Source organism: Streptomyces viridifaciens (assembly GCF_001888885.2).
In the GTDB taxonomy this organism is placed as follows: domain Bacteria; phylum Actinomycetota; class Actinomycetes; order Streptomycetales; family Streptomycetaceae; genus Kitasatospora; species Kitasatospora aureofaciens.
The window spans coordinates 6103437-6158364 of sequence record NZ_CP090841.1; the positions used below are offsets into that span (position 1 = coordinate 6103437).

General features: G+C 72.3%; 56 protein-coding genes (2 of these 56 only partly in view). 25 read left to right on the top strand and 31 right to left on the bottom strand.

The window, feature by feature from the left end:
- The 5 genes from BOQ63_RS34680 to BOQ63_RS34700 all read right to left on the bottom strand — a co-directional run.
- Positions 1–927, bottom strand: partial view of an MFS transporter gene (locus tag BOQ63_RS34680; protein WP_141763674.1) — the 5' portion only. It extends 342 nt beyond the left edge of the window; 927 of the gene's 1269 nt are visible here — the first part of the coding sequence; it begins with the start codon at positions 925–927; its stop codon lies beyond the left edge, outside the window.
- 67 nt (positions 928–994) lie between these two features.
- Positions 995–1723 carry a sulfite exporter TauE/SafE family protein gene (locus BOQ63_RS34685; RefSeq protein ID WP_072655550.1) on the bottom strand — a complete coding sequence of 243 codons (729 nt, stop codon included), beginning with the start codon at positions 1721–1723 and terminating at the stop codon, positions 995–997.
- Positions 1723–2616, bottom strand: coding sequence for a polysaccharide lyase (locus BOQ63_RS34690; protein ID WP_223886122.1), 894 nt, complete (start codon positions 2614–2616; stop codon positions 1723–1725). The genes BOQ63_RS34685 and BOQ63_RS34690 overlap by 1 nt, the downstream gene beginning before the upstream one ends.
- A gap of 262 nt (positions 2617–2878) precedes the next feature.
- Entirely contained in the window at positions 2879–3718 is an 840-nt protein-coding gene (locus BOQ63_RS34695; protein WP_072655551.1) for an aldo/keto reductase, read from the bottom strand.
- Positions 3719–3769: 51 nt separating this feature from the next.
- Positions 3770–4966: an MFS transporter gene (locus BOQ63_RS34700; protein ID WP_072655552.1), complete on the bottom strand. Its 1197-nt coding sequence runs from the start codon at positions 4964–4966 to the stop codon at positions 3770–3772.
- Positions 4967–5172: 206 nt separating this feature from the next.
- On the opposite strand from BOQ63_RS34700, the gene BOQ63_RS34705 reads away from it, so the two are divergent.
- The gene (locus tag BOQ63_RS34705) at positions 5173–5646 is read left to right on the top strand and encodes a MarR family winged helix-turn-helix transcriptional regulator (RefSeq protein WP_030287236.1); all 474 of its coding nucleotides are present in this window, start codon (positions 5173–5175) and stop codon (positions 5644–5646) included.
- A 130-nt stretch (positions 5647–5776) separates the two neighbouring features.
- On the opposite strand, the gene BOQ63_RS34710 is transcribed toward BOQ63_RS34705, so the two are convergent.
- Complete coding sequence (locus BOQ63_RS34710; protein WP_078867487.1) at positions 5777–7141, bottom strand: right-handed parallel beta-helix repeat-containing protein; 1365 nt, start codon at positions 7139–7141, stop codon at positions 5777–5779.
- Positions 7142–7172: 31 nt separating this feature from the next.
- Here BOQ63_RS34710 and BOQ63_RS34715 point away from each other — a divergent pair, with 31 nt between their 5' ends.
- Positions 7173–8375, top strand: a complete 1203-nt coding sequence (locus BOQ63_RS34715) for a Dyp-type peroxidase (protein ID WP_454131838.1) — start codon at positions 7173–7175, stop codon at positions 8373–8375.
- 68 nt (positions 8376–8443) lie between these two features.
- Here the strand turns inward: BOQ63_RS34715 and BOQ63_RS34720 are convergent, their stop codons facing one another.
- The gene (locus BOQ63_RS34720; RefSeq protein ID WP_072655553.1) at positions 8444–9658 is read right to left on the bottom strand and encodes a cytochrome P450; all 1215 of its coding nucleotides are present in this window, start codon (positions 9656–9658) and stop codon (positions 8444–8446) included.
- A gap of 133 nt (positions 9659–9791) precedes the next feature.
- Positions 9792–10409, bottom strand: a complete 618-nt coding sequence (locus BOQ63_RS34725) for a TetR/AcrR family transcriptional regulator (RefSeq protein WP_030290517.1) — start codon at positions 10407–10409, stop codon at positions 9792–9794.
- Between the two features lie 137 nt (positions 10410–10546).
- Here BOQ63_RS34725 and BOQ63_RS34730 point away from each other — a divergent pair, with 137 nt between their 5' ends.
- Complete coding sequence (locus BOQ63_RS34730) at positions 10547–10978, top strand: DUF4345 domain-containing protein (RefSeq protein WP_030555441.1); 432 nt, start codon at positions 10547–10549, stop codon at positions 10976–10978.
- A gap of 51 nt (positions 10979–11029) precedes the next feature.
- On the opposite strand, the gene BOQ63_RS34735 is transcribed toward BOQ63_RS34730, so the two are convergent.
- Positions 11030–12565, bottom strand: coding sequence for an FAD-dependent monooxygenase (locus tag BOQ63_RS34735; RefSeq protein ID WP_030290515.1), 1536 nt, complete (start codon positions 12563–12565; stop codon positions 11030–11032).
- Positions 12566–12679: 114 nt separating this feature from the next.
- Between BOQ63_RS34735 and BOQ63_RS34740 the strand changes: the two genes are divergently transcribed.
- Entirely contained in the window at positions 12680–13282 is a 603-nt protein-coding gene (locus BOQ63_RS34740; protein ID WP_030290514.1) for a TetR/AcrR family transcriptional regulator, read from the top strand.
- Positions 13283–13329: 47 nt separating this feature from the next.
- Complete coding sequence (locus BOQ63_RS34745) at positions 13330–13872, top strand: MOSC domain-containing protein (protein ID WP_030290513.1); 543 nt, start codon at positions 13330–13332, stop codon at positions 13870–13872.
- A gap of 91 nt (positions 13873–13963) precedes the next feature.
- Here the strand turns inward: BOQ63_RS34745 and BOQ63_RS34750 are convergent, their stop codons facing one another.
- The 3 genes from BOQ63_RS34750 to BOQ63_RS34760 all read right to left on the bottom strand — a co-directional run bounded on the left by BOQ63_RS34750 (position 13964) and on the right by BOQ63_RS34760 (position 15553).
- Positions 13964–14284, bottom strand: coding sequence for a metal-sensitive transcriptional regulator (locus BOQ63_RS34750; RefSeq protein ID WP_435823419.1), 321 nt, complete (start codon positions 14282–14284; stop codon positions 13964–13966).
- A gap of 68 nt (positions 14285–14352) precedes the next feature.
- Positions 14353–14670 carry a heavy-metal-associated domain-containing protein gene (locus BOQ63_RS34755; protein WP_072655555.1) on the bottom strand — a complete coding sequence of 106 codons (318 nt, stop codon included), beginning with the start codon at positions 14668–14670 and terminating at the stop codon, positions 14353–14355.
- 376 nt (positions 14671–15046) lie between these two features.
- Positions 15047–15553 (bottom strand): hypothetical protein, encoded by a 507-nt coding sequence (locus BOQ63_RS34760; RefSeq protein WP_072655556.1) that lies wholly within the window; start codon positions 15551–15553, stop codon positions 15047–15049.
- A 375-nt stretch (positions 15554–15928) separates the two neighbouring features.
- On the opposite strand from BOQ63_RS34760, the gene BOQ63_RS34765 reads away from it, so the two are divergent.
- Positions 15929–17137, top strand: a complete 1209-nt coding sequence (locus BOQ63_RS34765; protein WP_072655557.1) for a permease — start codon at positions 15929–15931, stop codon at positions 17135–17137.
- Between the two features lie 42 nt (positions 17138–17179).
- On the opposite strand, the gene BOQ63_RS34770 is transcribed toward BOQ63_RS34765, so the two are convergent.
- The 5 genes from BOQ63_RS34770 to BOQ63_RS34790 form a co-directional block, all read right to left on the bottom strand.
- Positions 17180–17386: a helix-turn-helix domain-containing protein gene (locus BOQ63_RS34770; protein ID WP_072655558.1), complete on the bottom strand. Its 207-nt coding sequence runs from the start codon at positions 17384–17386 to the stop codon at positions 17180–17182.
- Between the two features lie 92 nt (positions 17387–17478).
- Positions 17479–18249: a hypothetical protein gene (locus BOQ63_RS34775; RefSeq protein WP_072655559.1), complete on the bottom strand. Its 771-nt coding sequence runs from the start codon at positions 18247–18249 to the stop codon at positions 17479–17481.
- Positions 18233–19444, bottom strand: a complete 1212-nt coding sequence (locus tag BOQ63_RS34780) for a hypothetical protein (protein WP_072655560.1) — start codon at positions 19442–19444, stop codon at positions 18233–18235. Before BOQ63_RS34780 ends, BOQ63_RS34775 begins: the two co-directional genes overlap by 17 nt.
- 78 nt (positions 19445–19522) lie before the next feature.
- Positions 19523–19732 carry a DUF397 domain-containing protein gene (locus BOQ63_RS34785; RefSeq protein ID WP_030290506.1) on the bottom strand — a complete coding sequence of 70 codons (210 nt, stop codon included), beginning with the start codon at positions 19730–19732 and terminating at the stop codon, positions 19523–19525.
- Positions 19719–20606, bottom strand: a complete 888-nt coding sequence (locus BOQ63_RS34790) for a helix-turn-helix domain-containing protein (RefSeq protein WP_030290505.1) — start codon at positions 20604–20606, stop codon at positions 19719–19721. The genes BOQ63_RS34785 and BOQ63_RS34790 overlap by 14 nt, the downstream gene beginning before the upstream one ends.
- Positions 20607–20935: 329 nt before the next feature.
- Between BOQ63_RS34790 and BOQ63_RS34795 the strand changes: the two genes are divergently transcribed.
- The 5 genes from BOQ63_RS34795 (at position 20936) to BOQ63_RS34815 (ending at position 22735) form a co-directional block, all read left to right on the top strand.
- Complete coding sequence (locus BOQ63_RS34795) at positions 20936–21316, top strand: ATP-binding protein (protein ID WP_072655561.1); 381 nt, start codon at positions 20936–20938, stop codon at positions 21314–21316.
- Positions 21313–21594, top strand: coding sequence for a hypothetical protein (locus BOQ63_RS34800; protein ID WP_072655562.1), 282 nt, complete (start codon positions 21313–21315; stop codon positions 21592–21594). The genes BOQ63_RS34795 and BOQ63_RS34800 overlap by 4 nt, the downstream gene beginning before the upstream one ends.
- Positions 21591–21788, top strand: coding sequence for a hypothetical protein (locus BOQ63_RS34805; RefSeq protein WP_072655563.1), 198 nt, complete (start codon positions 21591–21593; stop codon positions 21786–21788). The genes BOQ63_RS34800 and BOQ63_RS34805 overlap by 4 nt, the downstream gene beginning before the upstream one ends.
- A 123-nt stretch (positions 21789–21911) precedes the next feature.
- Positions 21912–22385 carry a hypothetical protein gene (locus BOQ63_RS34810; protein ID WP_072655564.1) on the top strand — a complete coding sequence of 158 codons (474 nt, stop codon included), beginning with the start codon at positions 21912–21914 and terminating at the stop codon, positions 22383–22385.
- Positions 22382–22735 carry a hypothetical protein gene (locus BOQ63_RS34815; RefSeq protein WP_072655565.1) on the top strand — a complete coding sequence of 118 codons (354 nt, stop codon included), beginning with the start codon at positions 22382–22384 and terminating at the stop codon, positions 22733–22735. Before BOQ63_RS34810 ends, BOQ63_RS34815 begins: the two co-directional genes overlap by 4 nt.
- Before the next feature lie 13 nt (positions 22736–22748).
- Here the strand turns inward: BOQ63_RS34815 and BOQ63_RS34820 are convergent, their stop codons facing one another.
- A complete protein-coding gene (locus tag BOQ63_RS34820; RefSeq protein ID WP_072655566.1) occupies positions 22749–23099 on the bottom strand; it encodes a hypothetical protein in 351 nt (116 codons plus the stop codon).
- A gap of 78 nt (positions 23100–23177) precedes the next feature.
- Between BOQ63_RS34820 and BOQ63_RS34825 the strand changes: the two genes are divergently transcribed.
- Positions 23178–23984, top strand: a complete 807-nt coding sequence (locus BOQ63_RS34825; RefSeq protein WP_072655567.1) for an alpha/beta fold hydrolase — start codon at positions 23178–23180, stop codon at positions 23982–23984.
- Between the two features lie 9 nt (positions 23985–23993).
- Here BOQ63_RS34825 and BOQ63_RS34830 read toward each other — a convergent pair whose 3' ends face one another.
- A complete protein-coding gene (locus BOQ63_RS34830) occupies positions 23994–24374 on the bottom strand; it encodes a winged helix-turn-helix transcriptional regulator (RefSeq protein WP_030290497.1) in 381 nt (126 codons plus the stop codon).
- Positions 24375–24465: 91 nt separating this feature from the next.
- On the opposite strand from BOQ63_RS34830, the gene BOQ63_RS34835 reads away from it, so the two are divergent.
- The 5 genes from BOQ63_RS34835 to BOQ63_RS34855 all read left to right on the top strand — a co-directional run bounded on the left by BOQ63_RS34835 (position 24466) and on the right by BOQ63_RS34855 (position 31886).
- Entirely contained in the window at positions 24466–25305 is an 840-nt protein-coding gene (locus BOQ63_RS34835) for an NAD(P)H-binding protein (RefSeq protein WP_030555475.1), read from the top strand.
- 287 nt (positions 25306–25592) lie between these two features.
- Positions 25593–27839: a heavy metal translocating P-type ATPase gene (locus tag BOQ63_RS34840; protein ID WP_072655568.1), complete on the top strand. Its 2247-nt coding sequence runs from the start codon at positions 25593–25595 to the stop codon at positions 27837–27839.
- Positions 27840–28204: 365 nt separating this feature from the next.
- Positions 28205–29269, top strand: coding sequence for an iron ABC transporter substrate-binding protein (locus BOQ63_RS34845; protein WP_072655569.1), 1065 nt, complete (start codon positions 28205–28207; stop codon positions 29267–29269).
- A 23-nt stretch (positions 29270–29292) separates the two neighbouring features.
- Positions 29293–30855, top strand: coding sequence for an ABC transporter permease (locus BOQ63_RS34850; RefSeq protein WP_223886123.1), 1563 nt, complete (start codon positions 29293–29295; stop codon positions 30853–30855).
- On the top strand, positions 30852–31886 hold the full coding sequence (locus tag BOQ63_RS34855; RefSeq protein ID WP_030290492.1) for an ABC transporter ATP-binding protein: 1035 nt from the start codon (positions 30852–30854) through the stop codon (positions 31884–31886). The genes BOQ63_RS34850 and BOQ63_RS34855 overlap by 4 nt, the downstream gene beginning before the upstream one ends.
- 197 nt (positions 31887–32083) lie before the next feature.
- Here the strand turns inward: BOQ63_RS34855 and BOQ63_RS34860 are convergent, their stop codons facing one another.
- The gene (locus tag BOQ63_RS34860; RefSeq protein ID WP_030290491.1) at positions 32084–32464 is read right to left on the bottom strand and encodes a VOC family protein; all 381 of its coding nucleotides are present in this window, start codon (positions 32462–32464) and stop codon (positions 32084–32086) included.
- 95 nt (positions 32465–32559) lie between these two features.
- On the bottom strand, positions 32560–34350 hold the full coding sequence (locus BOQ63_RS34865; protein ID WP_191093611.1) for a protein kinase domain-containing protein: 1791 nt from the start codon (positions 34348–34350) through the stop codon (positions 32560–32562).
- 209 nt (positions 34351–34559) lie between these two features.
- On the opposite strand from BOQ63_RS34865, the gene BOQ63_RS34870 reads away from it, so the two are divergent.
- The 7 genes from BOQ63_RS34870 to BOQ63_RS34900 all read left to right on the top strand — a co-directional run bounded on the left by BOQ63_RS34870 (position 34560) and on the right by BOQ63_RS34900 (position 45221).
- A complete protein-coding gene (locus BOQ63_RS34870; protein WP_150476223.1) occupies positions 34560–38882 on the top strand; it encodes a hypothetical protein in 4323 nt (1440 codons plus the stop codon).
- Between the two features lie 89 nt (positions 38883–38971).
- Positions 38972–39397, top strand: a complete 426-nt coding sequence (locus BOQ63_RS34875; RefSeq protein WP_030290853.1) for a hypothetical protein — start codon at positions 38972–38974, stop codon at positions 39395–39397.
- Positions 39394–40158: a nucleotide exchange factor GrpE gene (locus tag BOQ63_RS34880; RefSeq protein ID WP_150476224.1), complete on the top strand. Its 765-nt coding sequence runs from the start codon at positions 39394–39396 to the stop codon at positions 40156–40158. Before BOQ63_RS34875 ends, BOQ63_RS34880 begins: the two co-directional genes overlap by 4 nt.
- Positions 40159–40199: 41 nt before the next feature.
- Positions 40200–42776, top strand: coding sequence for an Hsp70 family protein (locus BOQ63_RS34885; RefSeq protein ID WP_150476225.1), 2577 nt, complete (start codon positions 40200–40202; stop codon positions 42774–42776).
- Complete coding sequence (locus BOQ63_RS34890; RefSeq protein ID WP_141763875.1) at positions 42773–43102, top strand: hypothetical protein; 330 nt, start codon at positions 42773–42775, stop codon at positions 43100–43102. The genes BOQ63_RS34885 and BOQ63_RS34890 overlap by 4 nt, the downstream gene beginning before the upstream one ends.
- A 92-nt stretch (positions 43103–43194) precedes the next feature.
- Complete coding sequence (locus BOQ63_RS34895) at positions 43195–43434, top strand: chaplin (RefSeq protein ID WP_030555494.1); 240 nt, start codon at positions 43195–43197, stop codon at positions 43432–43434.
- 98 nt (positions 43435–43532) lie between these two features.
- Positions 43533–45221, top strand: coding sequence for an AMP-binding protein (locus tag BOQ63_RS34900; RefSeq protein ID WP_079183879.1), 1689 nt, complete (start codon positions 43533–43535; stop codon positions 45219–45221).
- A gap of 60 nt (positions 45222–45281) precedes the next feature.
- Here BOQ63_RS34900 and BOQ63_RS34905 read toward each other — a convergent pair whose 3' ends face one another.
- The 7 genes from BOQ63_RS34905 to BOQ63_RS34935 form a co-directional block, all read right to left on the bottom strand.
- Positions 45282–45686, bottom strand: a complete 405-nt coding sequence (locus tag BOQ63_RS34905; protein WP_030290864.1) for a YccF domain-containing protein — start codon at positions 45684–45686, stop codon at positions 45282–45284.
- Between the two features lie 185 nt (positions 45687–45871).
- A complete protein-coding gene (locus tag BOQ63_RS34910) occupies positions 45872–46504 on the bottom strand; it encodes a hypothetical protein (RefSeq protein ID WP_030290866.1) in 633 nt (210 codons plus the stop codon).
- A gap of 5 nt (positions 46505–46509) precedes the next feature.
- Positions 46510–47328: a hypothetical protein gene (locus BOQ63_RS34915; RefSeq protein WP_072655577.1), complete on the bottom strand. Its 819-nt coding sequence runs from the start codon at positions 47326–47328 to the stop codon at positions 46510–46512.
- A gap of 18 nt (positions 47329–47346) precedes the next feature.
- Positions 47347–48003, bottom strand: coding sequence for a NucA/NucB deoxyribonuclease domain-containing protein (locus BOQ63_RS34920; protein WP_072655578.1), 657 nt, complete (start codon positions 48001–48003; stop codon positions 47347–47349).
- A complete protein-coding gene (locus tag BOQ63_RS34925) occupies positions 48000–48734 on the bottom strand; it encodes a WXG100-like domain-containing protein (RefSeq protein WP_030290868.1) in 735 nt (244 codons plus the stop codon). Before BOQ63_RS34925 ends, BOQ63_RS34920 begins: the two co-directional genes overlap by 4 nt.
- 227 nt (positions 48735–48961) lie before the next feature.
- A complete protein-coding gene (locus BOQ63_RS34930) occupies positions 48962–49570 on the bottom strand; it encodes a hypothetical protein (protein WP_072655579.1) in 609 nt (202 codons plus the stop codon).
- 139 nt (positions 49571–49709) lie between these two features.
- Positions 49710–50756 carry a YncE family protein gene (locus tag BOQ63_RS34935; protein ID WP_030290871.1) on the bottom strand — a complete coding sequence of 349 codons (1047 nt, stop codon included), beginning with the start codon at positions 50754–50756 and terminating at the stop codon, positions 49710–49712.
- 138 nt (positions 50757–50894) lie between these two features.
- On the opposite strand from BOQ63_RS34935, the gene BOQ63_RS34940 reads away from it, so the two are divergent.
- Positions 50895–51782, top strand: coding sequence for a LysR family transcriptional regulator (locus BOQ63_RS34940; RefSeq protein WP_072655580.1), 888 nt, complete (start codon positions 50895–50897; stop codon positions 51780–51782).
- A 66-nt stretch (positions 51783–51848) separates the two neighbouring features.
- On the opposite strand, the gene BOQ63_RS34945 is transcribed toward BOQ63_RS34940, so the two are convergent.
- The 3 genes from BOQ63_RS34945 to BOQ63_RS34955 all read right to left on the bottom strand — a co-directional run.
- Positions 51849–52556 (bottom strand): alpha/beta hydrolase, encoded by a 708-nt coding sequence (locus BOQ63_RS34945; protein WP_072655581.1) that lies wholly within the window; start codon positions 52554–52556, stop codon positions 51849–51851.
- A gap of 172 nt (positions 52557–52728) precedes the next feature.
- Positions 52729–53256 (bottom strand): hypothetical protein, encoded by a 528-nt coding sequence (locus tag BOQ63_RS34950; RefSeq protein ID WP_072655582.1) that lies wholly within the window; start codon positions 53254–53256, stop codon positions 52729–52731.
- Positions 53253–54928, bottom strand: the 3' portion of a protein-coding gene (locus BOQ63_RS34955; RefSeq protein WP_150476226.1) for an alpha/beta hydrolase. 28 nt of this gene lie beyond the right edge of the window; only the last 1676 of its 1704 coding nucleotides appear in the window; the start codon falls outside the window, past its right edge; it ends in the stop codon at positions 53253–53255. Before BOQ63_RS34955 ends, BOQ63_RS34950 begins: the two co-directional genes overlap by 4 nt.

Genomic DNA, 54928 nt, shown 5'->3' on the forward strand with positions numbered 1-54928 from the left:
CATCAGCAGCAGCGACGAGCCCATCAGGACGAAGGAGAGGGCGATGCGGGCCCGGCGGCCCATCCGCTCGCTGATCCGGCCGGCCAGCATGCTGGCCGCGGTGCCGCCGGCCACGCCGGTGGCGAGGACGGCGCCGTACGCCCAGGTGGGTTCGCCCAGGGTGCGGGTGACCAGCAGCGCCATCATGGTGATGCCGAGCGCGGAGGCGCCTCCCGCCAGGGCGGAGAGCGAGGCGACCAGGCGCAGTTGCTTGTGCCGGTAGAGCCAGCGGACGCCCTCGCGGACCTCGGCCATCACCCGGCGGTCGGACTTCGCGCGGGGGGCGCCGGAGCGGCCGGTCGCGGCGACCAGGAGGGCGGCGACCGCGAAGGAGGCGCCGTCCACGGTGAACGGGTAGCCGGCGGCGACGGCGAACAGCGTGGTGCCGACCATCGGGCCGATCATCCGGCCGACCAGCAGGCCGCCCTGGAGGCGGCCGTTGGCGACGTCCAGCCGGTCGGAGCTGACCACGTCCGGGATGGTGGAGGTGGCGGCGTTGACGAACACCGTCTCACCGCAGCCCAGGACGAAGGCCAGGGCCGCGAGCAGGGCGAGCGGCGGGGTGCCGGAGAAGACGCAGGCCGCGAAGCCGAGCACGATGGCGGCACGTCCGAAGTCGATGGTCCACATCAGCCGGCGGCGGTCGAAGCGGTCGGCGATGACCCCGCCGAACAGAGCCATCAGCAGCCAGGGCAGTGATCCGGCCACCGCGACCACGGACACCGAGGACGGGGAGTCCGAAATAGCCAGTGCGAGCAGCGGCAGCGACGAGTCCCGCATGCCGTCGCCGACCGCTGAGATCGACGAGGCCGACCACAGCATGGCGAATTTCCGGCCCAGTTGGGGCCTGGTGCGGTGCGGGGGTGTCGCAAGGCTGGCTGAGGTCACCGACGCAGTATGGCATGACCGCTACAGATTTGGCCGCCCCTTCACAGAGCATCCCCAGCCGGAAGTCTCAGAGTCCGGAAACCCCCTTGACGAGGGTGCTCACTCCGCCCGCGAGGGCCAGCCCCAGCACCACCGTCCGGGCCCGCGGCTCCGGCACCCGGGTGGTCAGCAGCCGGCCGGCCACCGCCCCGCCGGCCAGCGCCACGGTCACCAATCCCCAGGCGGGAGGGTTCAGTTGGGGAACGCCCTTGACCGCCAGCGAGAAGGCGTTCACGACCACACCGTACAGCTGGGCGTTCGGCACGAACTCCCGGGCCGTCCAGCCGGAGTTCACCGCGTAGAGCGAGACCGCCGGGCCGCCGACCCCGGCCGCGGAGTTCATCAGCCCGCTGGTGGCGCCCGCGACGACCGCCCCGCCGACCCCGCGCAGGGCGGCCGCCCGCACCCCGCGGATCACCAGCAGGGCGGCCGCGGTGACCAGCACGCCGATGCCGACCAGCAGTTCCGGCGTGGGCACCGTCGCCGCCACCCAAGCCCCCGCGGGTACCGTGCAGACGGCCGCGGCCATCAGCGGCAGCATCGCTCCGGGCCGGACCTGCCGCCAGCTCCCGGCCAGCCCGACCGCACTGATCGCCAGCGCGGCGAAGTTCGCCAGCGTCACCCCGCTGTTCGGACCGAGCAGCAGCACCAGGACGGGCGCCGCGACCAGGGCGAAGCCGAGCCCGGCCAGCCGCTGGACGGTGGCGCCGAGCAGGACCACCAGCCCCAGCAGCAGTTCGCCGCTCCAGCCGCTCATCAGTGCTGGACGCCGGCGGAGAGCGAGAAGTCGGCGAAGTACGCCTGCTGGGTGCTCGCCGGGCCCCAACTGGTGTCGTGGCCGCCGTAGAAGGTGGAGAACAGCACCCCGCCGAAGGGGATGGAGCCGATGCCGGAGGCGGTGCCCTTGGCGGCGTGCACCTGGCGGCCGTCGTACCAGACGGTGATGTCGCCGGTGCCGCGGTCCACCAGCTGTTCGACGGTGTGCCAGCGGTCGTCGGCCTGGAAGTGCCAGTCGCCCAAGCCCTCGTCCACGCCGTAGCCGGTGGGGCCGGAGTTGCTCGGGGTGTAGAGGTAGACCTCGCCGTTGTCGGGGCTGCCCTTGGCGGCCCGCCACATGTAGCGGGTGGACCAGCCGGCGCCGTGGTTGCCGCCGGACTCCTCGCCGATCTTCCCGCCGTACAGGCCGGGCAGCTTGCCGGCCTTGCCCCAGTCGCGGCCGGCGGGGAACCGGACGGAGTACTTGAGGTCCAGGGTGCGGCCCTGGGCGAGCGCGGACAGGCCGAGGGCGTTCAGGTCGGTGTAGAACTGCCCGCCGCCCGGGTTGGGGCAGTCCGTGCAGGAGTTGGCGGAGGAGCCCGCGCCGTACGTCACCCGCAGCGCCGGGCCGCCGCCGGGGGCGGCCGGGTTGGCGACGGCGCCGAAGTCGGCCGCGCCCCAGGCGCCCTGGTCGGCCACGCCCCAGGCCCGGCGCCACTGCGGAGTGCCGTAGTCCCGGAATCCGCCGGTCCAGGCCGCCGCTCGGCCCGGTACGGGCGCGGCGGCGGAACCGGCGGTCGGGTGGTCCGTGGCCCGGGCCGGGGTGGCCGCGCAGCCGGCGGTGGCGAGCAGGGCCAGTGCGGCCAGGGCGGCGGTGCGCGCGGTGCGGTTCATCCGGGCTCCTCGGTCGGCGGGCGATTCCTACCGATCATGCCGCACGGCCGAGTTGTGGTCGGGCAAAGGAAGGGGAAAGGACTGTGGCCAGGTGGGCGGTTCACGGGGAGGGTGAACCGCCCACCCGGCCACGGCCGTTCTACGGGCTGCCAGGCCGTCGGCGTCCGGTGCGGGGTGTCGAGGCCGTCACGGGGAGGCCCTGAAGAGCTCCTCGGCGTCGGCGTGGGCCTTGGTGACGCCGTCGGCAGGCCGTCGGGGTGGATCAGTTGAACTGGTCGGGGTGCGGGCCGGTGCGCAGGCCGCGGTCGGTGGCGGCGATGGCGGCCATGTCCTGTTCGGTGAGTTCGAAGTCGAAGACGTCGAGGTTCTGGCGGATCCGGGCCGGGGTGACGGACTTGGGGATCACGATGTTGCCGAGCTGGAGGTGCCAGCGCAGGACGACCTGGGCCGGGGACCTGCCGGTGCGCCCGGCGACGGCGGTGACGGCCGGGTCGTCGAGGACGGCGCCCTGGGCGAGCGGGCTCCATGCCTCGGTGGCGATGCCGTGCCGGGCGTGGAAGGCGCGCAGCTCGGCCTGCTGGAGGCCGGGGTGCAGCTCGACCTGGTTGACGGCGGGGACGAGTTCGCTGGTGTCCAGCAGGCGCTGGAGGTGGGCGGGCTGGAAGTTGGAGACGCCGGCGGCGCGGATGCGGCCCTCGGCGGCCAGGCGCTCCAGGGCACGCCAGGTGTCGAGGTAGAGGTCGCGGGCCGGGGTGGGCCAGTGGATCAGGTAGAGGTCGACGTGGTCGAGGCCGAGCTTGGTGAGGCTGGCGTCGAAGGCGCGCAGGGTGGCGTCGTAGCCCTGGTCGGCGTTCCACAGCTTGGTGGTGACGAACAGGTCCTGGCGTGCGAGGCCGGAGGCGGCCAGGGCGCGGCCGACGCCGGTCTCGTTGCCGTAGACGGCGGCCGTGTCGATGCTGCGGTAGCCGGCCTCGAGGGCGGAGCCGACCGCGGCGGTGGTCTCGTCGTCGGGGACCTGGAAGACGCCGAAGCCGAGCTGGGGGATCTCGACGCCGTTGTTCAGCTTCACGCTCGGGACGGTCGGGACGTCGGAGGTGCTCATGGTGTCTGCTTCCTTGCTGCTCATGGCGGTGCTTCTGCTGGGGAGTCGGGCTCAGTGGTGGGCGGGGATCCGCGGTGCGGCGGCCGGGTCCGGGGCGGCGGTGCGGTCGCGGCGCTCCAGTGCGGCGGACCAGAGGGCGAGGACGAGCGCGGCCGCGGCGAGCAGGGCGCCGACCCAGTTGGGGGCGGTGTAGCCGAGGCCGGCGCTGATGACGATCCCGCCGAGCCAGGCCGCCAGGGCGTTGCCGAGGTTGAAGGCGCCGATGTTGACGGCCGAGGCGAGGGTGGGGGCGCCGTGGGCCTGGTCGAGGACGCGCTTCTGCAGCGGGGGGACGGTGGCGAAGCCGAGGGCGCCGACGAGCAGGATGGTGGCGGCGGCGGTGATCTCGTTGTGGGCGGTGAGGGTGAACAGGGCCAGGACGAGGGCGAGCCCGCCGAGGGTGCCGTAGAGCATCGGCATCAGGTGGCGGTCGGCGAACCTGCCGCCGAGCAGGTTGCCGAGGAACATGCCGACGCCGAACAGGACGAGCAGCCAGGTGACGGCGCCGTCGGAGTAGCCGGTGACGTGGGTCATCATCGGGGCGATGTAGGTGATCGCGGCGAAGACCCCGCCGAAGCCGAGGACGGTCATCGCCATGGCGAGCAGGACCTGGGGGTTGCGGAAGGCGGTCAGCTCGCGGCGCAGGTGGGCGCCCTCGGGGCGGGGTACGGCGGGTACGAGCCTGGCGATGCCGAGCAGGCCGACCAGCCCGAGCGCGGCGACGGCGGTGAAGGTGGTGCGCCAGCCGACGGCCTGGCCGATGAAGGTGCCGAGCGGGACGCCGACGATGTTGGCGACGGTCAGTCCGGTGAACATGGTGGCGATGGCGCCGGCCTTCTTCTGCGGGGCGACGAGTTCGGCGGCGACGACCGACCCGATGCCGAAGAACGCGCCGTGGGCGAGCGAGGTGACGATCCGCCCGGCGAGCATCAGCGGGAAGCTGGGGGCGACGGCGGAGAGCAGGTTGCCGACCGTGAAGAGGGCCATCAGCAGCATGAGCATGGTCTTGCGGCTGATCCGGGTGCCCAGAACGGTCATCAGCGGGGCGCCGATCACCACGCCGAGCGCGTACCCGGTGACCAGCAGGCCGGCGGTGGGGACGGACACGCCGTAGTCGCCCGCGATCTGGGGCAGCAGGCCCATGATCACGAACTCGGTGGTCCCGATCCCGAAGGCCCCGATGGCCAGGGCGAGAAGTGCGAGGGGCATGGCGCGACCTCCGTGCGATTGCTAGTGCGCCTTACGTGCCTCGACAATAGTTGCAAGCGCGCCATAAGTGCAAGTGCGGGCATTCGCCTGGCGCGGTGGACCTGTGCGGGAACATGCTTGCATTCGCGTTATATCTGCCCTCGAAAATATTTCAGGGCAAGCCCTATCCTGGAGTCCTGCTCGCACCTGGAAGGAGACCCGGGCCGATGACCGCCACAGATCCCGCGCTGACCGCCCTCGCCAACGGATGGGCCGCTCTCTACGTCCTCTACGGCAGGATCGAGGCGCACATCGAGCGAGCCCTGCAGTCCAAGCACGAACTGAGCGTGCGCGAGTACTCGCTGCTCGACGTGCTCAGCCGCCAGCACGACGGGGAGGGCGGCCACCTCCAGATGAAGCAGGTGGCCGACGCGGTCGTGCTCAGCCAGAGCGCCACCACCCGGCTGGTCTCCCGGCTGGAGGACCGCGGCCTGCTCTCCCGCTACCTCTGCCCGACCGACCGCCGCGGCATCTACACGGACGTCAGCGAGGACGGCCTGAGGCTCCTGGAGCAGGCCCGGCCGACCAACGACGCCGCTCTGCGCGAGGCCCTCGACGAGGCCGCCCGCAACCCCGAGCTGGCCCCGCTGGTCACGGCCGTGAAGGCGGTCAACCCGCCCGCACTGCTCCGGCGCGGCTGAGCGGCGCCCGCCGGGACGCGGCGCCGGCCGGGAGGCGGTGGGAGCCGGGCGGGCCCGCAGTGCTCGACGTACGGTGACCCGCCCGTTCCCGGGGTGCGTCGCGGCTGTCGGCGGCTCAGTGCCCGGCGGCTCAGTGCCCGGTGGGTACCGCGTCGGCCGTCGCGGGGAGCGGGTAGGCGTCCGGGTCGACCGGGCCGGGCAGGTCGGTGGCCGGACGGCCGGGGGCGTCGGGGTCGGGCAGGGACGGCTGGGCCGGCGGGGCCTGCACCTGGTTGAAGGGGATCCCGGGCGGGGCCTGGACCGGGGCCGCACGGCCCGCGGTGAGCGGGCTGCGGCTCTGGGCGTCGCACGCGGCCAGGGACTCCAGGCCGTCGGGGCTCTGGGTGGCGGGCTGGTTGCCGCTGAAGCAGTTGCCGGTGTCGGCCGAGGCGAGGACCAGGTCGGCGCCGTTGCCCTCGGTGCGGTTGCCCTGGATCCGGTTGGCGCCCGCCGGGTGGCCGGGCGGGTCGGTGATGATCACGCCGGCCGAGCGGTTGCCCCTGACCAGGTTGCGTTCCACCCGGTTCGCGGTGCCGCCGCCGATCCCGATCCCGATGCCGAAGCCGCCGTCGGCCTGTTCGGGGGTGTCGGAGGCGTTGTTGTCGGTGACGCTGTTCCCGGCGATCACGGCGCCGTGCTGGGGGGCGAGGGCCTCCAGGTCGTTGGAGTTGACCGTGACGCCGACCCGGTTGCCGACCACCCGGTTCCCGAGGAAGTACAGGTTGTCCGAGGCGTTGGTGATCTCGATGCCGACCGCGTTGCGTTCGACGGTGTTGCCGCGGACCAGGGTGTCGCAGGGCTTGCACTGGCCGACGTAGATGCCGGAGTCGGCGCCGCCGGAGGCGTAGGAGTCCTCGACGATCCCGGCCCGGGCGTCGAAGGCGTAGATGCCGTAGAGCCCGTTGTCGTAGGCGGTGACCCTGGTCGCCCGGAAGCCCTGGAGGGCGGGGAAGCGGGTGGTGTCGAGCGGGTTGTAGGCGGAGCCGCCGGCACCGCGCTGCTGGAGCTTCTCGTCGGTGACGCCGGTGAACAGCACGCCGTTGGCGAGGTAGCCGTGAACGGTGAGGTTCTCCACCACCGAGCCCGGGCCGGTCACGGTGACGCCGTTGACCAGCCTGACGCCGCCGTCCAGGACCACGGTGTTGCGGTCGGTGCCGCGCAGCACGATCCGGGGCTTGGTGATCCGCACGCTCTCCCGGTACGTCCCGGGGGAGACCAGCACGGTGTCGCCTTCGCGGGCCACGTCCACGGCCTTCTGGACGGACGGGAAGTCCTGCGGGACGCGGACGACCGTGCCGTCCGGGTGGTGGGCGTCGGAGGAGGGGGCGGTGGCGGAGGAACAGCCGGTCAGGGCGAGGGCAGCGGCGGTCAGCAGGGCGGGGAGGGTGCGGGCCGCGGTCCTGCGGCGGCGCGCCGGTGCTTCGCGTTCGAGTTGACGGACGGTCAAAAGTTGCATACGGGGTGTTCTATCGTCTCCAATGTCGGTCATGCATGCCGAAACCGGAAAGGCGCAGGAACAGCCGGGGGCCGTCAGGAGCGGTGTGGACCGGAGGGCACTGATCGCGGGCGGCGGCGCGGTGCTGGCCGCCGGGGTCGGCGCGGGGGTCGTGGCGCTGGGGCGCGGCCGGCCCGCGGCCTCCTCACCGCCGCCTCCGTCCGCGCCCGCGGTGGCGTTCCACGGCGAGCGGCAGGCCGGGGTGACGGCCCTCGAGCAGCCGGCCACACTGCTGCTGGCCCTCGACCTGGCGCCCGCCGCCACCTCGGACGGTCGGGCCGCACTGCGTTCCCTGCTGGGGGAGTTGACCCGGGTGCTCGCCGACGCGGCAGGCGGGGCCGCAGCCGATCCGCGCCTCCGGGGCGGGGAGCCGGCGCAGTTGAGCAGCCTGGTCGGGGTCGGGCCGGGCCTCGCGGCCCGGCTGGGGCTGAACGTTCCGCCGGCCCTGGCGGACCTTCCGGCCTTCCCCGGCGACCGGCTCGATCCGGCGCGCGGGGGCGGGGACCTGGTGGTGCAGCTGTGCGCCGCCGACCGCTGGCCGCTGACCGTGGTCGCCGAACTCCTCGCCGCCGCCGCCCGATCGGCGGGCGGGACGGTGCGCTGGACCCAGCCCGGCTTCCTGCCGCGCACCCCGGCGGGCACCACCCCGCGCAACCTCTTCGGCTACAAGGACGGCACCGCCAACCCGGACGCCACCGAGGCGAAGCAGTGGGTCTGGGGCCCGCCCGGCCCGTACGAGCACGGCACCGTGCTGGTCTACCGCCGGATCCGGATGGACACCGCGGCCTTCGCCGCCCTGCCCGAGGGCCGCCGCGACCTGGCCATGGGTCGCCGGCTGACCGACGGCGCCCCGCTGACCGGCACGGCCGAGCACGACGACCCGGACATCTACGCCAAGAACCCGGACGGCTCGTACGTCATCCCCAACACCGCCCACGTCCGCCTCTCCAGCCCCCGCCTCGACTCCGGGGCCCGGATGCTGCGGCGGGGCTACAGCTACGACGACGCCCCCGACGACCGGGGCCTGCTGTTCTGCGCCTTCGTTCGGGACCCGGAGCAGTTCACCCGGGTGCAGAACCGGCTGGCGGCCAAGGACGCGCTCAACCCGTTCCTGGTGCACACGGCCTCGGCGGTGGCGTACGTGCTGCCGGGGGCCCGGGAGGGCGGGGTGCTCGGCGAGGGGCTGTGGGCGTGACGCGGTGCCGTGGGCGTGACGCGGCTGCCGTGGGCGTGCTGCGGCTGCCGTGGGCGTGGCGCGGGGGGCTACCAGCTGACCGGTAGTGCGGCCGGACTGCGGGTGGTGCTGCCCAACTGCCAGTCGAGCCGGTCGATCGGGACGGTCAGGCGCAGGCCGGGCAGGGCGGTGGCCAGGCGGTGGAGCGCTTCGCGCATTTCGAGACGGACCCGCCAGGCGCCGATGCAGTAGTGCGGCCCGGCGCTGAAGGCCAGGGTGGGGGCGTCGAGCGGGCGGGCGAGGTCGGCGTCGAGCCCTTCGGGGTGGACGGCGGGGTCGCGGTTGGCGCTGCCGATGCTCGCGGCGACGACGGCGCCGGCCGGGATGGTGACGCCGCCGAGCTCGACCGCGGCTGCGGCGCGGCGGACGGTGGCCTCGTCGTCGCCGAGCGGGATGAAGTGCAGCAGGCGTTCGGCGGTGTGCTCGGTGACGCCGGGGTCGGCGAGGCGGGGCCAGTGCTCGGGGCGCTCGCCGAGCAGGTAGGCCAGGGCGTTGCCGAGGGCGCCGGTGACGCTCTCGTTGCCGCTGGCGGTGAGCCCGAGGACGAGGAAGGCGAGTGCGTCCGGCGGGATGCCGCCGTCCTGGTCGGCGGCCCGGACCAGTCGGCTGACCAGGTCCGGGCCGGGCGCGCGGCGCCGGCGTTCGATCAACTCCTCGGTGAACGCGGTGAATTCGGCGAGCGCCTCGCCGTGGTCCGCGGCCGGTTCGCCGCCTTGGGCGAGCAGGGCGAGGGTCCAGCGCCGCAGCCGCCGCTCGTCCAGGTGGTCGGGGCCGTCACCGTCGAGTCCCATCAGCCGGGTGGTGACCGCGAAGGGCACCGGGCGGGTGAAGGCGCTGACCAGGTCGGCGGGCGGCCCGGCGGCGACCAGCGCGTCCACGGCCTGCTGGACGGCGGCCGCGACCCAGGGCTGCCAGCCGGCGATCGCCCGTGGGGTGAAGGCCTTCTGGACGGTGCCGCGCAGCCGGCGGTGGGCGGGGCCGTCCTGGTTGAACAGCGAGGCCGGGTTGGCGGCGACGTCGGCGGTGCTGCCCGCGGTGCCGACCTCGTGCAGGTCGGTCCGGGTGAGGCGGGGGTCGCCGAGGACCTGCCGGACGTCGTGGTAGCGGGTGACGAGCCAGGCCGGGGTGCCGTCCGGGAGGGTGGTCGGGTGCGGCGGCTGGGCGGGGGTGACGGGGAGCCGGTGGAGCGGGGGGAGCGGAGGCGGCGGGGTGTCGGTGTCGGTGACGGGTGCGGCGGAGGACATGGAACCCTTCGGGATCGGTGGCTCTGCGGGGCACGGGCATCCAACTGTCATATTTTCTGAGGGAATTGGACTCTTTTAGGTGCTTTTCCCGTTTGGGTTCGATGGTACGCCCCCGAACGCTTCGTGCCGCCTCTCAGCGCCCCCACTCCGGTGCCGGGTCGACCGGCAGCAGCGGCCGTAGCGCGCCCAGCACGGCGCCGATGCAGGCGTCGCGCAGCTCGGTGCGGGTGCAGCTGGGCTCGGTCAGCCAGTCCACGACCAGCACCCGGACGAACACCAGCCAGCTGCGCAGCACTTGGGACACCGCGAGCCGGGCGCCCTCGTCGGAGAGCGGGAGCACGGTGAGCAGCCGTCCGCGCAGGGCGTCCAGTTCCTCGGTGATGATGGTCTGGATCACCGGGTCCCCGGCGAGGACGCGGTTGGCGGCCAGCACGGTGTGCCGGTTGGCGAGGAAGTAGTCGAGGTGGGCGTCCATGCCCTCGACCAACTGCTCGACCAGGCTGACCGCCGGGTCGAACCGCGTCCTGGCCAACAGGTCGTCCGAGGCCTGTCGGTGGACCGCCGCGAACAGCTCGTGCTTGCTGGCGAAGTGCCGGTAGAGCAGGGCGCGGGAGACCCCGGCCTGCTCGGCGACCTCCTCCATCAGCACCTCCTCGTACGGCCGGGCGGCGAAGGCCCTGGCGCCGACGGCGAGCAGCTGGGCGCGGCGCTCGTCGGGGGAGAGGCGTCGGCGGCGTTCGTGGACTGGCATGCCGGTCAGGTTACTTGACACGTGTCTACCGGTGGGGGCAGCTTGGTAGACGTGTGTCAACTAGGCGTGCCCGGCACGCCGCGGGGGCGCTCGATGGGATCTGACGGGCAATCGGACGACGGGCGGGGTGGTCGGTCATGGCGAAGGCGCTGCGGGTACTCGGGTGGACGATGGGGGTCGCCTGCGTGGCGATCGGCCTCTTCCACCTGCTCGGCGGGAACGCCGCGCTTCCCGGGACCGCGGACCCCGGGCCGACGGTCGACAGCTTCGGCCGCTTCATGGGCGCGATCTTCGCCGGGTACGGCGCGGCCTGGATCTGGGCCGTCCGGCAGCGGCCGGTGCCCGCGTGGGCGGTGCGGTGGCTGACGGCGGTGTTCCTGCTGGGCGGGCTCGGGCGGGTGCTGGCGATCGCGGTGGGCGGCCGGCCGCACTGGTTCCAGCTGGTGCTGATGGGCATCGAACTCGGGCTGCCGCCGGTGTACTTCCGGCTCGCCGCCGCGGACCAGCGGGCGCACGGGAGTTCAGCTGGGCGGGCGGGGCGGACGGGCGAGCGGGCGGCCCGGGCCTGAGAGGCCCGGGCCGCCCGCGCCGGTCGGGCGTTGGCCGGTGGGGTGCGCCGGTCAGAGCCCGTACGCCCGCAGGTGTTCGGCGATCACGGCCCGGTCGGCGGCGGCCCCGGTGAGCGAGACGTAGCCGTCCGGCCGGACCAGCACCACGGCGTCGCCGCGCAGCCCGTACCCGCGGGCGGCGTGGCCGTCGGGGTCGCGGACGGCGGCTGTCCGTATGCCGGGGAGGCCGGTGAGCTCGGCGGGGGCCGGGCGGTCGCCGAAGAGCAGCAGGGTGAAGTGCGGGCCGCGGAACAGGTCGAACAGCCGGACCGGCGTGCCGTCCGCGGTGGTGCAGGGTGCGTCGGGCGCCCGGTCGCCGGCCCGGATGCCGGTGGCCCCGTCGAGGTCGCGGCCGAGCGGCCCGCCGCGGTAGCCGAGGGAGAGCCCGGTGAGGTCGGTGCCCTGGACGGCCATGGTGCGGAACTGCTCGGCGAGCAGGCCGGCGGCGTCGCCGCCGCCGCTGAACGCCGCCTTGTGGTGGGCGGAGGTGGCGGCCAGGCTCGCCCGGGCGATCGGCATCCGCTCCTCCTGGTAGCTGTCGAGCAGTGCGGAGGGCGCGCCGCGCAGCAGGGCGGCCAGCTTCCAGGCGAGGTTGTGGGCGTCCTGGATGCCGGTGTTCATGCCCTGTCCGCCCGCCGCGGACTGGCAGTGCGCGGCGTCCCCGGCGAGCAGGACCCGGCCGTCGCGGTAGCGTTCGACCAGCCGGACGGTGGGGCGCCAGACGGTGGACCAGATCGGCTCGTGCAGCCGGACCCCGGGCAGGCCGGCCCGTTCGGCGAAGAGCCGGCGGAAGGTGTCCAGGGTGGGCGCGGGCAGTTCGCCGTGCTCGTCCGGCTCGACCGCGGCGTGCAGGGCCCACTTGTCGTCCTGGCGCATCGGGACGATGGTCATGGCGCCGGCGCCGAACCTGGGGTGGTTCCAGATGTGCATGTGGTCGGGGGACAGGCCGTCCAGGTCCATCGAGGCCATGATGAACCGCTCCTCCTCCCAGGTCTCGCCGAGGAAGGGAATGCCGGCCAGCTTGCGGACGGTACTGCGGCCGCCGTCGCAGCCGACCAGGTAGCGGGCGCGCAGCTGGAGGGTGCGGCCCTCCTGCCGGAGGGTGGCGAGCACGCCGTCCGCGTCCTGGGTGTAGCCGACCAGTTCGGTGCCGGTCTCGACCTCGGCGCCGTGCTCGGAGAGCTGGCCGCGCAGCACGTCCTCGGTCTGGTGCTGGGCGAGCAGCAGCATGCCGGCGTACGGGCGGTCGGGGGCGGCGGGGTTGCCGACCGCGGGGTCGACCTCCTGGAGCAGCCGATCGCCCTCGTAGGCGCGGACCTTGAGGTTGAGCACCCCGCGGTCGAGGATCTGCTCGACCACGCCGAGGTCGTCGAAGACCTCCAGGGTGCGCGGGTTGACGCCCTTGCCGCGGACGCCTGCGGTGCGGAACTCCGGGTCCCGCTCGATGATCCGGCAGTCGACCCCGGCGCGGGCCAGCCCGATGGCGAGCGCGAGGCCCACCGGGCCGGCTCCGACCACCAGGACGTCGGTCGCGGGTGCGTTGGACATGGTGAACTCCCCCTGCTCGGACGGCCATAAGATACGGCACGTTTCCTGGCTTCGACTGTAGACTGGCCTCTTTAAGAAACGCAACGTATCTACGAGAAGCGGGTGCGAAAACCGGTGACGAGCGGAAGAACGGGCATCCCGCGGCGGCGCGGGGATGAGCTGGAGGCGGCGATCCTCGACGCCGTCTGGGCCGAACTCGTCGAGCACGGCTACGGCCGGCTCACCATGGACGGCATCGCCGCCCGCGCCCGCACCAGCAAGCCGGTGCTCTACCGCCGCTGGCCGAACCGGGTGGAACTCGTGATGGCCGCCCTCGGCCGCAACGCCCCCGACTACCAGGACCCGCCGGACACCGGGGAGTTGCGCACCGACCTGCTGGTTTTCCTGCGCGGCCTGCTGCACCGCTTCGACGACCTTCCGGTCGACGCCGTCCACGGCTTCCTGGTCGACCTGATGCGCGACCCCGAACTGCGCCGCGTCTTCCGCGCCGCGCTCACCGACGGGGGGCCGGTCGAGACCCTGTCCGTGATGATGCACCGGGCCGCCGAGCGGGGCGAGATCAACCCGGCGCGGCTCACTCCGCGGGTGGTGGCGCTGCCGCTGGACCTGCTGCGCGACACCTTCATGGTCGGCGGCGAGGTGGCGTCGGACCAGGTCATCGCCGAGGTGCTGGACGAGATCGTCCTGCCGCTGCTGCGGGCGCCTTCGAACGGCTAGGCTCCGGTACCGGTCGAACGTACGTCCGCGAGAAGGGTCCGAAGCGCGTGAGTGGCACCGTGGTGGCAGTCAGCAGCAACGCCGAGTACTCGTTCAGCAAGCCGAACCGGACAGGCATCACGCTGCTCGCCGGGCTCGGGGTGGAGGGCGACGTGCACGCCGGGGTGACGGTCAGGCACCGCTCGCGCGTCGCCCAGGACCCGACCGTGCCCAACCTGCGCCAGGTGCACCTGATCCACCGCGAACTGCTCGCCGAGCTCGCCGAGTCCGGCTTCGACGTGGCGCCGGGGGCGCTCGGCGAGAACATCACCACCGAGGGCGTGGACCTGCTCGGGCTGCCGGTCGGCGCGGTGCTGCGGATCGGGCCGGAGGCGGAGGTGGAGGTCACCGGTCTGCGCAATCCGTGCGTGCAGATCGAGAACTACCGGGCGGGGCTGCTGAAGCAGGTCGTCTCGCGGGCCGAGGACGGCACGCTGGTGCGGCGGGCCGGGATCATGGGCGTGGTGCGCGCGGGCGGGCCGGTGCGGCCCGGGGATGCGATCACCGTGGTACTGCCGGAGGGGCCGCACCGGGCGCTCGACCGGGTCTGATGTCTGTGGGCCGATACCCCCACCCTGTACATGGAAGAGGCCCTCCGGCCGTGACCGGAGGGCCTCTTCGTGCGTGCGCCGCCGCCGTGGTTCAGGAGCGGACCAGCCGGGCGATGGCCTGGTTGGCCTCCCGGATCTTGGCGTTGGCCTCCTGGCCGCCCTCGGCGATGGCGTCGCGGACGCAGCATTCGATGTGCTCGTCCAGGAGTTGCAGGGCGAACGACTGGAGGGCGCGGCTGGCGGCGGAGACCTGGGTGAGGACGTCGATGCAGTAGGTGTCCTGCTCGACCATGCGCTGCAGGCCGCGGATCTGGCCCTCGATGCGGCGGAGCCGCTTGAGGAAGTCGTCCTTGTGGGGGCTGTAGCTGGCCATGGCCGTCTCCGGTTCCTGCGCGGTGAGGAGTTCCCTCACTCTACCGGGGCGCGGTGGGAGGGGAGCCGGCCCGGACGTCCGGGGGCGCCGTCCGGGCCGACGGGCGGTCAGGCGTCGATCCGGCCGATCAGGGCGTAGCCGGCCTCGTCGATGGCGGCGGCGACGTCGGTGTCGGCCAGCGGCGCGGTGCTGTCGACGGTGACCTGGCCGGTGGCGAGGTCGACCGCGACCTCGGTGACGCCGGCGACCTTCTCCAGCTCGGCGGTCACCGAGCTGACGCAGTGGCCGCAGGTCATGCCCTTCACCTGGAAGACGGCGCGCTCGGCGGCGGCGGTGGCGGGGGCCTTGCCGGCGCCGGTCCCGCACGAGCCGCAGCAGGAGCCCCCGGTGGAGGACGACTCGACGGTGACGGTGGTCTCGCTCATGGTTGTGCTCCTGTCGTCGGTGCGTGCGGCGCCTTCCGGAGTGGTCCCGGGCGGCTACTTCGCTTGGAACATACCATACCCCCCTAGGGTAACTGGAAAGGTCGCGGCGAACCCTGCTCCAGCGCTTCGGTGTTCAGTCCGGAGCCGGTCCGCAGGTGGGGCCGGTACGGCGCCGGCGACCCCAGCGCGATGAGCGCCGGTGTGGCCAGCCGCACCGCGAACCGCAGCCGGGGAGCCGGTCGCAGCAGCCGCCGCCTCAGCTGCCTCGCCGGTCGCCGGTCGCCGGACGCGTGGCCACAGTGGCGGCAGGGGAGTTCGACGACCGCACGCTCCGTCGTCCACCGCACCCCGGCCGGGTAGCGGATGGCGCCGGGCCTCAGCGGACGGTGACCTGGATGGACTTGGTGACGTCGCACCTCAACGCCACACGGTTCGGCGCGTCGGGGGCGCAGTCGACCTCGTTGCCGAACGCCCAGGTCAGGGTGGTGGTTCCGGGCGCCAGGGCGGTGAAGGTCCGGTCGAACTCCGAGGCGCAGCCGGGCGCGGGCGGGTTCGACGAGCAGGAGCTGATGACGACGTCCGGACCGTTCCGCAGCAGGGTGCCGTCGGCCGGTGAGGTGAGGTACCAGTTCTTGGGCCGGGCACCCCCGGTCATCCTGACGCCGAGCTGCTGCCCGACGGCCAGGGTCACCGCGCTGTTCGGGTAGGCGGAGGTGGCGTTTCCGGCGTCGGACTCGACGGGGAGGGAGACCTCCGTCTGCGGCCGGGCGGGGGAGCCGGTGGCAGTGCTGGTGGCCGGGTCGGACCACCAGCCCTCGAGGTAGGAGACGAGCAGCAGGGTGGCGGCCAGGAGGGCCGCGACGTTGGAGACGATGCGGCGCATCAGCTGCTCTCCTTGACCGTGTACCCGGTCGGGTTGTCCCCCATCGATCGGTCCCCCTGTAGTCCCCTCGCTCGCCGTGATCGAGCGAGCGCGATCGACGAGCATAGACGCTGCCGGAGGGACCGCGGTTGCGGGTTCGGTCCAGCCGGCCGGGCTTCGCCGCCCGCACGCCGGCCTCGAAGTGGCTGGAGGCGCCGAGCTCCTGCGCCGCCCCGGACAGCAGGCCGCTGAGGGTTCTGAGGCCGCGGTCGGAGCCCGCAACGCCGTGTCGGCCGCGACCCTGCTTCGCCTGCTCGGCGCGCCACGGTTCCTGAATACCCCCTATGGGTATATGGTCGAGCGGTGCCCTGCGGCCCGAGGAAGGCGGACGACCACATGCACGCGATCCTGCACGCGCTGTCCATCGCCGGATCGATGACCTGGGAGATCACCTGGGCGCTGATCCTCGGCTTCCTGCTCTCCGCCGTCGTCCAGGGGGTGGTCCACAAGTCCACGGTGGTGCGGCTGCTCGGCGACGACCGGCCGCGCACCCTGGCCGTCGCCTCGGCGCTGGGCGCGGCCTCGTCCTCCTGCTCCTACGCGGCCGTCGCGCTGGCCCGCTCGCTGTTCCGCAAGGGTGCGAACTTCACGGCGGCGATGGCCTTCGAGATCGCCTCCACGAACCTGGTGGTCGAACTCGGCGTCATCCTCGCCCTCTTGCTGGGCTGGCAGTTCACGGCGGCCGAGTTCGTCGGCGGACCGGTGATGATCCTGCTGCTGGCACTGCTGTTCCGGTTGCTGCTGCGGGACCGGCTGCTCCAGGAGGCCCGGGAGCAGGCCGAGTTCGGCCGGGCCGGGTCGATGGAGGGGCACGCGGCGATGGACATGTCGGTGGTCGGGCCCGGCTCCTTCGCCCGCCGCCTGCTCTCCCGCCAGGGCGTCACCTCGGTGTCGCACGTGTTCGTGATGGAGTGGGCGGCGATCCTCAAGGACCTGGTGATCGGCCTGCTGATCGCGGGCGCGATCGCGGCGTGGGTCCCGGACTCGTTCTGGCAGGCGTTCTTCTTCGTCGACCACCCACTGGCGGCCAAGCTCTGGGGTCCGCTGGTCGGGCCACTGGTCGCGATCGCGTCGTTCGTCTGCTCGATCGGCAACGTGCCGCTGGCGGTGGTGCTGTGGAAGGGCGGGATCAGCTTCGGCGGGGTGGTCGCGTTCATCTTCGCGGACCTGCTGATCCTGCCGATCCTCAACATCTACCGGAAGTACTACGGGACTCGGATGGCCCTCTTCCTGCTGGGCACGTTCTACGCGGCGATGGTGGCCGCCGGGTACGTGGTCGAGTTCGTCTTCGGCGGGCTGGGGCTGGTGCCGAACCAGAGGGAGGCGGAGATCCCGATGGCGGGCGTCGAGTGGAACTACACCACCTGGCTCAACATCGCCTTCCTGCTGCTGGCGTTGGGGCTGCTCGTCCGCTTCTTCCGCACCGGCGGCGCCGCGATGCTGCGCATGATGGGCGGCAGCCCGGACGCGGACGAACACGCGGGCCACGAGCACCAGGGTCCCCAGGGCCACCACGACCGCCATGACCACCACGGCCACCACTGAAAGCCGCTGGAACCCTGGAGAACATGGTGACGGCCCCGGCCCTCACCGCCCGTCGGATCCGCCCGGTTCGTCGGCTGCCGTCCTGAGCTGCTTGCGGTAGGCCCCCGGCGGTGAACCGAAGTGCCGTTTGAAAGCCTTGGCGAAGGCGAACTCCGACGTGTACCCCGTGTGTTGCGCGATCGTGCTCAGCGGGGCCGGACCACGCTCGCGGGAGACGGCGGCGCGGCACTGGTGTGACGCGGGCGCCACACGGAGGCGAGGTGGAGACCCGGTCGACCGGAACCCGGTGCGCGAGAAGTCGGCTCGGCCGACTTCTCGCGCGCCGTGCTCATTGCGTGGGGTCAGGTGGGCGGCAGCAGATCGCTCTCGCTGACGGTGTACGTCAGCGGGGGATAGCTGAAGTCCGTTTCCTGGTTCTCACGGCGCCGCAGTCGGTAGAACTCGCGCCGCTGGTCGTCGTCGGCCGAGGTGAGGCGGCTGCCCTGCGGGAGGTGCGGGTGTCCGTCGCGGAAGCGGATCACGGTCTTCGAGGTGCGGAAGGTCAGGCCCAGCCAGGTGTTGTCGGTGGTCGGGACGGGCTTGTCGAGGACGATCCTGTGGCGGAGCAGCCGGTTCGCGTCGACGGAGAACGCGATGAAGCTGTGGTGGGTGAGGGGAATCTCGAACTTCTCGCCGCCGGGCTCCTTCGGTTCGACGATCAGCTTCCTGGGCGGGGTCGCTTCCGGGTGCTGGTAGCAGGAGAAGACGGCGATGAACGAGTCGTCGGCCAGATCGAGCGCCTGGTCGGAATGGCTGCCCATGGTCGCGTAGGCGTTCGTGTAGCTCTCGATGAGGGCGTTGTTGAAGCTCAGGGGCAGCGCCGCGTGCTGCTGGATCCGGTCCGCCAGCCGTTCGTGCACCGCACGGAAGCGTTGGGCAACGGTGGCGTACCGGGTGGTGGTACGGACGAGGGGCACGCCGCCCGTCCCGTCGACCCTGGTGAGGGTGGCGCCTCGGCGGCCCTTTCCCAGGTCCTCGAAGTGGGCTGACGTGGACAGCTCCGGGAAGAGGTTCTCCTCGGCGGGCAGGGTGTAGGAGCGGATCTCGGCCGGGAAGCTAGGCGCGGGGGGCAAGGTAGTCTCCCGTGTTCATGCTGAAGAGGAACCGGTTGCCGTAGTCGACGAAGGACGAGCTGCGGTTCTCCTCCGCGTACAGCCCGCGCAGCGCGTCCATGCCGGCCTGGGTGGGGGGCTCCAGCTCGACGAGGTCACCGGCCGATTTGAGGAACGTCCGGCCGTCCTTGTGGACGGCTTCGGCGTTCGAGCAGCGCACGACGTATCCGAGGCGGGTCGGGAGCAGCTCGGCGTCCAGGGCCGAGGGCCGGATCTCGTGGGTGTAGAGGCGGTTGGTGGACAGCGGCACGAAGAACACGGACCCGGGATAGAGGGTCAGGGAGAAGTGGGAGGGGAGCGTGTCCCCATGGAGTTCCGCGGCCGAGTCCTTGAGGCGGAAGTGGAGCCTGGTCAGCGCGCTGGAGTTCTTCGTGCCGTAGTCGAAGGGGTCTTCGGCCAGAGGCTGGAGGCCGTCGAGGCGGTCGTAGAAGGTGCAGAAGGCCATGATGCCGTTGGCTGGCATGTCCTTGGTCTTGTCGGCGTGGGAGGAGATCTTGGCCTTGGACTGCTTGCGCTCGGGCGTGGCGTGGGTGTTGTGGTAGGTCTGCGCGAGGACGTGGTTCAGCGGGGCGTGGTCCCGGAAGACGGTGGCGGCCTCGCGGTTCAGGGCGTCGACGATCTGGGTGTCGGTCGGGCCGAAGTTCTCGGTAGGGCCCGAGAGGTTGGTGGAGCAGCGGAGCAGGCGGAAGTGCAGTTCGTCGTCGCCGGTGCGGGTGACGGGGGTGAGGTAGATGCCGCTGCGATGGGCCGAGCCGGGTTTGGTGGACTCGGTGAGGGACTGGAAGGCGTGCTCAGCGCGGATCCGGTGGAAGTGATCGGCGTCGGGTTCGAAGAAGCGGCGGTAGTAGACGCCGGCGCCGTGGACACGGATGGGGACTCGACCGAGGTCGACGAGGGGCCAGGGGGTGCCGGCGTGGTTGTGGGACAGATCGCGGATGACGAACACACGGTCGGGTGCGTGTAGTTGGCGGGCGTTGATCCGGGATATGTCGCCGCACAGGTAGACGGTCTTCTGCGCAAGGTCGGGCGAGGAGGAGGCAAGGTCCTCCGGCGTGATCACGGACCCGAAGAAGTCCCTGAGCGGCGGGATCGGAGGCGCCACCAGGATGTTGCTCGCATCGTGGATGCGGGCTTCGGTGGGATCAGTTGTGTACATCGAGCGCTACCTGCCGTTCGCTGCCCGGGGTGTAGTTGCGCGAGAAGTCGGCCAGCTCGACTTCTCGCGCAGGCATGTTCAGGTGTTCGGGAGTTCGCCGGTCTTGATGGCGGCGACGAAGGCGGTCCATGCCTCGGCGGGGAAGGCGAGTGCCGGCCCGTTGGGGTCCTTAGAGTCGCGGACGGGAACGATGTCGTTGTCGAGGAACGCGATCTCGACGCATGCGGATTGTCCGTTGCTGCGGGTGGACTTGATCCACACCGCTCCTGTCAGGTCAACCGTGTCCATAGCTTCCTGCCACTTCGGAGATCAGCAGCTTCGACGCCTGCTCACTGAGCGCTGTCTCCCAGATGTTCGTGAACGCGGCGTCGTAGCGTTCCACTTCGTTGGGCTTGTCCAGATACAAGTCGCCGGTGTAGCCGTCCGCATAGACGGTCGGCGGCTCGGTCTCGGAGCCGTCGCCGTTGAGCGGGAAGCGCAGAATTCCGAACGAACCTGTCAGGACGCCTTGGTGTAGACCCGCGCTGAACGGGACTACCTTGATCGTGACGTTGGGAAGCTCGCCCATTTCGATCAGGTGGCCGAGCTGTGCAGCCATGACCTTGCCGCCACCGATGGGACGTCGCAGTACTGCCTCGTTGAGCGCGACGTCGAAGACCGGCGGATCGGTGACCCTGGTCAGAAGCACCTGGCGAGTCGAACGAAGATGGACCCGTCGTTCGATCTCGTCATTCTCCTCGTGCGGGTTGTGAGCCTGCATGACCACGCGGGAGTAGTCCTCGGTCTGCAACAGGCCGGGAACCAACTCGCTCTCGTACCAAGCGATCTTCGAGGTCGCCTCTTCCAGCCCGATGAAAAGGTCGAACCCCTCGGGGATCACATCCCCGTAGGCGTGCCACCAGCCACGGGCCTTGGTCTCCTTCGCCAGGCCCATCAGGGCCTCGGTCAGTTCGGCGGGTGCGCCGTACACCTTGCACATCGCCTCGACGTCCAGACTTCGCAAGGATGTCTGCCCCGTCTCGATGCGCCACATCTTCGCCTCCGACCACTCCAGCCGGCGAGCTGCCGCCCGCACGGTGAGCCGTGATTGGTTGCGTAGATCCCGCAGGTACCGCCCGAGCTGCCTGCGCGGCACCGTTGATCCAGTGGGCCCCTCCGACATGGCCTCTTCCCCTTTCCGGCTCCCAGTATGAAGCACCGTCAGCGCTCGAAATGAAAGCACCTGAGTGCTCGCTCCGCAATGAACGTCAACCAGATGAGTCATCTGATTTGAAGCACCCGAAATGAAGTCTTGCAGATTGCGGAGAGTCCGGAGCAAACTACAGGCAGTAGTCCGCTGCTCGCACATGGCGACCGGAACGGACGGCCGCCCGGGCATTCCCATGCCTCTTCAGGCCGTCGTGCTCGCTGCGAGCCGAAGTTGGAGGGGGCGCTGTCGTGCCCGAGATTCTGGCGAAATCGCCTGTCCCTGCAAGTGAGTTCTCGTGGTGGTTGCCCAGGCACCACAAGTCCGCCGGCTTCGCCCGGCGGCTGCTCCGCACCTTCCTCGCCGAAGAGCCGGGCGCCGAACGCTTCCTGGACGACGGCCAGTTGGTGCTCGGCGAACTCGTCGCCAACTCCGTCCTCCACGCCAAGACCCCGCCGGGGCGGCTCGTCTTCATCCGCCTCTCGCTGTGCCCCGACTCGCTCCGCATCGAGGTGCACGACGCCGACGCCAACCAGCCCGCAGCGCACCCCGCCACCGAGGAGGCCGAGACGGGCCGTGGCCTCTGGCTCGTCTCCCAGCTCGCCGCGAGCTGGGGCTGTCGGCCGCGTCCCGGTGGCATCGGCAAGGTGATGTGGGCGCTACTCGAAGGGGGCGACGCGCAGTGAGTGCCGAACTCCCCTTCCCCGTCTCGGTCGAGATCAAGGGCATCACCGAGCCCGCCACCTTCACCAGGCTCACCGACGCCCTCGACGCCGTCCGCACCAGCCTCGCCCGGCTCCCGCTGGACGCCGACCAGGCCGCCTACCTCGCCGGCCTGTTCAGCGACGCCTCCGCCACCCGGATCGCCCACCAGCTGGTCGAGTTCGGTGCGGTGCGCGCGATCGCCTACATCGGCGTCGAGTCCGCCCACCCGATCCACCTGCGCGTGACGGACCCCGAGTGAGCGGGCGTCTCACCTGGGCCCGCATCGAGATGTGGTGGTGCCTCAGCGCCCAGTTCTCCCGCCCGGTCCGCGCCCTGAGCCCACGACGCCGATCCGCCCACACCGAGATGCAGTTCTGGGCGGCCACCCCGGGCAACGCCGAGGCCCTCCTCCGCACCGTGCTCCGGCAAGCCGCCCGCCACCCGTCCGGATGAGCCAAGACGCCGGGCGATCCGACGCGGATCGCCCGGCGCATCGGCCGTGGCCACCGCGGCTGCTGCTGGGATTTCACTGGATTCGCGCTGCTCTCGGGCGACATCCGAGCTACTGTGGATGTTATGACTGTGGCCTACGAGGACGTGCCTTTCAGCGAACTTCTCCACCGCCCGGCCGCGACGACGCGCCGGCTCGATGCCGTCCGCGCGCTCCGACTCAGGAGACGCGACGCGGGAGACCTTGCCTTGATGCGCATTGAGCAGATGGAGCGCGACGCCACCGTGGTGGACTTCACCTCTCGCCTGCTCGCGGGGCTGGTGCGTACCGAGAACATCGACGCTCTGCGACAGGCACTGCCTGAAGCCCTGCCATGGGTCACGTTCCTGCCGGAGGGGGATGTCGACACCCTGCTCACCGAACTGGTCGACACCGCTCGGGGTGCAGTGGCACTGGACAACCTTGCTCCGATCGCGTTGCTGCTCACGCAGTGGAAGCACAGCGCCGAGATCTATGCGGACCCAGCGCTGTACGCCGTCCTCACCCGCGAGCCCGACGGAGACTTCGGGCCAGTGCCCATGCCCGAGGCGGCCGAGTGAGCCCGAAGAGGGGGGACCGGGCCGCGCCGCCCCCGACCGGTGACGAGTATGACCTTCGATTCGCCAGCTCCGATGCGGCCGAAGGCTGGGAGCAACTGGCACGCCAGGCAGCAGGCAACCTGCGCCGCGCCTTCGAGAGGATCCGCGCGGCGCCGTGCGCGGCCAGCAACGCCGACCGTCAGCACCGGCTCAGGGGCGAGCTCGGTGCCGCTACGTTCAAGGGACAGGCCTTGGAGCGCTGGCAGTACGAGGTCACGGGCGGCGGACGCATCTGGTACCTGATCGATGACGCCAACCGAACAGTCTGGATCACCTACGCGGGCACCGGCCACCCCAAGGCCACGGACTGACCTGCGTCCGGGCTTATCCGGCTTCGAGGGCGTCGGCGCGTCCGGTCAGCTCCTTCGCGATGTCGTCCCAGTCGGGGCCGTGGGAGTAGAGGCTGTTCGCGGCCTCGCGCAGCAGGGCCGGGTCGTCGGGGCACTGGAGGAGGAGCAGCCGGTGGGCGAGGTTGCGGACCCAGACCGGGAGGTAGCCGTCGACCACGTGGGGGCAGAGGGTCCGCAGCATGGCCAGGATCTCGTCCGGGCCGGCGAAGGTCAGCAGTTCGGTGAAGTAGGACTCCTCGTGCTGCCACGGCGCGTCGCACGCGGGTGTCGGTCCGTACTCGTCGCCCCAGAGGCAGCGGGCGAGGTCGGTCAGGGTGTGGCGCATGCCCGGAGCCTACGGCTGCCGGTGGGGTGTGAGTGGTCTGCCGGTGCGATGTGAGCGGCCGGCGCCAAGCTGGTGCGCATGACCGAGATTCTCGCGCAGTCCGACTGCGGCCACGTCATCAGCGCGTTCGTCGACGGATCCGGACCGACCCTGCTGGTGGTGCACCCCGGGGGTGGCGATGCGACGACCTGGGGCGGCGTCGTCCGCCACCTCGTCGACGACTTCCGGGTCGTCAGGATCCGCCGCCGGATCTACGCTTCCCCGGCCGGCATCGCCCTGCCGCACTCGATGGCTGTCGAGGCCGCCGACGTCACCGCCGTCGCGGATCTCCTGGAGCCGCCCGTGCTGCTTGTGGGTCACTCCTCCGGCGCCGTCGCCGCGCTGGAGGCCGCCCTGCTGCGCCCGTCGGCGTTCGCCGGGCTGTGGCTCTACGAACCTCCGCTGCCCACCCGGGAGTTGATCGCGGGGGCGGCAGGCGTCCGAGCCCGTGCCGCGCTCGACGGGGGCGATTCGATGGAGGCGATGCGGATCCACATGCGGGACATCGTCCGCGTGCCCGGGGGCCTGGTCGACGCCATGTTCGCCGACCGGCAGATGCGGGCGGCGCTGTCCCCGTACGCGGCGGCGCAGATCGCGGAGGACGAGGCGATCGACGCGCTCGGCGTCGGGATCGACCGCTTCGCGACGCTCGGGACGCCGACGACGCTGATCGAGGGCGAGCTCAGCCCTGCCCATCTGCGCGAACGCCTGGCCGACCTGGCGGCGGTCCTGCCGGATGCGCGGGTCGTCACGCTCGCCGGCCAGGGGCACGCCGCCCACATCACCGCTCCCGGGGCCCTGGCCGACAGCATCCGGGACGCGGCGGCGCGGGTTCTCCGTCCGTGACCGTCGGCCTCACCCGGTGGCTGCCGCTGTGCGTGGCGGGAGCCACCGGGTGATCCGGTCGAACAGGTCCGTCAGCGGTTCGGCGACGTCCCGACCGAACTCGGTGAGCCCGTAGGTGACCTGGGGCGGCGTCGTCGGCTCGACCTCGCGCCGGACCAGGCCGTCCCGGACGAGGGTCCGCAGGGTCTGGGAGAGCATCTTCTCGCTGACGCCCTGGATGCTCTCGCGCAGTTCGTAGAACCGGAGGTCGCCGCCGCGTAGGGAGATCAGCACCCAGATGCCCCACCTGCTGGTCACGTGGTCGACCATGTCGCGGGCGGGGCAGTCGGTGTGAAACACGTCATACCGGCGCCCCGGCTCGACCTGCGTGTGCTGCATGCCTTCCTTCATGCCATGAGCTTACTTAAAGGTATGTCCTTACGAAAAGTTAGCCCGAGTCCTAGCGTCGGGACCACGGACGACATTCGACAAGGAGCTGATCATGATCGTGGTGACCGGGGCGACCGGGAACATCGGCCGGCCGTTGACGCGGGCGCTGGCCGAGGCGGGTCGGGAGGTGGTGGCGGTGTCGCGGCACCGGGCGGCGGTGCCGGACGGCGTGCGCCACGTGGTGGCCGATCTGGCCCGGCCGGGCGAACTCACGGCCGTCCTGCCCGGCGCGGAGGCGCTGTTCCTGCTGCTGTCCGGGGACCTGCACGCCCAGGCGGCCCGCCCGGCCGACCTCATTGGCGAAGCCGTGGCCGCCGGGGTCCGCCGGGTGGTGCTGCTCTCCACCCAGGGAGTGGTGACCAGGCCCTTCGGCCCGACGCGGATCGCGATGCGCGGGCTGGAGGACGTGCTGCGGGACTCCGGCCTGGAGTGGGCGATCCTGCGGCCGGGCGGCTTCGCCTCCAACGCCCTGTGGTGGGCCGAGTCCGTCCGCGCCCAGCGGCTCGTGGCCGCGCCCTTCGGCGACGTCGGCGTGCCGGTCATCGACCCGGCGGACATCGCCGAGGTCGCGGCGGCCGCTCTGCTGGACGACCGACACATCGGCGGTGAGTACGAGCTGACCGGGCCGGAGGTGGTCACTCCGCGGCAGCAGACGGAGGCCCTCGCCGCCGCGCTGGGCTCGCCGGTGCGCTTCCACGAGCTCACCCGCGACGAGGCCAGGGCCGCCATGAGCCGGAGCATGCCGGCGGAACTCGCGGACGACACCCTGGACATCCTCGGTTCCCCGAGCCCGGCCGAGCTGCGCGTCAGCCCGGACGTCGAGCGGGTCCTCGGCCGGGCTCCGCGTCCGTTCGCCGACTGGGCCGTGCGCAACGTCGCCGCGTTCCGCTGACCGGACGGGTGGGCGCAGCGAGGTGCCGGGCGATCCGCTGGGGATCGCCCGGCACCTTCCGTACGGGCGTGATCAGTGCTGGTCCTCGGTCGCTGGAGCAGTGGCGCCGTCGGCGGTGACGGTGAAGGCGGCGGTGTGGACGGAGGGGTAGCGGGCGGAGCTTGCGGGCAGTACCCCCGGGGGGTATAAAGGAATCCGACGCCCGATACCCCCAGTGGGTATGATGGGCCCGGCCGCGGACGCACCTTCGCACGACCTCGAAGTACCGACTGTCACGAGGAGCAACGATGACCACGCAGGCACCCGCCTCCACGGAGGTGGAACTCTCGATCGGCGGAATGACGTGCGCCTCGTGCGCGGCCCGCATCGAGAAGAAGCTCAACCGGATGGGCGGCGTCTCGGCCAGCGTCAACTACGCCACCGAGAAGGCGAAGGTCACCTTCGAGGGCGAGGTGGAGGTCGCCGACCTGATCGCCACCGTCGAGGCCACCGGTTACACCGCCGCCCTGCCCGAGCCCCCGGCCACCGCCGGCGTCCCGGACGCCGGGCAGGGCGAGCCCGCCGACGAGCTGGCCCCGCTGCGCCAGCGGCTGTTCACCGCGCTGGCCCTGGCCGTCCCGGTGATCGCGATGGCGATGGTGCCGGCCCTGCAGTTCGACAACTGGCAGTGGCTCTCGCTGACCCTCGCCGCCCCGGTCGTCACCTACGCCGCCTGGCCGTTCCACCGGGCCGCGTTCACCAACGCCCGGCACGGCGCCGCGACGATGGACACCCTGGTCTCGCTCGGTACGGGCGCCGCGTTCCTGTGGTCCCTGTGGGCGCTGTTCTTCGGCGACGCCGGGATGCCCGGCATGCGGCACGGTTTCGAGTTCACCATCGGCCGCAGCGACGGCGCCTCCAACATCTACCTGGAGGCGGCGGCCGGCGTCACCGCCTTCATCCTGGCCGGGCGCTACTTCGAGGCCCGCTCCAAGCGCACCGCCGGAGCCGCGCTCAAGGCGCTGCTGGAACTGGGCGCCAAGGACGTGACGGTGCTGCGCGGCGGAGCCGAGGTGCGGATCCCGATCGCCGAACTCGCCGTGGGCGACCGCTTCGTGGTGCGGCCGGGCGAGAAGATCGCCACCGACGGCACCGTGGTCGAGGGTGCCTCGGCCGTCGACGCCTCGATGCTGACCGGCGAGTCGGTGCCGGTCGAGGTGGGGGTCGGCGACAGCGTCACCGGCGCCACCGTCAACGCGGGCGGCCGGCTGGTCGTCGAGACGACCCGGGTCGGCGCGGACACCCAGCTGTCCCGGATGGCCAAGCTGGTCGAGGACGCGCAGAACGGCAAGGCCGCCGCCCAGCGCCTCGCCGACCGGATCTCCGCCGTCTTCGTGCCGATCGTCATCACCCTCGCCGTCGCCACCCTCGGCTACTGGCTGGGCACCGGCGAGGGCTGGACCGCCGCCTTCACGGCAGCCGTCGCCGTACTGATCATCGCCTGCCCGTGCGCCCTCGGCCTGGCCACCCCGACCGCCCTGCTGGTCGGCACCGGCCGCGGCGCCCAGCTGGGCGTGCTGATCAAGGGCCCCGAGGTGCTGGAGTCCACCCGCAAGGTGGACACCATCGTCCTGGACAAGACCGGCACCGTCACCACCGGACAGATGACCCTGCTCGGCGTGCACACCGTCGAGGGCGTCACCGAAGCCGAGGTGCTCCGGCTCGCCGGCGCCCTGGAGCACGCCTCCGAGCACCCGATCGCCCGGGCGATCGCCACCGCCGCCGCCAAGGCCGGCGAACTTCCCGCCGTCGAGGGCTTCGAGAACGTCCCGGGCCTGGGCGTCCAGGGCGTGGTGGACGGCCACGCGGTGGTGGCCGGGCGGGAGGCGCTGCTCAACAAGTGGTCGCAGTACCTGCCGGAGTCCCTGGCCGGGGCCAAGCGCAGGGCCGAGTCGGCCGGCCGCACCGCGATCGCGGTCGGCTGGGACGGCGAGGCGCGGGCCGTGCTGGAGGTCGCCGACGCGGTCAAACCGACCAGCGCCGAGGCCATCGCCGCGCTGCGCGCCCTGGGCCTGACCCCGGTGCTGCTCACCGGTGACAACAGGCTGGTCGCCGAGGCGGTCGCGGCCGAGGTCGGCATCGAGCCGGAGCACGTGATCGCCGAGGTCATGCCGCAGGACAAGGTCGACACCGTCAAACGGTTGCAGGCCGAGGGCAAGGTCGTGGCGATGGTCGGCGACGGCGTCAACGACGCCGCCGCGCTCGCCCAGGCCGACCTGGGCCTGGCGATGGGCACCGGCACCGACGCCGCGATCGAGGCGGGTGACCTGACCCTGGTCCGCGGCGACCTGCTGGCCGCGGCGGACGCCATCCGGCTCTCCCGCCGCACCCTCGGCACCATCAAGAGCAACCTGTTCTGGGCGTTCGGCTACAACGTCGCCGCCCTGCCGCTGGCGGCGGCCGGGATGCTCAACCCGATGATCGCGGGGGCGGCCATGGCCTTCTCCTCGGTCTTCGTGGTCGGCAACAGCCTGCGGCTGCGCCGCTTCCGCTGAGCGGCCCACCGCCACCGCCACCGCCACCGCTCGCCGCCAACGGCCCCGAGGCCCCGGAACCGCCGCCCGGTTCCGGGGCCTCGGTGTGCCCGGCTCAACCTGTGAGTGTCACGCACAGTAGCGGCCGTAGTTAGACCGGAACATGCTATTTCCTCCCCTTGTGCCCGTAATCGGGCGTCGTTTTGCCTGTACTTGGGGTAGCACTCACCGAAGTCCTACCCTGTCGCGACCGGACCGAGATGTGACGCTCCGAAACTTGTTAGGCAAGGCTTCCCTGCCTTAGGTTTTCGTGCCGTCGGGCCGGTGCCCTGCTCATCCGGCAGGCCCGTACGGCCGACCCCCGCCACCCTCGGAGGACCCTCAGCATGCCCGGAACCGCCCGGCCCCTCGCCGCCCTGTCCCTCCTCGCCGCCTGCGCGCTCGCCCTCACCGCCTGCGGCAGCTCGGGCGGCAGCACGGACAGCGCGGCCCCCGCGGCCTCCGGTACGGCGCTCGCCGGCCAGACCGTCACCGTCTACAGCGGCCAGCACGAGCAGACCGTCAAGGCCCTGACCGAGGACTTCACCAAGCGCACCGGCATCAAGGTCGAGCTGCGCTCCGGGGACGAGGCCGAACTGGCCAACCAGATCCTCCAGGAGGGCGACGCCTCCCCGGCCGACGTCTTCTACGCCGAGAACCCGCCCGCGCTCACCGTCCTCGGCGACAAGGGCCTGCTCGCCAAGGTCGCCCCCGATACCCTCAAGTCCGTACCGGCCAACGACAGTTCGGGGCGCGGGGACTGGGTCGGCGTCTCCGCCCGGACCTCCGCCTTCCTCGCGGCCACCGGCAAGGCCGCCGACACCGCGCCGCCCGCCTCCGTGCTCGACCTCGCCAAGCCCGAGTGGAAGGGCCGCCTGGGCATCGCCCCCAGCGAGACCGACTTCGCCCCGGTCGTCACCCAGGTGCTCAAGGCCAAGGGCGAGGACGCCACCAAGCAGTGGCTCAAGGGCCTCAAGGACAACGCCAAGGTCTACGACAGCAACGAGACCCTCTCCGCCGCCGTCAACAGCGGCGAGGTCGAGGGCGGCGTCATCGACCACTACTACTTCTACCGGATGCGCGACGAGAAGGGCGCCGCCGAGACCCACGCGACCCTGCACTACTTCCCCAAGGGCGACCCGGGCTCGCTGGTCGACGTCTCCGGCGCCGCCGTCCTCAAGCACGGCAAGCACCAGGCCGCCGCCCAGGCCTTCCTCGGCTACCTCGCCTCCGCCCCCGCCCAGACCGTCATCGCCGGCTCGGCCAGCTACGAGTACCCGCTGGTCAGCGGCGTGCAGGGCAAGCCCGAACTGCCCGCCCTGGACACCATCGGCACCGTCGCCGACCCGGCACAGCTGGGCGACGGCAAGCAGGCCCTGGGCCTGCTCCAGGACGCCGGCCTGCTCCAGTGACGACCCCCGCGCAGACGACTTCCGTGGGGACGACCCCGGTCGTCGGGCCGAGGCTGCGGCGGCGGTGGCGGGCCACCGGCCTGCTCGCCCCCGTCGCCGTCGCCGTCGTCGCGGTGGTCGCCTCGCCGCTCGGCTTCGTCATCGCCCAGGCCGCGCAGGCCGGTTGGGACCAGACCCGGCGCCTGCTCGGCCGTCCGCTGATCGCCACCCTGCTCTGGCACACCCTGAGCCTGGCCGCCGCCGTCACCCTCGCCACCGCCGTCCTCGGCTTCGGCGCCGCCTACCTTGTCGAACGCACCACCCTGCCCGGCCGCCGCGCCTGGACCGTCGCGCTCGCTCTGCCGCTCGCCGTACCGGAGTTCGTCCGCGGCTACTCCTGGGTCTCGCTGTTCCGCTCCGTCCACGGCTACTGGGGCGCGGTGCTGGTGATGACCTGCTCGCTCTACCCCCTCGTGTTCCTCCCGGTCGCGGCCGCCCTGCGGCACGGCGACGCCGCCGCCGAGGAGGTCTCCCGCTCCCTGGGCCGCGGCCGGCTCGCCACCCTGTGGCGGGTCACCCTCCCGCTCACCCGGCCCGCACTCGCCGGCGGCGTACTGCTCGTCTCGCTCTACCTCCTCGGCGAGTACGGCGCCTTCGCGATGCTGCGCTACACCACCTTCGCCACCGCCGTGTTCACCCAGTACAAGCTCGGCTTCGACGCGGCCTCCGCCTCCCTGCTCACCCTGGTGCTGGTCGCGCTCGCCCTGCTGCTGGTCGCCCTGGAGGCCTGGGCCGGCCGCCAGGCGCGCGTCACCCGGCACGGCGCCCTCGCCCGCCCGGCACCGCCCGCCCGGCTCGGCGGCTGGACGGCGCCCGCACTCCTCGCGCTCGCCGCGCTGGTCGTCGTCTCGCTCGGGGTGCCGCTGTACGCGCTCACGTACTGGCTGATCAAGGGCAGCTCCACCACCCTGCCCTCCGCCTCCGTCCTCGGCGCCACCCTGGCCACCCTCGGGTACGCGCTCGGCGCGGCGCTGGTCGCCACCGCCGCGGCCGTCCCGGTCGCCCTGTACGGCTGGCGGCACGGCACCCGGCCGGCCCGCGCCGTCGAACGGGTCGCCTACCTCACCCGGGCACTGCCCGGCATCGCGGTCGCCCTGTCGGTGGTCTTCTTCGCCGTCCGCTGGGCCCAACCCCTCTACCAGCAGCCGCCGATGCTCGTCCTCGGGTACGTCCTGCTGTTCTTCCCGCTGGCGCTGACCGCCGTCCGTGCCGCCCTCGCCCAGGTGCCGCCCGGCGTCGAGGAGGCCGCCCGCTCGCTCGGCACCCGCCCGCTCGCCGTCCTCGGCCGGATCACCCTCCCGCTGGTGCTGCCCGGCCTGGGCGCGGCCGTCGCCATGGTCGGCCTCACCGCCTCCACCGAACTCACCGCCACCCTGCTGCTGCGCCCCACCGGCACCCAGACCCTGGCCACCCAGTTCTGGGTCTACACCAGCGGTCTCGCCTACGGGGCGGCCGCGCCCTACGCCGCGCTGATGGTCGCGCTGTCCGTGCCCTCCGTCCTGCTGCTGACCCGCCGAAACCTCGGCCGTCCTGGGGAGAACCAGTGACCGGACTGTCCGTCGTCGACCTCCACGCCGCCCACGGGCGCAGCCCGGTCCTGCACGGCATCGACCTGACCGTGCCCGACGGCGCCCTCGCCTGCGTCCTCGGGCCGTCCGGCTGCGGGAAGTCCACCCTGCTGCGGGTACTGGCCGGCTTCCACCCGGCCGCCGCCGGGCAGGTCCTGCTGCACGGCCGCGTCCTGGACGACGGGCGCAGCCGGCTCGCCCCCGAACACCGGGGCATCGGCCTCGTCCCCCAGGACGGCGCGCTCTTCCCCCACCTGAGCGTCGCCGCCAACATCGGCTTCGGCCTGCCGCGCTCCCGGCGCCGCGCCCGCGTCGGCGAACTGCTCGACCTGGTCGGCCTGCCCGGCCTCGGCGAACGCCGCCCGCACCAGCTCTCCGGCGGCCAGCAGCAACGCGTCGCCCTCGCCCGGGCGCTCGCGCCCCGGCCCCGGCTCCTGCTGCTCGACGAACCCTTCGCCGCCCTGGACGCCACCCTCCGCGCCGAACTGCGCCGCGAAGTCGCCGCCACGCTGCGGCAGTCCGGCACCACGGCGGTCCTCGTCACCCACGACCAGGACGAGGCCCTCTCCTTCGCCGACACCGTCGCCGTCCTGCGGGACGGCCGGATCGCCCAAGCCGGCACCCCGCACGAGCTCTACCACCGCCCGACGGACGCCGCCGTCGCCACCGTCCTCGGCGAGGCCAACCTGATTCCCGCCGAAGCCAAGGGAGTTGAGGCCCTGACCGCCTTCGGCCCACTCCCACTCGTCACCCCCGGCGCGACTCCTACGGCCGCGCTCGCCCTGCTCCGCCCCGGCCAGCTCCGCCTCACCGCCGACCCGGTGGACGGCGCGGCCCCGGCCAAGGTCATCGGCAGCGACTTCCGCGGCCACGACCACCGCGTCGAACTCCGCCCGGAAGCCCCCGGACTGCCCGACGTCCTGATCGCCTCCTCGGACCGCCCCTGGCCGGTCGGCAGCGAGACCTACGTGAGCGCGACCGGCCCGGTGCACCTGCTGCCGGAGTCCTGAGCGGGGCCGCACCGTTGGCGCGACGGGGCGGGGCCCGTCGGCTACCGGTCGCGGCGTCGTACCCGCCCGCCCCGGGGCCGACAGGAGCCCCCGCGTCCTCCTCCTGGTGCCCGGGCCGCCCGTCCGAACAGGGCGGACGAGGGTGCGGCAGAGTGCATCAGCTGACGGGCCTGGTGCCCCGATGGCCGTGGACTCCGTCAGAGCGGGTTGAGACGGGCCTTGAGCAGGCAGAACTCGTTGCCCTCGGGGTCGGCGAGCACGTGCCAGGACTCCTCGCCGGTCTGGCCGATGTCGGCCGGGCGCGCGCCGAGGGCCAGCAGGCGTTCGAGTTCGGCCTCCTGGTCCCGGTCGGTGGCGTTGACGTCGATGTGCAGGCGGGGCTTGCCCGGCTCCGGTGCTTCCCGGCGGCTGAGGAAGAGCGTCGGCTGGGCGCCGCCGAAGCCCTCGCGCGGCCCGATCTCGATGCTGCCGTCGTCCTCGCGGCCGAGCACCACGAAGTCCAGGACCTCGCACCAGAACCGCGCCAGCACCTCGGGTTCGCGGCAGCCGAGGACGAGTTCGCTGATGCGACATGCCATGGGACGGAACCTGCTCTCGGTCGGGGGTGCGGCCGCGAGCGACCGTACCGGGCGGGACGTACGGAGGCGAGAGGTTTTCGCGGCCCGCCCGGGGCCTACGCCTCCTCCGGCAGCTCCACCGCCTGCCAGCGGTAGGCCGCGTCCTCCTGCCACACCTGCAGCTCGCCCTCCACGACCGCCGCCAGGCACAGCCGCCAGTCGTCGCCCATGGTGAGCGCGACCCGGGTGGCGGGTCGCAGGGTGGGCCGCCACCAGCGCGGGCGCCGGGAGGCGCCGCCGGCGGGGAGCCGCAGCCGTACGCCGCCCGCGCCGGCCAGGGCGATGGTGGGGCCGCCGCGGTGGCCGACCATGGCGATGCCGAGGGCGGGTTCGCCGTCGCCGATCTCCGTGGCGGTGCCGGGGGCGCCGAGGGTGTGGAGCTGGACGGAGCCGTCCGTGCGCAGGGTGGCGGCCTGGGGTCCGGCGGAGGCGCGGGCGAGCGCCCCGGCGCGCAGGGGGCCGGGCGGGCCGAGGGGAACGGGTGGTTCGCCGGAGCCGGGCCGCCAGCTGAGCACCCGTTCGCGGTGCTCGACCAGGAGCAGCCAGGCGCCGGGACGTTCCTCCTCTGCGGCGAGGACCCGGTCGGCGGGGCAGCCGGGGTGTTCCTGGCCGGTGAGGGTGAGGCCGGGGGCCCAGCGGTAGGAGCGCAGGGCGCCCGCCGCGGCGGTCCACACGGTGAGTTCTCCGGCCGCGCCGACGGCCCCGGCCAGGCCGCTGACCCCGCGGGCCGCCTCCCACCAGCCGGCCGCGGTGCCGACCCAGAGGGTGCCGGAGCGGTCCTCGGCGCAGACCACCAGTTCGCCCTGGCGTCCGGCCCAGCCCGCCGCCAACTCCCGTACGGCGCCGAGGCCCCGGCCGGCGGGCAGGCGGTGGTCGGTGCGTCCGGGCCCGGCGAGGGCGGTGCCGTCGGCGCCGCCGGTGACCACCAGCGGCCGTCCGGCCCGGTCGGGCAGGACGGCCAGGCCCGCGGTGCGCGCCACCGGGCGGTGGGTGCGCAGGAGTTCGCGGCCCCGGGCGGCCCAGGGGCCGAGCGGGAAGGGGCGGCGCTCGGGTTCGCGGGCGAGCGGTTCGCAGGCCCAGCGGGCGAGTTCCTCGCCGTACCCGGCGGCCAGCAGTTCGGCGCGGGCCTGTTCGGCGGCGAGCCGGTGGTCGAGCCGGCCGTGGTCGGGCAGCAGCAGGGTGCGGGCGAGGGTGCCGACCGCGAACAGGTCCTTGGCGGTGGTCGGGAAGCCGCCGACCTGTTCGGCTTCGGGCGGGACGTGGCCGGGGGTGAACACCGCGACGGTGAGGGTGTGGTCGAGCGGCGCGAGGAACGTCAGGTCGATCAGCTTGACCAGGCCCTGGGCGTCGACCAGGACGTTGGCGGGGGAGATGTCGCGGTGCACCCAGCGCTTGCGGTGCAGCTCGTCGACGATCCGGCAGAGCCGGGCCAGCACTTCGGCCACCGCGGCCGGCCCGCCGCGCTGGGCACGGGCCCAGGTGTGCAGCGGGACGCCCTCGACCCACGGCGAGATCTGGTAGCCGAGCAGCCCGCCGGAGGGCGCCGTGCCGGGCCGGTGCGGGGAGGGGCCGAGCAGGAAGCTGGGCACCACCAGGTCGGTGACGCCGAGCCGGTGGGCGTTGTGCGAGACGTCGTCCCAGCGGCCGAGCCAGCGCCGGACCTCGGACGGGTCCCGCTCCAGCATGATCTTCGCGGCGACGAGCTCCTTGATCCCGTTGTGCCCGGTGCGCACGGCCCGCCACACCTCGGCCTCGCCGCCCCGGTGGTGGAACTCCAGCAGCTCGTACTGTTCGGGGTCGAACTCCGGCCCGAAGCGGAGCCCGGGAACCCAACGAGACTCGGACACACGACCCCCGACGCTTCTCACCGCTGTGGACGCGCAGCAGTCCAGCAGCCTGCGCCCGCCCAGGATAGTGCTCATTTCTGTTCGTCGGCCCGGAGGAGGGCCTATTCTGATGGGCGCCCGAGCAACATCACGAAACAACGTCAACTCATGGTCGCACGGGGAATGTTGATCATGGAGTAGGACGCTCTCGAAGCGCAGGGGGACGGTGCATGGCGCAGCTCGCGGTGCTGCTGATCATCGTGGTGGCACTGGCCGGTGTCGCCGCAGTGGTGCTCGCCCGCAGGCGAACCACCCTGGACGCGGCCGGAGTCGCCAAGGCCCTCGGCGCGGCCGCCGAGCAACTCGCGGCCGGCAAGGCCCCGCAGGCCCGCCGCCGCTACGCCCGACTGGCCCGCCAACTCGCCGGCGGGCCCGAGGAACTGCGCACCCAGCGCGGCCTCGCCCTGCTCGGCCAGGCCGAGGCCACCATCCCCACCGGAGACCAGCAGGCCACCCTCGCCCTGCACCGCGAGGCCTTCCCGCTGCTCACCGACCCGGCCCGCCAACTGCCCCGCTGGAGCCTGCTCCGCCTCGCCGAGGAGCGGACACAGGCCCCGGACGGCGACCTCGGACCGGTCCTCGCCCTCCTCCAGGCCACCGCCACCGGCGCCGAACCCGGCGAGGAGGCCGAGACCGCCGCCCGCGCCCGCCAGTGGCTGCAACAGCTGTGCCGCGACGCCCGCCCCGAACAGCGCGACCACGCCACCGCCCGGGCCCTCGCCGCCCTCCCCGGCCAGGACTGGCCCGTGCTCGCCCGCGCCGCCCTGCTGAGCGCCACCGACCGGGCCGCCGAGACCGAACCGCTGCTCGCCGCGGCCGCCCCCCACGGCAGCGGCGAACTCTGGTTCCGCTGGGGCGCCCAGCTGTTCACCCTGCACCGGGACGAACCCGCCGTCGCCGCCTTCGACGAGGCCCTGCGCCGCGGCCCCGGCGAACCCTCCCCGTGGGGCCGCGGACCGGCGCTGCGCACCGACAGCCTGCTCTTCCGCGGCCTCGCCCGGCAGCGGCTCGGCGACACCGACGCCGCCTGGGCCGACCTCGCCGCGGCGGCCGGGGAGAGCCCGAGCGACCCGCGCCCCCGCTACGCCCTCGGCCGGCTCGCCCTGCTGCTCGGCGCCGACGACCAGGCCCGGGAGCAGTTCACCGCCGCCCTGACCGTCCGACCCTCCTTCGCCCCGGCCCGGTTCGGCCTCGCCCTGGTCCACGAGCGGGCCCAGCGGCACGCCGAGGCCGCCGCCGACTACCGCGCCGGCCTCGGCCAGGCCCCCGACTGGCGCCCCGCCCGGGTCCGGCTCGGCGCCGCCCTGACCGCCGCCGGGCAGGCCGCCGAGGCCGAACCGATCCTGCGCGCCGAGGCCGACGACCAGCCGGACTCCCGCTGGGGCCGGATCGCCGCCTACCACCACGGACTCGCCCTCGCCCGCACCGACGACCCGGCCGGCGCCCTGGCCCGCTGGGAGGCGCTGGACGACCCCGAACTGCACGACCGCCAGGCCCTCGCCCGCGACCGGCTCGCCCGCACCCTGCTGACCACCGACCCGGCCGCCGCCCGCGAACTCTGGCAGCGGGCCGCCGCCGAACACCCCGCCGCCCCCGGCTACCGCCTCGCCCTGCGCGAGGCCGCCCTGCGCGAGGCCGCCCACCTGCTGATCACCGGCCGCGACCACGCCGAGGCCCGCGAAGCGGCCGCCGCCGCGCTCGCCCTGGCCGACACCCTGCCCGGCGCGCTCACCCACCGGCAGGCCCGGCTGCGCGCCGCCCTCGCCCTGGCCGGGGGCTCCACCGACCAGGTCACCACCCTGCTCGACGCCGCCGGCGGACTCCGCGACCGCTACCACCTGGCCGCCGCCGCCCTGCTGGCGGGCCGTCCGGTCCAGACCATCGCCCTGCTCGGTCCGCTCGACCCCGACCCGGCCGGCGACCCGGCGCTCGCCCGGCTGCGCGCCCTGCTCGCCGAGCGGGCGGGCAACTGGGGCGCGGCGCTGGACTGGTACCGGCACTTCCTGAGCGCCGGTACGGCAGCGGGCGGTGCGGGCGGCGCGGGCGCCTTTGGTACGGGCCCCGTCGGTTCGGGCGGTGCGGGCGGCGCCGGGGCCGTAGGTACGGGCCCCGTCGGGACGGGCCCGGTGCAGCCCGCCGGGTCCGCGCACCCCGCCGGTGACGCGCCGACCCAGGTGGTCGGTCGGATCCCTTCACAGCCCGCCCCCGCGTCCGCCGCCCCCGCGTCCCCCGCCCCCGCCGCTCCCGCCGGGGACTGCGCGGCCTGCGACCGCCCCGCCACCGGCGCCTGCGGCGGCTGCGGTCGCGAGGCCTGCGCCGACCACCTCCACGCCCCCGCCGGGGCCGCCTCACCGCGTTGCATACGCTGCGCCGGCCCCGCCCTGCGCGCCGTACTGGACTGCGCCCGCCGGGCCGGCACCGCCGAGCAGGCCGAACCCGTGCTGGCGGCCTGGGCCGAGGCGCTCGGCGACAGCGACGCCGCCGCGCCCGTACGGCTCGACCTCGCCCTGCTGCGCGCCGAACTCGGCCGCCTCGACGAGGCACTGGCCGACCTTCCGGCCGACGCCGCTGCCGCCCGGGCCGCCGTGCTGGTCCGCCGGGCCGGTGCCGCCCTGGCCGCCGAGCAGCCCGGCCACGCGGCCGGTGATCTGCGCCAGGCGCTCACCCTTGCGCCCGGCCATCCGCAGGCCGCCGGGGCGCTGGTGCTGCTGGGCGAGCACGAGGCCCACCAGCACGCTGCCGAGGGCCGCCACCGCGAGGCGTACCGGGCCTACCGCGAACTGCTGCTCAAGGACCCGGCCCACCCCCGGCTGCTGCACGCGCTCGGCCTGGCCGGCTACCGGTTCGCGGCGGCCGCCGAGGCGCCGGACGAGCAGGTCTGGGCCTGGACGGTCGGCTGCCTGGTCGCCGCCCTGCACCGCGAGGAGCTGTGGGCGGAGACCGCCCGGATCACCGGCCGCCCGGCCGAGCCGCAGCGGACGGCCGCCGCCCGCGCCGCGCTCTCCGAGCGCCTCCGCGAGGACCTGCGCGCCCTCGACCGGGCCGCGGGCCGCAGCGGCGACGAGGTCACCGCCTGGACGCTGCGCCTGGGCATGGAGGCCCACGCCGCGGACGCCTTCGCCCAGGAGGACGTCCGGATCACCCTGCCCGGCTGCCCCGCGCGGCGCCTGGTCGTCGGCCCCGTGCTGGACGGGCTGCTGCGCGCGGAGCCCGAAACCGCCGCCTGGGCCGAGGCCTTCGAGGAGGCCGTACGGACGTGGCGTCGCCCCACGGGCCCCGACGCGTCCGCGCCCGTGCCCGCGCTCACCCGGGCCCTGACCCTGTTCGGCGCGCTCGGCCCGCAGCAGTACCTGCACCTCCAGGGCCGTCAGGCCGCCGCCGTCGCCGCGCTGGACACGGTGGCCGAGGGCGACCGCGACGCGGCCTGGGAGGCGCTGCTCCGCGCTGCGCTCGTCAGCCAGGCCCGCGAGCACCACCGCAACCAGGACTGGCGCGAGGCGCTGGAGTGCCTCACCCGGGCCAGGACCGTACCCGGCCTCGTGCTGCCGGCCGACACGGCCCGGATCGCCGCCGAGTCCGGCGTACGGGCCGCCCGCGCCCTGCTGAAGAGCACCGTGGACGACCAGGCGGGCGCCGCCGAACTGCTGGAGAAGGCGTACGCGCTGGCGCCGGACGACCCCGAGGTGCGCGGCGACCTCGGCGCGACCTACGCCCAGTGGGCCCGCAAGATCAACAACGAGGAGAAGGACTATCCCCGCGCCCTCGAACTCCTCGCCAAGAGCCTCGAACTCGCCCCCGGCGACCCGACCGCCAAGCACTTCCTGCAGGCCGCCCTCGGCAACCGGGCCGGCCAGCTCAGCCGCGTCGACGCCTCCGACGAGGAGCTGACCGAGGCCGTCGGACTGTGGAAGCAGCTGATCGACCTCAGCGACGACCCGGAGCACCGGCACGGCATGGCCTTCGTGCTGCGCCAGCTCGCCCGCTCCGCCGCCTTCGCCGACGACCGGGCCCGCGCCACCGGCAACATGATCCAGGCGCTGCTCTGGGACCCGGACTGGGAGGGCGACGCCGGGAGGGAGGCCGACCGCCGGATCTCGGTCATGCTCGCCAACCACGTCATCGACAACATGCGGGACGAACCGTTCGCGGCCCAGGCCGACATGCTCAAGAAGGCCATGTCCTACGACGACTCGACCGACATCCGCCGGCTGATGGTCAGCGTCTGGCGCGGCGAGGCGATCACCCACTTCGAGGCCCGCCGCTACGCCGTCGCGGTCGGCCTGCTGGAGGAGGCGCTCGCCCTGGCCGCCAGCCCGGCGGACAACACCAAGCTGCACGGCGAACTCGCCGTGGTCTACAGCTCCTGGGCCGTCGCCCAGGCCAACGCCCGCGACTACCACCTGGCTCAGGCGGCGATCGAAAGGGCTGTCTCGCACAACCCGCGCGACCGCGAACTGCGCGCCCTGCAGCAGCGCATCGCGAAGCTCAACTGAACGCAACCGCGCGACGATCGGTGCCGTCGCACCCGGCAGAACGGAGCGCGCACCCGAATCCCGAGCCGTGAGGAGAGAGACCGCCCGCCATGCCACTGCACGAACCGTCGCCGTACGAGGTCCTGGGCATCCCGCTCACGGCCGGGGTGCGCGAGATCAACCTCTCCGTCGGGAAGGCGCTGAAGGCGGGCCGGTACAGCCGCCAGCAGATCCAGGACGCGGCCGCGCTGCTGCGCAACCCGGACCGGCGCCTGGAGGTGGACCTCCAGCAGCCGCTGCCGCCCGAACCGGTCGACCAGGCCGCCGACCTGCTGGCCCCCGCGCTCGCCGAACCGCTCCTGGTGATCGACCGCCCCGGGCTGCCCCCGGCCCCGGCACTGCTCGCGCTGCACCGGGCCGAGGCGGCCGCCGACTTCGCCGAGCCCGCCCCCGGCGGCGCCGACCCCGAACCCCCCGTCCCCGCCCGCTACGCGGCCGACCTGTCCGTGCTGCCGCAGATCGAGGTACCGGAATGACCGACGCACCGACCGCATCCGTACTCGACGGCCACCGGCCGCTGGAGGTCCCGCCGGGGGTCGAGTCCGTCGACCTGGAGGCCAAGTTCACCCAACTGCTCTTCCGGGCGTCGTTGTTGGGGAACAAACTGACCGAGCAGAAGCAGCAGGCCCGGGCCGCGCAGCGCGAACTGCTGGGCGTGCTGGTCGAGGTGGACGACGCGCTCGCCGCGCTCGGGCTGGACCGCGAGCTGGTCGCGCACGGTCGCGGCGCCGGGCTGGAGGCGACCCGTCGGCGGCTGCTCGGCCGGCTGGCCAAGGCAGGGGTGAAGCCGATGCGGCTGGAGGGGCTGGCGGCGGACCCGGCGCTGACCGAGATCGTCGGCACCGAGGTGCGGCCGGGGGTGGCGCCGGAAACGGTGGTGCAGACGGTGGTGACCGGGTTCTTCTGGGAGCAGGAGGTGCTGCGCCGGGCCCAGGTGGTGGTCGCCGCACCGGAGTCGGCGCTGCGGTCGGCCGAGGACCCCAGGGTCGAGCTGATCGAGCCGCAGCAGCCCGAGCAGGCGGAGAAGCCCCAGCGGCCCGAGCAGACGGAGAAGCCCGAGCAGGCGGAGCACCTCGAGAAGCCGGAGAAGCCCGGGGAACCGGAGGCCGCCGAGCCCGGGCCCGCACCCGCCGAGCCCGCAGCCGCCGAAGCCCCGGCCAGGCCGGTCCCGCCGAGGGCCCGTCGCCAGGCCAAGGCGCCGGGCCGGCCGGCCAAGCGGGCCAAGCGCAAGAAGTAGCCAGGACGTAGCTGGACCACGAGGGGCAAGAGGGGAACGACATGTACCGCACACTCGGCATCGACCTGGGCACCACCAACTCGGTGGTGGCCCACCTCCGCCGGGGCGAGCCGGAGATCATCTTCAACCGGCAGAACCAGGAGGCCACGCCCTCCGTGGTCGGCAGCGGCCGCAAGGGCGAGCTGCTGGTGGGCTCGACCGCGCGCAGCCGGATCGCCATCGACGGCGCCAACGTGATCCGCTCGGTCAAGCGCTTCATGGGTCGCAAGTTCAAGGACCCGCAGGTGCAGGCGGCCCTCAAGGAGGTCGACTACAAGGTCACCGCGGGCACCGACGGCGACGTCAACGTCTGGTTCAACGGCCGCTCCTACACCCCGATCGAGATCTCCGCGATCATCCTGCACCGGCTCAAGCAGGACGCCGAGCAGCGTCTCGGCGAGCCCTTCCACCGGGCCGTCATCACCGTCCCCGCCTACTTCGGCGAGCGGCAGGTCGCCGCGACCCAGGAGGCGGGCCGGATGGCCGGCCTGCACGTGCTGCGGATCATCAACGAGCCGACCGCCGCCGCGCTCGCCTACGGGCTCGCCAGCGAGGCCGGTGACGAGGGCCGCACCGTCCTGGTGTACGACCTGGGCGGCGGCACCTTCGACATCTCGATCCTGCTGCTGGTGCCCGGTTCGGTCTCGGTGCTCGGCATCGAGGGCGACAACCTGCTCGGCGGCGACGACTTCGACCGCGCGATCACCACCGCGCTGCTGGAGGACATCCGCGAGGAGTACGGCTCCGACTACCAGCCCGACCTGCGCGACCGCCCGAAGATCGCCTCCACCGCCGAGACGGTCAAGATCGAGCTCTCCAACCAGCAGTCCTCCGAGGTGATCCTGCCCGGCCTGGGCGCCGGACAGCTGGTGCTGGAGACGGAGTTCGAGCGGGCCCGCTTCGAGGAGCTGATCGAGGCCCAGATCGAGCGGACCATCGAGCTGACCCACAAGGCCATCATGCAGGCGAACCTGACCGTCGGGGACATCGACGAGGTGGTGCTGGTCGGCGGCTCGACCTCGATCCCGCTGGTCGAGCGGCGGCTCGGCGAGGTGTTCGGCACCCGCCGGATCAAACGCGGCGTCAACCCGATGCAGTGCGTGGCGCTCGGCGCGGCCGTGCAGTCCGCGCTGGTCGGCGAGGTGGAGTGCCCCGAGTGCCGTGCCCCCGGGGACCTCTCGGCCTCCAACTGCGCCAACTGCGCGACCTCCCTGCTCGGCGGCGAGCGCGTCTCCTGCCCGACCTGCCACGTCCCGGTGGACGCCGAGGCCTCCGAATGCCCCAAGTGCGGCCAGGACATGGCCGGTTCGGCCACGGTCGGAACGGGCGCGACCGTCCCGGAGCAGTCCCGGTCCACCACCGTGGTGCGCGGCGACAACTGCCCGCGCTGCGGCACCCCGGCCGCCCCGGGCGTCACCGCCTGCGAACTGTGCGGCGAAGCGCTCAACTCGGCCGCCCCCGGCCACACCAAGGTGGCGACCACCGCCGCCGAGGACGTCGGCCTGCGCTGCGCCTCGTGCAGCAGGGTCAACCCGCCGGGCAGTGAAGTCTGCGCGGGCTGCGGGGAGTTGATGCAGGTCACCAACCCCTTCGACATCACCCCGAAGAACCTCGGCATCGAGCTCAACGACGGCCGGCTGGCCGTCATCATCCCCAAGAACACCAGTTACCCGACCAGTTCGCCGGTCAGCCGGGAGTTCGTGGTCTCCGGCAGCGGCCGTCAGCGGCTGGAGATCGCGGTGTACGAGGGCGAGCACGAGATCGCCCAGCAGAACGAGCTGATCGGTCACCTCACCCTGCGCCTGCCGGAGGGCCTCGGCGGCCGCACCCCGGTCGAGGTCTCCTTCGGCCTCGACCGCGACCGCACCATCACCCTGTCGGTGCGGATCCAGGGCGGCGCCGAGAAGACCGTCAAGCTGGAGCGGGTCACCCTCGACCCGGAGCTGAAGGTGCAGGTCGAGGAGCAGCAGCGGCAGATCGAGACCTTCACCGACCGCTGGGGCGGGGAGCTCACCGAGGCCGAGATGCGCGAGGCCCAGCGGCTGATGGACGCCCTGGACGACCTGGCGGCCGGGCAGACCCGCGGTCAGTCGGTGGACGAGGCGCTGGAGCGGGCGCAGCGCCAGCTCAAGGCCCAGCGCTGGGTGCGCGGCTCGGAGGCGTACCTGAGCCTGTTCATCCACTACTGCGAGAAGCACCTGGACCCGAGCGACCTGGACCGGCTGCGCTCGGTGGCCGCCGAGCTGCGGCTGCGCCGGGAGGCGGCCGACTGGGAGGGCGCGATGCGCGCGGCCCAGAAGGCGGACGAGCTGTGCGACTCGCTCGGCCACACCTTCCGGATGCTCACCATGTGCAACGTCTACGTGAGCCAGAACATGATCTCCCCGGCCCTGGCGCAGCGGATCATGGCGGAGCTGCGCGGGCTGGACGACGCGGTGGAGGCGCCCAACATGGAGGCGGTCAACACCCACATGTCGAACCTGCTGGCCCTGTACGCGCAGGCGCAGCGCGAGCTGGGCAGCGAGCCGGCCGCCGAGTCGCTGGGCCCGGTCCGTCCGGAGGAGGCCGGTCCGCGATGAGTGCCGCGACGTCTGTGGAGGTGCTGTGTCCGCTCTGCAGGGTGCCGGCGGACCGGGAGTCGCTGGGCTGCCCGTCCTGCCGGGAGGACCTCGGCGTGCTGTTCCGGCTGCGTTACTCCGCTCGGATCGACTACAACCGCGCGCTGGAGGCGCTGGCGGCGGGTGACGGGGCGCTGGCGCTCGGCCTGCTGCACCGCGCGGTGGCGGCGGAACCGGGGCTGGAACCGGCCCGGGAGCTGCTGGAATCACTGAGCGTGTCCGGGCCCGCGGGGTCGGCGTCGGGGTCCGCGCCGATGGCGTCGGAGCGCGACACGCCCTCTGAATGACCAATTCGGACGCTCGCGGCCTGCTGTCGCGTTCGATCGGTGCGAGTGTGATCGTCACACGGACGTTTGCCACCCTCACAAGGAGTCACGCAATGCGTATTCGCACCACCCTCGCCGCCGCCGCGCTCGCCGCGGTGGCCGTCCTGGCCGGTGCCGGCACCGCCGCCGCGGGCGACGCGACCGCCAACGGTGTCGCCGCCAACTCGCCCGGTGTGCTCTCCGGCAACCAGATCCAGTTCCCGATCAACTTCGAGGCCAATTTCTGCGGCAACACGATCAACCTGCCCGGGTTCCTCAACTCGACGGCGGGCAACGTCTGCATCAACGGCTGACCCGTGCGCCGGGGCCGCCCGTCGGATCCGACGGGCGGCCCCGGCGCCGTGTCGGTACCCCCGTTCGGGGGTGGCGGCGCGGGCCCGGGACCGCGACCATGGTGGCCGTCCCGCACCGCCGCACCGCCGCACCCAGGAGCCAGCCCGTGCCGACCACTCCGACCCCGCGCAGCTACGCCTCCGGCACCTCGGACGTCCCGCTGCTCGGCGACACCATCGGGGAGAACCTGGACCGCGCGGTGCGCGCCTTCCCCGACCGTGACGCCCTGGTCGACCGCGCCACCGCCCGCCGCTGGACGTACGCCGAACTCGCCGCCGACGTCGACGCGCTGGCCCTCGGCCTGCTGGAACTCGGGATCGCCAAGGGCGACCGGGTCGGCATCTGGGCCCCCAACTGCGCCGAATGGACGCTCACCCAGTACGCCACCGCCAAGCTCGGCGCGATCCTGGTCACCGTCAACCCGGCCTACCGGGCGCACGAGCTGGAGTACGTGCTGAACCAGGCCGGGATCCGGCTGCTGGTCGCCGCGGAGAGCTTCAAGACCTCCGACTACGCCGGGATGATCGAGGAAGTCCGGCCGCGCTGTGCCGGGTTGGAGCGCGTGGTGCTGCTCGGCGGCCCCGCCTGGGACGGCCTGCTGGCGGCCGGACGCAAGGCCGGTCCCGCCCTGCTCGCCGACTTCGCCGAACGCCAGGGCGAGTTGGCGCCGGACGACCCGATCAACATCCAGTACACCTCGGGCACCACCGGCTTCCCCAAGGGTGCCACCCTGTCGCACCACAACATCCTCAACAACGGTTACTTCGTCGGGGAGTTGCTCAACTACACCGAGCAGGACCGGATCTGCGTCCCGGTGCCCTTCTACCACTGCTTCGGCATGGTGATGGGCAACCTCGCCGCCACCTCGCACGGCGCCTGCACGGTCATCCCGGCCCCCTCCTTCGAACCGGGTTCCACCCTGGCCGCCGTCGCCGCCGAGCGCTGCACCTCGCTGTACGGCGTGCCGACCATGTTCATCGCCGAACTCGCCGACCCGGACTTCGCCCGCTACGACCTCGGCAGCCTGCGCACCGGCATCATGGCCGGCTCGCCCTGCCCGGCCGAGGTGATGAAGCAGGTCATCGAGCGGATGGGCATGGCGGAGGTGTCGATCTGCTACGGGATGACCGAGACCTCGCCGGTCTCCACCCAGACCCGCACCGACGACCCGGTCGAGCGCCGGGTCTCCACGGTCGGCCGGGTCGGCCCGCACCTGGAGGTCAAGGTCGTCGACCCGGCCACCGGCCGCACCGTCCCGCGCGGCGAGCCCGGCGAGCTGTGCACCCGCGGCTACTCCGTGATGCTCGGCTACTGGGACGAGCCCGAGCGCACCGCCGAGGCCGTCGACGCGGCCCGCTGGATGCACACCGGGGACCTCGCGGTGATGGACGGGGACGGCTACCTCGCGATCACCGGCCGGATCAAGGACATGGTGATCCGCGGCGGCGAGAACCTCTACCCGCGTGAGATCGAGGAGTTCCTCTACACCCACCCGGACGTCCTGGACGTCCAGGTGATCGGCGTCCCCGACCCGAAGTACGGGGAGGAGCTGATGGCCTGGATCCGGATGCGCGAGGGCGCCGAGCCGCTCACCGCCGAGGCCGTGCGCGCCTACTGCGAGGGCCGGCTCGCGCACTTCAAGGTGCCGCGCTACGTGCACGTGGTCGAGGAGTTCCCGATGACGGTCACCGGCAAGATCCGCAAGGTCGAGATGCGGGAGATGGCCGTCCGGATCCTCGGCCTCTGACCTGCCCGAACGCCGAACGGCCCGCCCCGTGGGAGGGGCGGGCCGTTCGGCGCTGCGCGGTCAGTACCGCGCGCCCCAGACCTGGTCGGTGGAGACGATCTCGCGGCCGAGCGGCATCAGCGAGACTGGGATCATCTTGAGGTTGGCCCAGCCGAACGGGATGCCGATGATCGACAGGAACAGCGGGATGCTGGTGATCAGGTGCCCGAGTGCCAGCCACCACCCGGCGAAGACGAACCAGATCACGTTCCCGACGCAGGACGCCGCCCCGGCGTCGCGGCGCTCGACGGTGGTCCGCCCGAACGGCCACAGTATGAACCCGGCGATCCGGAACGAGGCGATGCCGAACGGGATGGTAATGATGAGCACGCAGCAGATGATTCCGGCGAGCACGTAGGCAAGAGCCATCCAAATGCCGCAGAAAACCAACCAGATGACATTGAGGATGAACTTCACTGCACTCATGCTTGGTACCTTCTCACGGCTGATGACATGGAACTACGACCGTGCCATGCCCACCGGCGAGCGTGTCTACGCCCTTAGGGGCCGTTCCTCAGGGACGGCTCCGGGTCGTCGCCTCGGCACACTGCTCCGGGGCCGTCGGCGTTGTGTCGACGGCCCCGGAGCGGCATTGGCGGACTGCGGCCCGACTACTCGGTGACTCCCAGGCTGAGTGTGCCGCCGTCGGGAAGATTGTGGATCTGCTGGGCGATCGGGCCCCTGATCCGCATCGCTTCGCCCGCATCCCGGACGACGACGTTCTCGAAGCTGTAGTCACCGCCCGCAACGAAGAACTGGAGCGGCACGAGACGCTGCTCGGGGGCGAGGGCGCCGTTCTGCTTCTGGAACTCGTAGGCGAAGGACGCGGCGGCGTTCACGTCCGGGTCGCTCAGCAGCCAGGCGGCCCAGTCGTTCAGGCTGCTTCCGAGATCTTCTGTCTCTGCGGTCTCGGGATCGAAGGTGACAACGCGTTCGCCGCCGACGATCGCGAACTGGGTGCCGAAGAGGTCCTGACCGAAGCAGAGGACGTTGTCGGCCAAGCCGCCGTACGTGCTCTTCCACAGCTCGTCAGAGTTCCAGGAGAGGAGGTCGGGCCCCAGCCCTTCTTCCCCGGCCCGGAAGACCTGGATGCCCGCGTTGAAGGCGAAGAAGCCGTTCATCCGGCCGAGCGCGACTCCGAGCTCGTGAAGCGGTCCGGTCTCGTGGCCGAAGTCGATTTCGATCGCCGGGCCCATCGGGCCGCGGGCGCGGCCGATCAGCTGGTCCAGGGGGCTGTCGGACATCCGTTTCACTCCGCTGCTTGTGCTTCTGGGCCGATCGGCCTGGTGAGGTAATGGTCGCGCACCTTGTCGGTGACTACCAAACGAAGGGTCGGCTGGAGAACGGGCGCATCGGGGATGGCGTCCCACTTGGCAAAGGGCCACCAGCGGCTGTGCGCGGCCAGCAGCATCCGCTCGCCGTGCTCGACCTCGCCACGGGTCGCATACCACCCTGCCATCCACAGACAGATGGAGTACTGCTCGGGCTCCTCCCCCGTGTCGGTGAGCAGTTGGTGCGCCCTTGTGAAGTCGTTGGTCTCAGACAGCGCCTCCCACACCAGTCGGCGCTGCTTCCTGTCGAGTTCGTTGTAGTTCCGGTCGACGAGTCCCGCGCCGATGACGCCGTCCAGCGGGCGAACCGCACCACCCCAGTCGCTGTGGCAAGGGAGAAGGGGTTCCACGCCTTGTCGAGGCAGTTCCTGGGAGAGCCACTCGAAGTCCCTCCGCATATAGCGGCCGTCCGGGATGCGCTCGGCACAGGCGGCTAGCCGGGGTGCAGCTGGCTCATCCGCGTAGAGCTGGCCCGCGAGAAGCGCCGGCCGGAAGGGGGTGGACTGATCACACAGCTCTCCACCGAGCGGGCCATCGCGCTCGATCAGATCCTGGGTCAGATCGGCGGCCTGCGCGAACTCGCCCGTCCAGAAGAGGATCTGTACCGCCGCGGCTGCGGCCTCCCATACCGGCCCCCGAGCCCCGCCCTTCCTGGTTGCAATCTCCAGCAGGTCCGGAAGATCGGCGAGGAAGTTGCCTTTCCTCGCATCGGAAATAATTTTCTCACTCTTATTCATAGCCGCCTCCAATCTCCATTAGATCACTTTTATCTTTACTCGCGTCCCGTCTAGCAGTGGCTCTAGCGCATTCCCCATCGTCGATCCAGATCCGCCATTATCGGACCCGTTGATGTGTTTTACACTGGCCCCGGTCCCGCCCTCTTTAAACATGGCCGGAGGGTATTCATCGCGTTGAGTCCCGCGGTTGGTTCGAATCCCTCGTAGCGAATCCTTGCGGTTCTGATGGGCGCCCCCCCGGTCGATGGTCAGGACGGAAGGGAGCGGACTACCGGAGCTATGTGAATGGCCACGCCAGATCATACCCTTTTGAGCTTCCGCGATGTGCTTTGCGGACTCCGGATACTTGGCGCTATCGATCTGGTACTCAACATCGAAGTCGCCCTTCACGCCGACTGCCGAGGCGAGCTTGGTCCTCGCATCGTGCTGCGCCGCGATCCGAGCCTGCGAGCCCTCGCCGCCCTTGCCTGGGTTGGCTGCGATCTTCTCTGCCAGCTCCAGTATTTTTTTCTTGTGCGCCTCATCGGCTGCGGCCACATTCTTTGCGACCTGCTTGGTGCCATGGGCGGCATGGTGATACATGTCGCTGACTGCGGCCGCAGCCTCTTTGCTGATCGTGGCACCGATCTTCTTGGCGGCGTCTTCCAGTGCCTTGGTGACCGGGTGGCGGCTCAAGCGAAGCTCACCGCCGCGGTCGCTGTCGTGAAGTCCTTGGCGTGGCCGCGCACAGCCTCTCCGTGACCTGTCATCTTGTCGGCCAGTGCGAGTAGCTCAAGAGGGTTGATGGCGAAGCCCTCGCCGGTGTCCGCCACCAGATCCCCATCCACACCGGCCAGAGCCTTCTTCACGCCCGCGAAGACCATGCCCTTGACGGCCTTCTCGACCTCTCTCTGAAGCGGCTCTGTGGCCCTGGTGATGAGGAGTGCGATGATCTCCTCCTCGGCCGCCTTGATCGCCGTGCTGACGACTCGCCGGGTCGCGGCCACGGCGACCGCGTCAAGGGCCGAGGCAAGGCCGAGCGTCGCGACAGTGGCTATCGCCCCGCCCACGGCCTCGGCGGCGAGTACGCCGAGTTCTGCGATCACTGCGAGCTTCATCGCCACGATGGCATCTGCACCCGCGTCGAGAGCGGTCGCGGATGCGTTGCACACGGCGACCAGTTCGTGCAGGTGATCGTTGGTCATCTTCGACCAGCGGGCGACCATCTGCTCGTAGGACTTGGCTTGGTAATGGTGCGCCATCTCCTGAAGGGTGGCGGTCGCCTCGGCGTGGGTGTGGTCGATGTTGGAGGCGAACTTCCGAACGTGGCCGGCAAACTCCCGCACCTTGTCCTCATTGACCTTGGGCCATGGCAGGCCCAACAAGTCCATGACCCATACCAGTTCGCCCGGCAACTCAATAGCCATGCATCCCCCTGAGAGCGACGTGCACATAGAACATTGCCATTATCACACCGGCCTAACGATGCGTAGGCCTTCTTGTGGTGCGGTGTGAGAGGCAGTCGAAGACGGTGAAGGCTGAAGGCGTTTCTTCGGGCACTCCCGTAGCGACCCGATGAGGCCAGGTTCCGCCGCCGAGTTGCGGCGACAGGGTTCGGAGCGTCTCGGAAGCGGCTCGGTCGCGGCGGGCCGGGTCAGTGGGCGTTGCGGCAGGGGGCGGTTGGGGTGCAGAGGGTGAGGGTGAGCGGCTTGCCGGTCGCTGGGATGCGGTAGTGGTAAGCGGCGAAGGTGACGAGGTCGCCGATGCCGAGGTCGACGGTGAGGTGGTGGACGAGGCTGACGAGGTGGTCGGGGTCGCCGGTGACCTGGATGTCGTCGACCCGGCCGCGGTAGGCGGTGAAGGCGTAGGAGTCGACGCCCGGCGTGGTGTCGGCGGGCATGGGGGTGCGCGCGACGAGGTCCTCGATGGGAGAGAACCAGATGGTCGTGGGTGTTTCGCCCCGGTGGTTGATGGCGGCATAGCAGACGTCGAGGTGGTCCACCAGCCAGAAGGCGACCGCCCGGTTCCGGCCGTCGGTGTCGAGGACCGCGAGGGTCGGCAGCGTGGGCTTGGGGCACCGGGGTGGTGTGTTGAGCCCGGCGACGAGGTCCACGATCCACTGGGCGGACGACGGGGCGGGTTCGGGGTTGAGCACCGGGGGCCGGAACGCGCCGGAGTCGACGACCGGCTCGCACCCGGTAGCCGCGGTCAGCGCCGCCAGCAGCGCGAGCGTCGAGCAGAGCACGCCGAAGCCGCGTCTCATCGTGCCTCCCCCCACCCCCGGAACAACGGGTGTGCCTCAGGATGCTCTCCGCTCCGGGCGGCGACAAGACTCGGGGCGTGGGCGGGGCTTCGGGCACGGCAGGGCTCCGGGCGCGGTCCGCGCCCGGAGCCCGGTGGTGTCAGGCCCGGCGCGGGAGGTAGGCCAGGCCGTGGGCGCCCGGTTCGGCGGTCTTCGGGACGGTGAGGCGGCTGACGGGGGTCAGGGTCGTGAGGTCGACGACGTCCACGGTGGAGGAGACGACGCAGGACACGTAGCCGAAGCGGCCGTCGGGGGAGGAGGTGATGGTCAGCGGGAACTGCCCCACCTCGAGGGAGCCGAGCGGCCGGTGGGTGGCGGCGGAGAAGACGGTCAGGCGGCCGGGGTCCTGGCGGCCGAGCGGGGAGTCGGTGCCGGGGGTGGCGCTGATCTCGCCGGTCAGCAGCCGGCCGGTGGCGGTCAGATGGACCGGGATGACGGCGGACCCGGTGGGGAGGACTTCCACCACGGAGGCCGTACGGGTGTCGATCACGTGGATGCCGGGCTCGGCGTCCGGCTTGCCGGCGAAGCCGAGGTAGGGCGCGGCGACGTACACCCGGCTGCCGTCCGGGGAGACGGCGAGGCCCTCGCTGCCGGGGACCTCCACCTTGGCGGTCAGCACGCCGCGGCCGAGGTCCACCACGGAGACGAACGGTGCCTCCTTGTTCGTGGCGTAACCGGTGCGCCCGTCCGGGGAGATGGCGAACCAGTGCGGGCCCGGGGCGTCGGTATCGATCCGGCCCAGCGGGCGGCGGGTCGCCAGGTCGACGACCACCACGCCGCCGGGGCGGTCCGCCGAGGCCTCGACGCTGACGTAGAGCCGGTCGCGGTCCAGGTCCAGGGCGAGCCCGTGCGGGCCGTGCTCGGGGGCCAGGTCGATCACCTCGACGATCCGGCGGGTGTCGGCGTCGATGACGGTCAGCTTGGTGCTCCGGCCGCTGTGGGCGTGGTAGTAGCCGGAGTGGTAGGCGGTGGTGCACCAGAGCAGGCGCCGGGTCGGGTCGAAGCACAACTCGTGCGGTTCGGCGGTGACTTCGAGGGTGTCGAGCAGGGCGTCGGTGGCGGCGTCGAAGAACGAGACGGTCGCGCCGCTCTGGCTGACGACGGCGAGGACGTCGCCGGTGAGGTGGGAACGGGGGTCGTTCGGCACGTGGGCTCCTGGAAGTGATGACGTGTCGCGGGAACAGTTCGGACGGTCCCACTCTCCGCGCCCCGCGCCGGCCGAACAATGCAAGTATTAGCACGGGATCATTGACCACAGCGCAAAACCGCAGTTCAGGAGCCATGGATGGACCTCAACCTGCTACGGGCCCTGGACGCCCTGCTCCAGGAGAACAGCGTGACCCGGGCCGCCGAGCGGCTCGGCACCTCACCGGCGGCGGTGAGCCGGACGCTGGCCCGGCTGCGCCGGGCCGTCGGCGACCCGCTGCTGGTCCGGGCCGGACAGGGCCTGGTCCCGACCCCTCGGGCGCTCGAACTGCGCGAGAAGGTGGCGGAGTTGCTGCGCGGCTGCGACAACCTGCTGCGCCCCGGGGCGGGCTTCGACCCGGCGCACCTGGAGCGGACCTTCACCGTGCAGGCCGGCGACGCGGTGCTGGTTCGGGTGGCCGGTCCGCTCACCGAACGGATCCGGGCCGAGGCGCCGGGGGTCGACGTGGTCTTCCTGCCCGAGGCCATGGAGGGTGGACCGGCACTGCGCCAGGGCGTGGTGGACGTCGAGGTGGGCGTGCTCGGGCAGTTGGACCCGGAGGTCCGCACCCGGCCGCTGGTCACCGTGACCGTGGTGGGCGTGGCGCGCAGCGGCCACCCGCTGTTCGAGGGGCGGATCACCGCCCGGCGCTTCGCCGCCGCCGACCACATCGGCGTCTCCCGGCGCGGCCGGCGGCACGGGCCGATCGACACCGCGCTGGCGGACCGCGGGCTGCGCCGCCGGGTCGCGGTGGTGGTGCCCAGCCACACCGGCGCGATGCTGCTGGCCCGGGACAGCGACCTGGTGACCCTCGGCCCGTCGGACTGGCTGCCGCGGACCTTCGAGGCGCTGGGCCTGCGAACCTTCCCGATCCCGCTCGAACTGCCGCCGCTGGAGCTGGGGATGGCCTGGCATCCGCGCAACTCGGCCGATCCGGGCCAGCGTTGGTTCCGTACGCACCTGGCGGCCGCCGTGCGGCAGGTGTGAGAAACGGCCTCGGGGCCGTACCTTCGCGGAGGTACGGCCCCGGGCCGGGAGGAGGAAGTGGCGGCCCTACTTGCCGGCGATGATCCGCCCCATGGCGGGCAGCGTGGGCGAGTTGGCGTTCCAGTAGTCGGAGTGCCCGCCGTTGGGGTCGGTGGGCAGGATCTGCGCGCCGAACTCCGGGGCGGTGGTCTGCCGGCCGTGGATCAGATGGTGGTCGTCGCCCCCGAAGCCGAAGTCGGACTTCATGTTGTCCCAGGCGTTGTCCGCCAGCCCGCCGGGGTCGACGGCCGGGGCCAGGCCGATCGGGTCGCCCTGGCTCTGTGCGGCGTAGACGTGGGACGGGTCGATGTGGAGGTCACGGGCGGTGTCGACACCGGCGCCGGGGCTGCCGACGAGGACGACGTTGTCGACCGGAAGGCCCTTGTCCTTCATGGTGTAGCCGATCGTCGTGGTGCCGTAACTGTGCCCGAGAATGGTGTTGTTGGCGATGTTCCCGTCGTGGGTGGCATGGAGTCCGACCTCGAAGCCGTGCAGCTTGTCCTCGGCGTTCTTCGCGTACGTGTCGTCGGCGGCCTCGGGGACGATGTTCTGCGGGGCGTCGTAGCCGATCCAGGCGATCGACGAGGTGGTCCTGCCGGCGGCCTGGCTGCACGGGTCGGTGATCTTCGCGGTCTCGCCGGGTATGAGGCCGCCGATGTGCTGGGCGCTCTGTCCGCAGCCGTCCAACTCGTCCGGTTTGACCTTGAAGCCCAAGGACCCGTCCGGGTCCGCCATGTGTCCCCCCGTCAGTCACGGGCCGACTGCTGGGGCGGCCCGTTGCGGTAACCGACGACGCATGCTAGCGGATCGTGAAGAGCGGGCAAGGGGGATTGCGGGGTGCGCGAACGAAGGGGCCGCACCTTCGCAAAGGTGCGGCCCCGCACGGGAGTTGGGCCAGCGGCCGGTGCTAGGCGGGCGGGGTGCCGTTGGGCCAGACGCAGGGGGAGCTGACCTTCAGGGTGAGGTCGCGGCTGGAGTCGGAGGTTCCGTCCAGGGTGGCGAGGAAGTCGTTCTGCGGGTTCTTCAGTTTGATCCAGGCGTGATGGAAGTTCGGGGGGTCCTGAACTGGCTGGAATCCCTGGCCGGTCAGGAAGGTGCGGTAGTCGGTCACGGCCTGGACCTTGACGTCTGACGACACGTCGCCGAAGTCGTAGCCCCGGCTGGTCTGCTGCCGGCCGTGCGGGCCGATGTCGTTGGCGTCGCACTCCATGTCGAAGAACGGGGCCGGCGTCGAGACGGGCCGGACCGGCAGTTTGGCCAGGATGTCGGCGAGGTAGCCGTCTATCTGCGTCTTGGCCTGGTCCAGGGTGATCGTGGGCTTCGACCGCTCGTGCACGGTGGCCGCGCCGCAGGCGGTCAGCGGCAGCGCGGTGACCGCCAGGGCGGCCGCCGCGGTGGCCGCCCTGGTCAGGGGGGTGCGGTTGCTGGCGCTCATTGCATCGGCTTTCCGGCGATGACCTGACCCATGGCGGTCAGGGTGGGCGAACCGGCGTTCCAGTAGTCGGAGTGTCCGGCGTTGGGGTCGACGGGCATGACGTTCGCGCCGAACTGGGGGGCGGTGGTCTGCCGGCCGTACATCAGGTGGTGGTCGCCGTCGCCGAAGCCCCAGTCGCTCTTGATGTTGTCCCAGATGTTGTCCCCCATCCCGCTGGGGTCGGTGGCGGCGGCCCAGCCGATCGCGTCGGCCGGGCTCTGGGCGGCGTACACGTGGGACGGGTCGATGCGCAGGTCCTTGGCGTTCTCGACGCCGGCGCCCGGGCTGGCGATGAGGACGGCGTTGTCGACCGGGAGGCCGTGGTCGCGCATGGCGTAGCCCACGGTCGTGGTGCCGTAGCTGTGGGCCAGGATCGTGTTGTTCCCGATCTTCCCGTCGTGGGTGGCGTGCAGCCCGTTCTCGAAGCTGACCAGCTTGTCCTCCGCGTTCTTCGCGTACGTGTCGTCCGCGGCCTCCGGGATGATGCTCTGCGGCGCGTCGTAGCCGACCCAGGTAATCGACGAGGTGGTGCTCTTGTCCCCGGCCTGCCTGTTGGCGGTGTTGGCCGAGGCGACCATCAGGTCTGAGCGGTTGATGTCGCTGTTGATGCTGCCGAGGCGCGCGCCGGTGCCGGGGACGTAGGTCGACACGTTGTTCGCCGTGTCGGGGTTGTTGACCGCGATGATGGCGTGCCCGTGGCCGTTGGTGTCGAAGCCCAGCAGGAAGGTCGGCGGGTGCTGGTCGTCGACCTTGGTGTTCAGCCGGGCCTCGATGGCTTTGATGCCGGTCATCTTGTCCGTCAGGTCGTCGTGCTTCTGCTGCCAGTCCGTGTAGGCGGGGTTCGGACGGATGAACCTGCCGGAGCCGATGGTCGTCGCCGGCGCGGGGCCGAGGCCGTCCAGTTGGCGCTGGATGTCCTGCTTGCCGCGGGCCAGGTTGATCTGGTTGGCATCGTTGCGGGCGACGGCGGGGATGCCGTCGAGGTTCCCGATCTGGTCGGGGTGGTTGAGGATCATCCGGTGCTGCTGCTCGTCGGTCAGGCCGTTCCACCAGGCCTTGACGCTGTTCGGGTCGGTGCCGGCGGCGGGGACCTGCTCCAGCGCGTTGGCGGCGTCGGTGTCGGCCTTGGCGGTGGCGGAGTCCAGGCCGGTGCCGTTGCTCGCGTTGGTGGCGAGGTGGCCGAGCCGGGAGCTGATGGTCTGGTCGGCGTGGTCGGCCTCGTTGAGGGCGGCGGTGATCCGGGACTGGATCTGCTTGGCCTGGTTCTCGGCGTCGTTGCCCGCGAAGTTCGGGGAGTTGGGGTCCTTGTCCCAGGTGATCCCGCCGTCGGCGGCGACGGTGAGTTTGTGGGTCTTGGCGTCGTCGAGGGCGCCGATCAGGTGGGCCTGGGCGGCGGCGAAGCCGTCGTAGGCGTCCTGGAGGGCGCGGCTGACCAGCCCCAGTTCCTGTTTGGCGGACTGGAGTTCGGTGCCCAGGTTCGAGATCCGGGTGTTGGCGTGCCCGGCGGCCGTCCCGGTCCACTCGGAGTGGCCCAGCCGGTCGACGACGTCGTGCTGCCAGGACTCGATGTGCTGGCCGAAGGCGGTGGCCAGGGTGTCGAAGGCGCTCTTCGCGGTGGAGATGCCGATGATGT

Coding starts and splice junctions, on each gene's coding strand:
- BOQ63_RS34685 (WP_072655550.1), bottom strand. CDS start 1,723: ATGAGCGGCTGGAGCGGCGAACTGCTGCTGGGGCTGGTGGTCCTGCTC.
- BOQ63_RS34690 (WP_223886122.1), bottom strand. CDS start 2,616: ATGAACCGCACCGCGCGCACCGCCGCCCTGGCCGCACTGGCCCTGCTC.
- BOQ63_RS34695 (WP_072655551.1), bottom strand. CDS start 3,718: ATGAGCACCTCCGACGTCCCGACCGTCCCGAGCGTGAAGCTGAACAAC.
- BOQ63_RS34700 (WP_072655552.1), bottom strand. CDS start 4,966: ATGCCCCTCGCACTTCTCGCCCTGGCCATCGGGGCCTTCGGGATCGGG.
- BOQ63_RS34705 (WP_030287236.1), top strand. CDS start 5,173: ATGACCGCCACAGATCCCGCGCTGACCGCCCTCGCCAACGGATGGGCC.
- BOQ63_RS34710 (WP_078867487.1), bottom strand. CDS start 7,141: ATGCAACTTTTGACCGTCCGTCAACTCGAACGCGAAGCACCGGCGCGC.
- BOQ63_RS34715 (WP_454131838.1), top strand. CDS start 7,173: ATGCATGCCGAAACCGGAAAGGCGCAGGAACAGCCGGGGGCCGTCAGG.
- BOQ63_RS34720 (WP_072655553.1), bottom strand. CDS start 9,658: ATGTCCTCCGCCGCACCCGTCACCGACACCGACACCCCGCCGCCTCCG.
- BOQ63_RS34725 (WP_030290517.1), bottom strand. CDS start 10,409: ATGCCAGTCCACGAACGCCGCCGACGCCTCTCCCCCGACGAGCGCCGC.
- BOQ63_RS34730 (WP_030555441.1), top strand. CDS start 10,547: ATGGCGAAGGCGCTGCGGGTACTCGGGTGGACGATGGGGGTCGCCTGC.
- BOQ63_RS34735 (WP_030290515.1), bottom strand. CDS start 12,565: ATGTCCAACGCACCCGCGACCGACGTCCTGGTGGTCGGAGCCGGCCCG.
- BOQ63_RS34755 (WP_072655555.1), bottom strand. CDS start 14,670: ATGAGCGAGACCACCGTCACCGTCGAGTCGTCCTCCACCGGGGGCTCC.
- BOQ63_RS34760 (WP_072655556.1), bottom strand. CDS start 15,553: ATGCGCCGCATCGTCTCCAACGTCGCGGCCCTCCTGGCCGCCACCCTG.
- BOQ63_RS34765 (WP_072655557.1), top strand. CDS start 15,929: ATGCACGCGATCCTGCACGCGCTGTCCATCGCCGGATCGATGACCTGG.
- BOQ63_RS34780 (WP_072655560.1), bottom strand. CDS start 19,444: ATGTACACAACTGATCCCACCGAAGCCCGCATCCACGATGCGAGCAAC.
- BOQ63_RS34785 (WP_030290506.1), bottom strand. CDS start 19,732: ATGGACACGGTTGACCTGACAGGAGCGGTGTGGATCAAGTCCACCCGC.
- BOQ63_RS34790 (WP_030290505.1), bottom strand. CDS start 20,606: ATGTCGGAGGGGCCCACTGGATCAACGGTGCCGCGCAGGCAGCTCGGG.
- BOQ63_RS34810 (WP_072655564.1), top strand. CDS start 21,912: ATGACTGTGGCCTACGAGGACGTGCCTTTCAGCGAACTTCTCCACCGC.
- BOQ63_RS34820 (WP_072655566.1), bottom strand. CDS start 23,099: ATGCGCCACACCCTGACCGACCTCGCCCGCTGCCTCTGGGGCGACGAG.
- BOQ63_RS34825 (WP_072655567.1), top strand. CDS start 23,178: ATGACCGAGATTCTCGCGCAGTCCGACTGCGGCCACGTCATCAGCGCG.
- BOQ63_RS34830 (WP_030290497.1), bottom strand. CDS start 24,374: ATGAAGGAAGGCATGCAGCACACGCAGGTCGAGCCGGGGCGCCGGTAT.
- BOQ63_RS34835 (WP_030555475.1), top strand. CDS start 24,466: ATGATCGTGGTGACCGGGGCGACCGGGAACATCGGCCGGCCGTTGACG.
- BOQ63_RS34840 (WP_072655568.1), top strand. CDS start 25,593: ATGACCACGCAGGCACCCGCCTCCACGGAGGTGGAACTCTCGATCGGC.
- BOQ63_RS34845 (WP_072655569.1), top strand. CDS start 28,205: ATGCCCGGAACCGCCCGGCCCCTCGCCGCCCTGTCCCTCCTCGCCGCC.
- BOQ63_RS34860 (WP_030290491.1), bottom strand. CDS start 32,464: ATGGCATGTCGCATCAGCGAACTCGTCCTCGGCTGCCGCGAACCCGAG.
- BOQ63_RS34870 (WP_150476223.1), top strand. CDS start 34,560: ATGGCGCAGCTCGCGGTGCTGCTGATCATCGTGGTGGCACTGGCCGGT.
- BOQ63_RS34875 (WP_030290853.1), top strand. CDS start 38,972: ATGCCACTGCACGAACCGTCGCCGTACGAGGTCCTGGGCATCCCGCTC.
- BOQ63_RS34880 (WP_150476224.1), top strand. CDS start 39,394: ATGACCGACGCACCGACCGCATCCGTACTCGACGGCCACCGGCCGCTG.
- BOQ63_RS34885 (WP_150476225.1), top strand. CDS start 40,200: ATGTACCGCACACTCGGCATCGACCTGGGCACCACCAACTCGGTGGTG.
- BOQ63_RS34890 (WP_141763875.1), top strand. CDS start 42,773: ATGAGTGCCGCGACGTCTGTGGAGGTGCTGTGTCCGCTCTGCAGGGTG.
- BOQ63_RS34895 (WP_030555494.1), top strand. CDS start 43,195: ATGCGTATTCGCACCACCCTCGCCGCCGCCGCGCTCGCCGCGGTGGCC.
- BOQ63_RS34900 (WP_079183879.1), top strand. CDS start 43,533: ATGGTGGCCGTCCCGCACCGCCGCACCGCCGCACCCAGGAGCCAGCCC.
- BOQ63_RS34905 (WP_030290864.1), bottom strand. CDS start 45,686: ATGAGTGCAGTGAAGTTCATCCTCAATGTCATCTGGTTGGTTTTCTGC.
- BOQ63_RS34910 (WP_030290866.1), bottom strand. CDS start 46,504: ATGTCCGACAGCCCCCTGGACCAGCTGATCGGCCGCGCCCGCGGCCCG.
- BOQ63_RS34915 (WP_072655577.1), bottom strand. CDS start 47,328: ATGAATAAGAGTGAGAAAATTATTTCCGATGCGAGGAAAGGCAACTTC.
- BOQ63_RS34925 (WP_030290868.1), bottom strand. CDS start 48,734: ATGGCTATTGAGTTGCCGGGCGAACTGGTATGGGTCATGGACTTGTTG.
- BOQ63_RS34930 (WP_072655579.1), bottom strand. CDS start 49,570: ATGAGACGCGGCTTCGGCGTGCTCTGCTCGACGCTCGCGCTGCTGGCG.
- BOQ63_RS34940 (WP_072655580.1), top strand. CDS start 50,895: ATGGACCTCAACCTGCTACGGGCCCTGGACGCCCTGCTCCAGGAGAAC.
- BOQ63_RS34945 (WP_072655581.1), bottom strand. CDS start 52,556: ATGGCGGACCCGGACGGGTCCTTGGGCTTCAAGGTCAAACCGGACGAG.
- BOQ63_RS34950 (WP_072655582.1), bottom strand. CDS start 53,256: ATGAGCGCCAGCAACCGCACCCCCCTGACCAGGGCGGCCACCGCGGCG.